Genomic DNA, 48,067 nt, shown 5'->3' with positions numbered 1-48,067 from the left:
GCCGCACCGGCGACGGGCCCCGCGGTGACCCCGGCGCCGGACCGCCCGACCGGCCCGCCGCCCCCGCCGCCGGCCAGGCGCCGCAAGCTCGGCCCACCGCTGGTCGACGTGCCGGTCGACCCGACGGCCCCCACGCCCGAGGAGGTCGGGACGATCGGCCAGGGCACACCGTCCCCGGCGCACGTCGCGCCCGCCCACGCCGCCCCGGCAGCCTCCGTCGCCCCCGCGGCCCCGCGCAGCCACACCACCGCCGAGCGCACCGTGATCCGCTCGGCGGGCCAGGGCCCGGTCCGCTGGCGGGTGGAGTTCGACAGCGGCGAGTCGTTCGTGGTCGAGGGGCTGGTGCTCGTCGGCCGCCGGCCGGAGGCCCGTCAGGGCGAGCCGGTGCGCCACCTCGTGCCGCTGCGCTCCTCCGACATGTCGCTGTCGAAGACCCACGCCCAGCTCCAGGTCGCGCCCGACGGCGTGCTGGTCGTCATGGACCGCGGGTCGACGAACGGCTCGATCCTCGTCCGCCAGGGCGTCTCCCGACCGCTGTCGGCCGGCAAGCCGGCGACCCTGCTGCCCGGCGACCTCGTCCGCTTCGGTGATCGGCAGATGACGGTCGCCAAGGAGGCCTGAGCCGTGGTCGAGGGGCTGGTCTGGTACGTCTCCTACGGGTCGAACATGGCTGCCGACCGGCTCGCCTGCTACCTCGAGGGCGGCTGCCCGCCGGGCGGCAGCCGGCACAACCCGGGCGCCCGCGACACCTCTCCGCCGCTGCGCTCCGCGGCGGTCGACCTGCCCGGCACGACGTACTTCGCCGGGCGCTCGCCGCAGTGGGGCGGTGGCGTGGCGTTCTACGACCACGCGACGCCCGGGCGGACCGCCGCGCGGGCCTACCTGGTGACCGCGGCGCAGCTCGCGGACATCGCCGCCCAGGAGATGTACCGCGTCCCGGCCGAGGGCGACCCGATCGAGGAGCTGGTCCTCGGACCGCTCGACGGCGGGCGGCACGAGGTCGGGCCCGGCCACTACGAGACGCTCGTGGAGGTCGGCGCGGCCGACGGGGCCCCGATGCTGACCTTCACCGCGCCGCACGGCGCCGAGGCGGTCGAGCACACCCGGCCCTCGGACGCCTACCTCGCGGTGATGGCCGCCGGGCTGCGCGAGTCCCGCGGCTGGTCGGTCGAGCAGGCGGCGGCGTACCTCGCCTCCCTCCAGCCCGGACTCGACCCGCGGGCGGGGCTGAACCCCTAGGTTCGGCCCATGAGCTTCGAGCACCAGGAGTCCGCTTCCTGCACCGCCCCGCCCGCCGCCGTGTGGGCCCTGTGGTCCGACGTCGGCAGCTGGGCCGCCTGGGACCCCGCGGTCGAGGCGGTGGCGCTCGAGGGTCACTTCGCCGAGGGCGCGGCCGGCACGATGCGGCTCGCCGGCGGGATCGAGGTGCCGTTCGTGCTCGAGGTCGTCGAGCACGGCGCGCGCTACCTCGACCGGCTCACGATGGGGGACCTGGTGGTCGCCATCGACCACGTCGTCCGGGTCGAGGGGGACGGTGCTGTCGTCACGGTGTCGACGGCGATCACCGGGCCGGGCGCCTCCGACATCGGCCCGATGGTCACCCGCGACGCGCCGGTCGCGCTCGAGCGGCTGACCGCGATGGCCGAGGGCCGCTGACCCCTCGCCATCCGCTCAGCGCCCGCTGACCACCACGGGGACGCGGGTGACGGTGCCCGAGCCGCCGCGCCACACGACGTACCCGTCACCGGGCCGGGGCGGGCCCTCGACGGTCACGGTGTAGGTCGCGCTCTCGCCCGGCCCCAACCGGATGGCCGCCGGGCGCACCAGCACCCGGCCGCCGAAGCCGGTTGCGCGCGAGGAGAAGTAGCGGGCCCGGCCGGTCACGTTCGTCACGGTGCGGGTGGCCGCCGTGACGCCGGGGCGCAGCAGCACCGAGGGGGTGTTGAGGTCGCCGTCGAGCTCGCTCTCCAGCCAGGCGCGGTAGTCGCCGGGACGCACCAGGTGCACCAGGCCCGGGCGGCCGGCCACCTCGGGCCGCACCCGGCCGGCGCCGGAGCGCAGCACGGGTGCGTCGACGGCGGCAGCGGTGGTCGCGAGCGCCGAGCGGATCGCGGCCGCGGACCACGTGGGGTGGCGCTGCCGCAGCAACGCGGCGACCCCGGCGGTGTACGCCGTCGCGGCGGACGTGCCCGCGGACAGGTCCCACGCGGCGGCCCGTCCGGTGGCCGGTGCCGCGGACAGCACGCCGCTGCCTGGGGCCACGACGTCGGGCTTCACCACGCCGCCCGACGGGTCGCCCGTGGCGGACCACGGCAGCACCCGGTCCGCGGCGGGGGTGGTGCCGGAGGGGCGCAGCGCGACCCGGCCGTCGGGGTGGCGCGCCAGCCAGCGCGCGAGGGCGCGGGCGTCGGGCCGGTCGAGGTGGACCGTCGGGACGGCATGGAAGTCGGCGTCGGTCGAGCCGGGTCGGACGTTGGCGAGCACCATGCCGGCGCCGTCGGCGAGCTCGACCGCGCGGGACTTCTCGACGCGGGCCACGCGTCCGCCGCGCTCGCAGACCACGATGCGGCCGGCGGCGGCCGCCGCGTCGAGGCTGCCGGGCGCGCACACCCGGGCCCGGGCCGGGCGAGCCGAGGGCGCGGCGACGTCGACGGAGCGCACCACGCGGGCGGGCCCGACCGCGCGGCCCATCGAGGTCGCGCCGGTCAGCGCCGGTCCGCCCTCGGCGACCACCCGGCCCCGGCGCTGCGGCCCGGCGGCGGCGCCGACCGTGGTGACCCACGGCCCGGGGTGGGCGGCGTACGCCGTGTCCGCGTCGTTGCCGGCCGCAGCCACGACGACCACGTCGGCCTCGGCGGCGCCGAGCAGCGCCCGCTCGAGCGCGTCGTACCCGCTGCCGCCGGCCACCGCCAGGCTCAGCACGTCGACGCCGTCGGCGACGGCCTGGTCCACCGCCGCGACGAGGTCGGAGGTCGCGCAGCCGTCGTCGCGCGGGTCGGGCGCGGTCCAGCACGCCTTGTAGACGGCGAGCCGGGCCTGCGGCGCGACGCCGCCGAACCGGCCCGCCTGGCGCTCGCCGACCCGCACCGTCACGCCGCTGTTGCCGGCGGCGATCGAGGCCATCCGCGTGCCGTGCCCGGCGTCGTCGCGCGGGCTGAGCGAGGCGCCCGAGCGCACGGCGTCCTCGCCGAACCCGCGGACGAACCACTGCGCCGCGACCACCTTGCTGGTGCAGCGCTCGCGCGGCCAGTCCTCCGCGACGGCGCACGCGCCGCCGAAGCCGGCCGGTGCGCGCCCGAGGCGGTGGGCGCCGGAGAAGACCGGGCTGTCGGGCGCGAGCCCGGAGTCGACCGTGCCGATGACGACGCCGGCGCCGCCGCGGCCGCCCCCGGGCGACCCGGCCGCGGCCGTCCGTGCGGGCGCGCCGGTCAGCGGGCGGACCCGGTCGCGCTCGACGGTGACCACGTCGGGGTCCGCGCGGAGCACCGCCACCTGGTCGGGGGTGAGTCGCGCGGCGAACCCGTTGAGCGCGGTGGTGAAGCGGTACGCCGGGTCCGTCGCGCCGGCCGCCTCGAGCAGGGCGTCCTGCTCGCGCAGCATCGCCACCCGCACGTAGGAGTCCGCGAGCGGGCCGCGGTAGCCGGCGACGCCCGGGCCGGAGAGCGTGACCAGGTGCAACGGCGGCTCGGCCCCGGTCTCGAAGGCCATCTCGTCCGCGGACGCGGGCGTCGCCAGCGCGACCGGCACGAGGGCGGACGCCACCAGGGCGGGCAGCGCCGCGGCCGCGGTCAGCAGGCGGCGTACGCGCGTCGAGGTCGGCAGCACTCGCGTTCCTCCCGTCCCAGGTCGTCTCGTCGAAGTCGCCCATTGTGGCCCACCGCCGCTCCGCGCGGGCGGGATCGGTCGGTCCTGTGGACGCGGGGGCGCCCGGCTACCCTCGCCGGGTGCCCGCCGAGCAGCCCGCGTCCGAGCCCCTCGTGGTCGGCTTCGACCTGGACATGACGCTCATCGACACCGCGCCCGGCTTCGGGTCGGTGCTGCGGGCGCTGGGCGCCGAGCTCGGCGTGGACTTCCCGGTCGAGGCGATGACCGCCCGGCTCGGCCCGCCGCTCGACCTGCTGTTCGAGCCGTACCTCGCCGCCGAGGCGATCCCTGCCGCGGGCGACCGGTTCCGCGCGCTCTATCCCGCCCACGCCATCGCGTCGGTGCCGCTGCTCGAGGGCGCGCGCGAGGCGCTGCACGCCGTGCGCCGTCGCGGCGGTCGCACGATCGTGGTGACCGGCAAGTTCCCCGACAACGCGCGGCTCCACCTCGACCACCTCGGCCTCGAGGTCGACCACCTCGAGGGGTGGGTGTGGGGCGTCGGCAAGGCCGACGTGCTGGTCCGCGAAGGCGCCTCGGTCTACGTCGGCGACCACGTGCACGACGTCGAGGGCGCGCTCGCCGCCGACGTGCTGAGCGTCTCCGTGCTCACCGGCGGCTGCACCCGCGAGGAGCTCCTCGACGCCGGCACGCACGTCGTGCTGGAGAGCCTGGCGGAGTTCCCCGACTGGCTCGACGACCACCTCGCGACGCGCTGACGGCGCACCCGCGGGCGCACCGCCGGGATCGGTGGAGCGGACCTTGGGGTCCCTCGTAGGCTGTGCCGTCGCCCGGCAGGTCGCCGGTGCGCCGCGAGCAGAAGAGGTCAGGCCGTGCCCAGTGGCAAGGTGAAGTGGTTCGACGCCGGCAAGGGCTTCGGCTTCCTGTCCCAGGAGGACGGGCCGGACGTCTACGTCCACGCCGACGCCCTGCCCGAGGGGATGACCACGATCAAGCCGGGCACGCGCGTGGAGTTCGGCATCGCCCAGGGCCGCCGCGGCGACCAGGCGCTGCAGGTCCGCGTCCTGGACAAGCCGACCTCGGTCTCCCGCAGCCAGTCGGCCGCGCGCCGCCGCCGCCCCGAGGAGATGGCGCCGATCGTCGAGGACCTCATCCGCCTCCTCGACGGGGTCGGCGAGGGCTACCGGCACGGCCGTCACCCCGACGCCCGCACCGCCGCCCCGGTCGCGAAGCTCCTGCGCGCGCTCGCCGACGAGCTCGAGCTCTGATCTAGGGCTGCGCGGGCCCGTCCCGCCGCAGCCGCGGCATCGGCTGGGTGTCCGGCAGGTCGTCGTACGCCGAGTCGCCACTCGTGGCGGTCGAGGGAGCACTGCCGGCTGCCGAGTCGTCACTCGTGGCGGTGGAGCCGGCAGGAACGGGCGCCCCGTCGTCCTGGGGGTGCGCCGCCCGGGCGCCGGTGACCGACGCGCGCCGGCCGAGCAGGACGTACGCCGTCCACGCGCCGAGCACCGCGACGGCGATGCCCAGGCCCAGCCGCGCCGGCTCGAGCGGCAGCGCGATGCCGATGAACCCACCGACGACCCACGCCAGCTGCAGCGTGGTGTCGCTGCGCGCGAAGGCGCTGGCCTGCACGCGGGAGGGGATATCGCGCTGGATGGTGGAGTCGAGGCAGAACTTCGCCAGCGACTGAGCGAGGCCGGCGGTGAGTCCGAGCACGGCCAGCCACAGCACCCCGTAGAACAGCGTCGCGACGAGGACCGCGGCGAGGTCGGCCAGCAGCGCGAGCACGACGGTGACCGCCGGGTTGATCCGGCGCAGGAGCGAGGCCGCGGCGACGCCGGCGGTGTTGCCGAGGCCGGCCGCGCCGACCACGACGGCGATCATCACCTCGGCCGACAACGCGGTGTCGGGCGGGTTCTCGCGCAGCAGGAACGCCATGAACATCAGCAGGAAGCCCGACAGGAACCGCGGCCCGCAGTTGGCCCGCAGCGCGAACGCCACCGCGGGTGGGATGCGGGTGCGGGTCCGGCGGCCCGGCTCGGCGTCGCTGTCGCCGCGCAGCACGAGGTCGCCCTCGCCGGCGCTGGAGTCGACCGCCGCCGGCAGCCGGATGGCGCACACGGTGGCGAGCACGAACAGCAGGAACGCGTAGCGCAGGCTCCACTCCGGGCCGGCCAACGACGCCAGCCCGGCCAGCGGCGCGGACACGGCGGCGCCGACGATGCCCGACAGGCTCACCCGCCCGTTGGCCTTGACCAGCGTGAAGCCGGCCGGGAGCAGCCGCGGCACGGCGGCGGCCCGCGTGACGCCGTACGCCTTGGACGAGACGAGGACGCCGAGCGCCGCCGCGAAGAGCCACGGCGAGTCGCCGGTCACCGACGTCGCCAGCGCCCAGCACAGGAACGCCCGCAACGCCATCGTCGCGCCGATCGCCCACCGACGCCCGTGGGCGAAGCGGTCGAGGAACGGCCCGATCAGCGGCGCCACCACCGCGAACGGCAGCATCGTCAGGCCGAGGAACAGGGCGACCTGTCCGCGCGCCTCGCCCGAGGGCACCTGGAAGAACAGCGACCCGGCCAGCGAGATCGCCACCGCCGCGTCGCCGGCGGTGTTGAAGAAGTGCATCTGGATCAGCCGGGCCAGGCCCGACTCGCCCGCGCCCTCGGCGTTGGCCGCCCGCGTGGCCTGCCGGCCCAGGTAGCGGCTGGCCCGCCCGGTCGCCCGGCCGGCGGCGGCCACGCCCCTCGCGGTCGCCCGGGCCCCGGTGCCGAGCCCGGCGCCGATGCTGCGGCCCGCCGGCCCCTCCGGGTCGGGCTCGGGACGGTCGGACGTCATGCGCCCCATCCTGCCGTGCGTGCCCGGCGCCCCCGGCGGCGACACCCGCCCCGAGATGGCACCCGGCCCGGGGATCAGTCACACTTCCGTCCGTGACGACTCTCGTGCGCGCCAAGCCCGACTCCGCCGCCGTGGCGGCCGTCGACGTCGCCCGCGCCGCCCTCGTGGAGGAGGTCGGTGCCGCGGACGTCGGCGAGCACCTCGGCCACCAGGTCGAGGGCGAGCGGCTGGTCACCCACCTGTTCGCCTGCGAGCGCGCGGGCTACCGCGGCTGGCGCTGGTCGGTGACCGTCGCCCGCGCCCCCCGCCAGAAGCACGTCACCGTCGACGAGGTCGTCCTCATCCCCGGCGACGACGCGATCGTCGCGCCGCCGTGGGTGCCCTACCGCGAGCGGATCAAGCCCGGCGACCTCGGACCCGGCGACCTCCTCCCCGTCGAGGACGACGACCCCCGCCTGGTCCCCACCTACGCCTACGGCGACGACCCGCTCGACGCCGACGACCGCGCCCAGGTGCGCCAGGTCGCCCAGGAGCTCGGCCTCGGCCGGGTCCGCACGCTCTCCCCGGAGGGCCGCGACCTCGCCGCGCAGCGGTGGTACGACGGCGACCAGGGCCCGTCCTCCCCGCTCGCCCAGGCCGCCCCCGACTCCTGCACCACCTGCGGCTTCCTCATGCGGATCAACGGCCCGCTGTCGGAGATGTTCGGCGTCTGCGCCAACGGCGACGCCAACGACGACGGCCGGGTCGTCTCCTTCGACCACGGCTGCGGCGCCCACTCCGAGGTCCGGCTCGCCAAGAAGCACGAGCCCCAGCCGCTCCCCGAGCCCGTCGTCGACACCATCACCCCCGACGACATCGAGACCTTCTGACCCACGGCTCACCCCGCGGGTGGTCTCGAGTCAGGCCTCGCCGGCCCTCCTCGACCAGCCGCGGCTGGGTCAGTCGGCCGGACTGAGCAACCAGACGGCGTACTCGTCGTTCGCGGGGTGCAGCTCGTAGCTGCCGGCGCGCAGGTCGACGCGCAGACCCGCGGCCTCGGCGTCGGCGACGAGCTCGTCGGGCGGGTAGTGCCGGGCGGCGGCCGGCCCGCCGCGCAGGTGGAAGCCGGCGAGCACGCGCCCGCCCGGCGCGAGCATCGAGCGCAGGTGCGCCAGCACGCGTCGCTCGGTGCCGTCGGCGAGGAAGACGAGCACGTTCCCGACGCACACGACCAGGTCGAACGTGCCGACCTCGTCGAGGGACAGCTCGAGGACGTCGGCGTGGACGACCTCCACCGCCGGATAGGTACGCCGTGACTGGGCCACGAGGTCGGCGTCCGGCTCGACCGCCAGGACGTCGTGGCCCCGCGCGAGCAGCGCGGCCGCGACCCGGCCCATGCCGGAGCCGACGTCGAGCACCCGGGCGCCGCGGGGGAGGAGCGCGTCGGCCAGCCGGGCCTCGCCGTCCACGTCGGCGCCGGAGGCGACCAGTCGCGCGAAGTTGTCGGCGTACCCGCCCCGCGCCGGGCCGGCCAGCGCCCACCGGGTGGCGGGAGGGGGCGGCTCAGCCATCCCGCTGCTCGTCGCGGGCGAGACGTGCCTTGCGCCGGCGCCGGCAGTACTCCAGGCCGAACAGCCCGAGGCCGAAGCCGGCCAAGCAGGTCCACAGCCACCAGGTGCGGCCCTCGTCGGCGAGCCGGCCGTAGAAGGGGAGCAGCAGGAGGAACCCGAGCAGCCACAGGCCGACGCCGACCTCGACGGTGCGGACGCCGTCGAGGTCGAGCGGCTGCACGTCGGCGACGAGGAAGGTGCGGCCGCCGACCTCGTGCTGGGTCGGCTGGTCGTCGCGGAGCTCCACGCGAGACAAGGTACTCGGGAGGTCTCCGGGTCTGACATGCTGACCGCCCGTGAGCATCGACTCCTACTTCCGCATCAGCGAACGTGGTTCGACCGTCTGGCAGGAGGTCCGCGGCGGTGTCGTGACCTTCCTGACGATGGCGTACATCATCGTCCTCAACCCGCTGATCCTCGGCTTCATCCCCGACTCCGAGGGCAACTTCCTCGCCGGCGGCGTCGGCGACGGATCCAACCTCCCGGCGATCGCGGCCGGCACCGCCCTGGTCGCCGGCGTCCTGTCCATCCTGATGGGCGCGGTGGCGAACTTCCCGCTCGCGCTGGCGGCGGGCCTCGGCCTCAACGCCTTCGTCGGCGTCGCCATCGCGACCCAGTCCACCTGGGCCGACGCGATGGGCCTGGTGGTCCTCGAGGGCATCGTGATCCTCGTGCTGGTCCTGACCGGCTTCCGCACGGCGGTCTTCCATGCCGTCCCGACCCAGCTCAAGGTCGCGATCTCGGTCGGCATCGGTCTGTTCATCGCGCTCATCGGCTTCGTCGACGCCGGCTTCGTCAGCCGCATCCCGGACGCCAACAACAGCACGGTGCCGGTCCAGCTCGGCACCGGCGGCCAGCTCGAGGGCTGGCCGGTCCTCGTCTTCGTGCTCGGCGTGCTGCTGCTCGTCGCCCTGTGGGTACGCCGCGTGAAGGGCGCGATCCTCATCGCGATCGTCGCGGCGACCGTGCTGGCGTTCGTGGTCGACGCGATCCTCGACCTGGGCGGCCGCAGCGCGGACAACCCCGGCGGCTGGGCGCTCACGGTGCCGCAGTTCGACGGCGTGGTCGACGTGCCGGACTTCGGCACGCTCGGTGAGTTCTCGCTGTTCGGCGCGTTCTCCTCGATCGGCTTCGTCGCCGCCGCGCTCCTGGTCTTCTCGCTGCTGCTCGCCGACTTCTTCGACACGATGGGCACGATGACGGCCATCGGCGCCGAGGCCGGCCTCAACGACGCCGAGGGCGTCCCGCCGAACGCCGAGCGGATCCTGGTCGTCGACTCGCTGGCCGCGGCCGCGGGCGGCATGGCCGGCGTCTCGTCGAACACCTCCTACATCGAGTCGGCCTCCGGTGTCGGCGAGGGGGCGCGGACCGGCCTCGCCTCGGTCGTCACCGGCCTGCTGTTCCTGCTGGCGACGTTCTTCACCCCGATCGTGCGGGTGATCCCGTCCGAGGCGGCCGTCCCGGCGCTGGTGCTCGTGGGCTTCCTGATGATGCAGCAGGTCACCGAGATCCGCTGGGCGGACCCGGAGATCGCGATCCCGGCGTTCCTGACGATCGTGCTGATGCCGTTCACCTACTCCATCACCGCGGGCATCGGCGCGGGCTTCCTGGCGTACGTCCTCATCAAGGTGGTCGTCGGCAAGACCCGCGAGATCCACCCGCTGATGGCGGTCGTGGGCCTGCTGTTCGTCATCTACTTCGCCATCGACCCGCTCACCGACTGGCTCACCTGAGCCGTCGGTCTCCCCGTCCCGACCACCCGACGAGGCCCTCCCCAGCAGCACCGGGGAGGGCCTCTCCTCGTCGGAATAGTTAGCAAGGGTAAGTAGTTATGCTCACGACATGCCTACCGTGGAGAAGATTGCCCGCACCGACGCCGGCCTGGCGTCGGAGCTCCGCCTCTCGGTGATGCGGCTGCGACGCCGGCTCGCCGGCGAGCGGCACCCCGACAACGAGCTCTCGATCGCCCACATGGGCGTCCTCGGCTGCCTCCACCGCACCGACGGGCTCACCATCGGCGAGCTCGCCGCCGCGGAGCGGGTGCAGCCGCCGAGCATGACCCGCACGGTCAACGGCCTCGAGGAGCGCGGGTACGTCGCCCGCCGCCCGCACGAGTCCGACGGCCGCCTGGTCGTGGTCGAGCTGTCCGACAAGGGCCGCGCCACCGTCCTCGCCGACCGTCGCCGCCGCGACGAGTGGCTGACCTGCCGCCTGCGCGAGCTCACCCCCGACGAACGCGCGGTCCTGCGCCGGGCCGCCCCGATCCTGGAAAGACTGGCCAACGCTTGAGCCCCACGTTCCGCTCCCTCGCCAACCCCAACTACCGCCTCTACGCCACCGGTGCCGTCGTCTCGAACACCGGCACCTGGATGCAGCGCGTGGCCCAGGACTGGTTGGTGCTGCACCTGGCCGTGAACGGCGGCACCGCCGTCGGCATCACGACCGGTCTGCAGTTCCTGCCCGCCCTGCTCCTCTCGCCCTTCGCCGGCGTCGTGGCCGACCGCTTCCCCAAGCGCACGCTGCTCCAGGTCACCCAGGTGATGATGGCGCTGCCGGCCTTCCTGCTCGGCCTGCTCGCGGTCACCGGCGTCGCGGAGGTCTGGCATGTCTACGTCCTCGCGCTGGTCTTCGGCATCGGCACCGCGATGGACGCGCCGGCGCGCCAGTCGTTCGTCAGCGAGATCGTCACCCCCGACGACCTCACCAACGCCGTCGGCCTCAACTCCGCCTCGTTCAACGCCGCCCGCATCGTCGGGCCGGCGATCGCGGGCGTGCTGATCGGCGCCCTCGGCGGCGGCACCCAGGCGACCGGCTGGGTGATCATGGCCAACGCGATCACCTACCTCGCCCCGATCCTGGCGCTGCGTGGGATGGACCCCTCCCGGCTGCACCCCGCCCCCATGCAGGGACGCTCGCCGGGCATGATCCGGGAAGGCGTGCGGTACGTCGCCGGGCGGCCCGACCTGGTGCTGGTGCTGGTGGTCGTCTTCGTGGTCGGCACCTTCGGCCTGAACTTCCAGATGACCTCGGCGCTCATGGCCACCGACGTCTTCGGCAAGGGCGCGACGGAGTACGGCCTGCTCGGCACCTTCATGGCCGTCGGCTCGCTCACCGGCGCGCTGCTAGCGGCCCGCCGCCCGACGGTCCGGCTGCGGCTGGTGGTCGGCGCGGCCGTGCTCTTCGGGATCGCCGAGGTCGTGGCCGGCCTGCTGCCGTCGTACGTCACCTTCGCGGTGTGGATGCCGGTGCTCGGCCTGTCGGCGCTGACGATGATCACCGCCGCGAACACCCTCATGCAGGTGGCCACCGCGCCGGAGCTGCGCGGCCGGGTGATGGCGCTCTACCTGATGATCTTCATGGGCGGCACCCCGTTGGGCGCCCCGGTCGTCGGCTGGGTGGGCGAGACCTTCGGTGCCCGCTGGACCCTGGTCGGGGGAGGGGCCATCACGCTGCTCGGCGTGGGCCTCGCGATCCTGTGGTACGCCGCGCGTTCCGGAGGCCTCGCGCGCATTTTGACCCCCGTCGGGGTGCCCGGTAGCCTCGGTCCTCGTGTCTGGGACAACCAGGCCGTTGCGCGTGCTCAGAAGTAGTCGGCGGGAACGGACCGCCGCAGGACGGGCACGCAAGCCCTCGCCACCACCTCGGTGGTGGCGTGCGTCAGGCGACACGCCCGACCTCGGGGGCGAGCAGCGCCGGTTGGGAGCACCACCCGGCACACCCGCATCACACCGTGCGCAGCACCGTGCCGCGCACTGAGAGTCGACAAGAAGGGGAACCACCCGGTGCCCACCATTCAGCAGCTGGTCCGCAAGGGCCGCCAGGACAAGGTGTCGAAGAACAAGACGCCTGCCCTGAAGGGCTCGCCGCAGCGCCGAGGCGTCTGCACGCGCGTCTACACCACCACCCCGAAGAAGCCGAACTCCGCCCTCCGCAAGGTCGCCCGCGTGCGCCTGTCGAGCGGCGTCGAGGTCACGGCGTACATCCCGGGCGTGGGCCACAACCTCCAGGAGCACTCGATCGTGCTCGTGCGCGGCGGCCGGGTGAAGGACCTCCCCGGTGTCCGCTACAAGATCATCCGCGGCACGCTCGACACCCAGGGCGTGAAGAACCGCAAGCAGGCCCGCAGCCGTTACGGCGCGAAGAAGGAGAAGAGCTGACATGCCGCGCAAGGGTCCGGCCCCGAAGCGGCCGATCGACGTCGACCCGGTCTACGGGTCGCAGCTGGTCTCCCAGCTCGTCTCCAAGGTGCTGATCGACGGCAAGAAGCAGGTCGCCCAGCGCATCGTCTACTCCGCGCTCGAGGGCTGCCGCGAGAAGACCGGCACCGACCCCGTCGTCACGCTCAAGCGTGCGATGGACAACGTGAAGCCGGCCATCGAGGTCAAGTCCCGCCGCGTCGGCGGCGCGACCTACCAGGTCCCGATCGAGGTCAAGGGCACGCGAGGCACCACGCTCGCGTTGCGCTGGCTCGTCGGCTACGCGCAGGACCGTCGCGAGAAGACGATGTCCGAGCGCCTGATGAACGAGATCCTCGACGCCTCCAACGGCCTCGGTGCCGCGGTGAAGAAGCGCGAGGACACCCACAAGATGGCCGAGTCCAACAAGGCCTTCGCGCACTACCGCTGGTGACCTCGAGCAGGGGCGGCTCGGGCCGCTCCTGCTCCACCCGCGACCACCAAACTTCTCTCAAGGGACGCTGAACCAACGTGGCAGTCGACATCACCACGGACCTCAACAAGGTCCGCAACATCGGCATCATGGCGCACATCGACGCCGGCAAGACCACCACCACCGAGCGCATCCTGTTCTACACCGGTATCACCTACAAGATCGGTGAGGTCCACGACGGTGGGGCCACGATGGACTGGATGGAGCAGGAGCAGGAGCGCGGCATCACGATCACGTCGGCCGCGACGACCTGCTGGTGGAAGGACCACCAGATCAACATCATCGACACCCCGGGCCACGTGGACTTCACCGCCGAGGTCGAGCGCTCGCTGCGCGTCCTCGACGGCGCGGTCGCGGTGTTCGACGGTGTCGCCGGTGTCGAGCCGCAGACGATGACGGTGTGGCGCCAGGCCAACAAGTACTCCGTCCCGCGCATGTGCTTCGTCAACAAGCTCGACCGCACCGGTGCGGACTTCTTCCGCTGCGTCGACATGATGGTCGAGCGCCTCAACTCCACCCCGCTGGTCCTCCAGCTCCCGATCGGTGCCGAGAGCGACTTCCTCGGCGTCGTCGACCTGGTCGGCATGCGTGCCCTGACCTGGCGCGGCGAGACCAAGATGGGCGAGGACTACGAGGTCGAGGAGATCCCCGCGGAGATGGCCGAGCTGGCCGCCGAGTACCGCGAGAAGTTCCTCGAGACGCTCTCGGAGGCCGACGACGCCATCATGGAGAAGTACCTCGAGGGCGAGGACCTCTCCGTCGAGGAGCTCGAGGCCGCGATCCGCCGCGCGACCCTGGCCGACAAGGTCAACCCGGTCCTGTGCGGCACCGCGTTCAAGAACAAGGGCGTCCAGCCCCTGCTCGACGCGGTCGTGAAGTACCTGCCCTCGCCGCTCGACATCGAGGCCATCATCGGCCACTCGCCGAAGGACGAGGCGGTCGAGATCGCCCGGAAGCCCTCCGACGACGAGCCGTTCTCCGGCCTGGCCTACAAGATCGCCTCCGACCCGCACCTGGGCAAGCTGATCTACGTCCGCGTCTACTCGGGCAAGCTCGAGGCCGGCTCGACCGTGGTCAACTCGGTCAACGGCAAGAAGGAGCGGATCGGCAAGGTCTACCAGATGCACGCGAACAAGCGTGAGGAGATCGCGTCGGTCGGCGCCGGCCAGATCGTCGCCGTCATGGGTCTGAAGGACACCAAGACCGGGCACACCCTCTGCGACCCGCAGAACCAGGTCGTGCTCGAGTCGATGACCTTCCCGGCCCCGGTGATCGAGGTCGCGATCGAGCCCAAGACCAAGTCCGACCAGGAGAAGCTGGGTCTCGCGATCCAGCGCCTCTCCGACGAGGACCCCACCTTCACGGTCAAGACCGACGAGGAGACCGGCCAGACGATCATCGCCGGGATGGGCGAGCTCCACCTGGAGATCCTTGTCGACCGGATGAAGCGCGAGTTCCGCGTCGAGGCGACCGTCGGCAAGCCGCAGGTGGCCTACCGCGAGACCCTCCGCAAGGAGGTCACGAACCACAGCTACACGCACAAGAAGCAGACCGGTGGTTCGGGACAGTTCGCGAAGGTCGTCGTCTCCCTCGGCCCGAACATCGACCCCGAGACCGGTACCGGTGCGGGCTACGAGTTCGTCAACAACGTGTCCGGTGGACGCGTGCCGAAGGAGTACATCCCCTCGGTCGACCAGGGTGGCCAGGAGGGCATGGAGTTCGGTGTCCTCGCCGGCTTCCCGATGGTCGACGTGAAGTTCACGCTCGAGGACGGCGCCTACCACGACGTCGACTCCTCCGAGCTGGCCTTCAAGATCGCCGGCAACCAGGCCTTCAAGGAGGCCGCCCGCATGGCGAAGCCGGTCCTGCTCGAGCCGATGTTCGCCGTGGAGGTGACCACGCCGGAGAGCTTCCTCGGCACGGTCATCGGCGACATCAACAGCCGACGGGGCCAGATCCGAGCGCAGGAGGAGCGTCACGGCGACATCGTCGTCAACGCCCTCGTGCCGCTCTCCGAGATGTTCGGGTACGTTGGCGACCTGAGGTCCAAGACCTCCGGTCAGGCGTCGTACTCGATGGAGTTCGACTCGTACGCCGAGGTTCCCACGAACATCGCCGACGAGATCATCAAGAAGGTCCGCGGCGAGTGATCCTCGCCGGTCTCCGCTGAACGATCCCGTTCGGGGGACCGGACCCTCGGCACCACCCAGCTAGTACGAGTCAGGTAACAACCACACCAGGAGGAGCCCCAGTGGCTAAGGCGAAGTTCGAGCGGACCAAGCCGCACGTCAACATCGGCACGATCGGTCACATCGACCACGGCAAGACCACGCTGACCGCGGCGATCACCAAGGTCCTGCACGACAAGCACCCGGACCTGAACGCCGCCTCGGCGTTCGAGGACATCGACAAGGCTCCCGAGGAGCGTCAGCGCGGCATCACAATCTCGATCGCGCACGTCGAGTACCAGACCGAGGCGCGCCACTACGCGCACGTCGACTGCCCGGGTCACGCTGACTACATCAAGAACATGATCACCGGCGCGGCCCAGATGGACGGCGCGATCCTCGTGGTCGCCGCCACCGACGGCCCGATGCCGCAGACCCGCGAGCACGTGCTGCTCGCGCGCCAGGTCGGTGTCCCCGCCCTGGTGGTCGCGCTCAACAAGTGCGACATGGTCGACGACGAGGAGCTCATCGAGCTCGTCGAGATGGAGGTGCGCGAGCTCCTCAGCGAGTACGAGTTCCCGGGCGACGACATCCCGGTCGTGCGCGTTGCTGCCTTCCCGGCGCTCCAGGGCGACGCGAAGTGGGGCGACTCGATCGCCGAGCTCATGCAGGCGGTCGACGACTACATCCCGACCCCCGAGCGGGAGACCGACAAGCCGTTCCTCATGCCCGTCGAGGACGTCTTCACGATCACCGGTCGTGGCACCGTCATCACCGGTCGCATCGAGCGTGGCATCGTCAAGGTCGGCGAGGACGTCGAGATCGTCGGCATCCGGGAGGGCTCGCAGAAGAGCACCGTCACCGGTGTCGAGATGTTCCGCAAGCTCCTCGACGAGGGCCAGGCCGGTGAGAACGTCGGTCTGCTCCTCCGTGGCACCAAGCGCGAGGACGTCGAGCGCGGCATGGTCGTCATCAAGCCGGGCACCACGACCCCGCACACCAACTTCGAGGCCTCGGTCTACATCCTCTCGAAGGAGGAGGGCGGCCGCCACACGCCGTTCTTCAACAACTACCGCCCGCAGTTCTACTTCCGCACCACGGACGTGACCGGCGTCGTGACCCTCCCCGAGGGCACGGAGATGGTCATGCCGGGTGACAACACCGAGATGGCCGTGGAGCTCATCCAGCCCATCGCGATGGACGAGGGCCTGCGGTTCGCGATCCGTGAGGGTGGCCGCACCGTCGGCGCCGGCCGGGTCACCAAGATCACCAAGTGATCCCCGCGGTCGCTGACCGCACCTGATCGACCAGATCGGCCCCGGACCCCTGTGGTCCGGGGCCGATCTGCTTTTCCCGCAGCACGACCGATCAGCACCGAGCAGCAGCACCCGTTTCGGAAGGAACCATGGAGCGTCCCGTCACCCCCGCCCGACCGCACCACAAGCTGACCGAGGACGGTCGGCGGGTGCGGGAGGTGCTCAGCTACTCCCGCCGCGGCAGCCGGTTCACCCCGCGGCAGGCGGAGGCGTGGGCGGCCCACCAGGAGCGGTGGGTGATCCCGGACGAGGCGGTCGACCGGCCCGGGTTCTCCCTGGAGCAGTGGTTCGGGCGCCGCGCCCCCCTGGTCGTCGAGATCGGGTCCGGCGTCGGCGAGGCGACCGCCCCGCTCGCCGCCGCCCGCCCGGCGCACGACGTGCTGGCCTTCGAGGTCTGGCGGCCCGGCGTCGCCGACACGCTGTGGAAGCTGGCGGAGGCCGGTGCCGACAACGTCCGCCTCTGCGGCGTCGACGCGGTGTGGTCGATGGAGCACCTGCTGGGGGAGGGGGACGTCGAGGAGCTGTGGACGTTCTTCCCCGACCCGTGGCGCAAGACGCGGCACCACAAGCGCCGGCTGGTCTCCCCGGAGTTCGCCCGGCTCGCCGCGAGCCGGCTGCGGCCCGGTGCGGTGTGGCGCCTGGCCACCGACTGGGCCGACTACGCCGAGCAGATGCTCGAGGTGCTCGACGCCGAGCCGCTGCTCGAGGGCGGGGTCGTCGAGCGCTGGTCGGAGCGACCGGTCACCCGGTTCGAGCGCAAGGGCGTCGAGGCCGGCCGCACGATCACCGACCTGTGCTACCGACGCCGCTGAGCGGCGTGTCGTCCGCAGTGGCCGGCGGCGGGCGAGATAGGGCGCCAGGAATTTGGTCCGGCCCCTGTTCTCTGCCAAGATGGTCCGGTTGCTCCGGCGGGTCGCCGGGGTGCGGCACATCTTGACTTCTGAATCGCGTCTCCTCACCCCCGGTCCGCCGGGCTTGGAACGAGTTCGGGCGTCGGCTGTGCGCCGCACCGGACCAGGAGACCCGATCAGCCCGACGAACCGTCGGGTGCCAGCACCAAGAACCCAGCAGGATCCCGGTCCTGTGTCACGTCCAGAGGTCGCGACACGCCCGACCGCGGGGGCCGGGGGACGGGGTGGTGGGGCCAGGGCGGGACCGACCCAAACCGGGGGACGTCCCGGGACATGCACGCGGCAGATGAGAAGTAAGGACGAGAGAGACCTATGGCGGGACAGAAGATCCGCATCAGGCTCAAGGCCTATGACCACGAGGTGATCGACACCTCGGCGCGGAAGATCGTGGACACGGTGACCCGCACGGGCGCCCGCGTGGCCGGCCCGGTGCCGCTGCCGACGGAGAAGAACGTCTTCGTCGTCATCCGCTCGCCGCACAAGTACAAGGACTCCCGCGAGCACTTCGAGATGCGCACCCACAAGCGCCTCATCGACATCATCGACCCCACGCCGAAGACCGTCGACTCGCTCATGCGCCTCGACCTCCCGGCCGGCGTCGACATCGAGATCAAGCTCTGAGGTCTGACGAGATGACTATCGAACGCAACGTGAAGGGCCTGCTGGGCACCAAGCTCGGCATGACCCAGGTCTGGGACGAGAACAACCGCATCGTCCCCGTGACCGTGGTCGCCGCGACCACCAACGTCGTCACCCAGGTCCGCACGCCCGAGACCGACGGCTACAACGCCGTCCAGGTCGGGTTCGGCGAGATCGAGGGCCGCAAGGTCACCAAGCCGCAGGCCGGGCACTTCGCCAAGGCCGGCACGACGCCCCGCCGCCACCTGCTGGAGATCCGCACGGCCGACGCCACGTCGTACACCGTGGGCCAGGAGCTCTCCGTCGACACCTTCGCCGCCGGCGACGAGGTCGACGTGACGGGCACCAGCAAGGGCAAGGGCTTCGCCGGAACGATGAAGCGGCACGGGTTCTCCGGTGTCTCCGCCTCGCACGGTGCCCACCGCAACCACCGCAAGCCGGGCTCGATCGGCGCCTGCGCCACGCCGGGCCACGTCTTCAAGGGCACGCGGATGTCGGGCCGGATGGGCAACGACACCGTCACGACCCAGGGCATGACCGTCCACGCGGTCGACGCCGAGAAGGGCCTGATCCTGCTCAAGGGCGCCGTCCCCGGCCCGAAGGGCGGCCTCGTGGTCGTCCGCTCGGCTGCCAAGAGCACCGTTTCTACTGGCAAGGAGGCGTGAGCATGCCCGCCAAGACCGTGAAGGTCGACCTTCCTGCCGAGATCTTCGACGTTGCCGTCAACGTCCCGCTGATCCACCAGGTCGTCGTCGCCCAGCAGGCCGCTGCCCGTCAGGGCACGCACGCCACCAAGACCCGCGGCGAGGTCCGCGGTGGTGGCCGCAAGCCCTACAAGCAGAAGGGCACCGGCCGCGCCCGCCAGGGCTCGACCCGTGCGCCGCAGTTCGCCGGCGGTGGCACCGTCCACGGCCCGCAGCCGCGCAGCTACGACCAGCGCACCCCCAAGAAGATGAAGGCCGCCGCGCTCCGCGGTGCCCTCTCCGACCGGGCGCGCAACGGCCGCATCCACGTGGTCGACGGCCTGGTCGAGGGCACCACGCCCTCCACCAAGGCCGCCATCGCCGCGCTGACCGGCCTCGCTGACCGGACCCGCTTCCTCGTGGTGCTCGAGCGCACCGACACCGTCACCTGGCTGTCGCTGCGCAACGCCCCCGAGGTGCACATCGTCGCCGTCGACCAGCTCAACACCTACGACGTGCTGGCCTCCGACGACGTGGTCTTCACCCAGGGCGCGTACGACGCGTTCGTCACCGGTGCCGCCCGCGCCTCCGAGCGCAAGGCGACCATCGTCGAGGCCCCGGCCGTCGACGCGCAGAACGAGGAGGCCTCCCAGTGAGCACCCTGCACAAGGACCACCGCGACGTGCTGCTCGCGCCGGTCGTCTCGGAGAAGAGCTACGGGCTCCTCGACGCGAACAAGTACACGTTCCTGGTGCGCCCGGACGCCAACAAGACCGAGATCAAGATCGCGGTCGAGAAGATCTTCGGCGTCAAGGTCACCTCCGTGAACACGATCAACCGCCCCGGCAAGACGCGCCGCACCCGCACGGGCACCGGCAAGCGCAAGGACACCAAGCGCGCGATCGTCAGCCTCGCCGAGGGCCACCGCATCGACATCTTCGGAGGTCCGGTCTCCTGACCGGGCACCCAGGACTAGAGGACTGAGCTAAATGGCTATCCGCAAGTACAAGCCGACCACCCCGGGCCGTCGTGGCTCGTCGGTCGCCGACTTCGTCGAGATCACCCGGACCACGCCGGAGAAGTCGCTGACGCGGCCGCTGCCCAAGAAGGGCGGCCGCAACAACCAGGGCCGGATCACCACCCGGCACCAGGGCGGCGGGCACAAGCGTGCCTACCGGATCATCGACTTCCGTCGCTACGACAAGGACGGCGTGCCGGCCAAGGTCGCGCACATCGAGTACGACCCGAACCGCACCGCGCGCATCGCGCTGCTGCACTACGCCGACGGCGAGAAGCGCTACATCATCGCGCCGAAGGGCCTGACGCAGGGCACCGCGGTCGAGTCCGGCCCGAACGCCGACATCAAGCCCGGCAACAACCTGCCGCTGCGCAACATCCCGGTCGGTTCGACCATCCACTGCGTGGAGCTGCGGCCCGGCGGCGGCGCGAAGATCGCCCGCTCCGCCGGCAACAGCGCCCAGCTGGTCGCCCGTGAGGGCAGCCGCGCCACGCTGCGCATGCCCTCGGGCGAGATGCGCTTCGTCGACGTGCGCTGCCGCGCCACGGTCGGCGAGGTCGGCAACGCCGAGCAGTCGAACATCAACTGGGGCAAGGCCGGCCGCATGCGCTGGAAGGGCAAGCGCCCGACCGTCCGCGGTGTCGTGATGAACCCGGTCGACCACCCGCACGGTGGTGGCGAGGGCAAGACCTCGGGTGGTCGTCACCCGGTGTCCCCCTGGGGCAAGCCCGAGGGCCGCACGCGCAAGCGCAAGGCCTCCGACTCCCAGATCATTCGTCGCCGCAAGTCCGGCAAGGGTAGGAAGTAACTGACATGCCTCGCAGCCTGAAGAAGGGCCCCTTCGTCGACGACCACCTGATGAAGAAGGTGGACGCCGAGAACGACAAGGGCACCCACAACGTCATCAAGACCTGGTCGCGCCGTTCGATGATCGTCCCGGCGATGATCGGCCACACGATCGCCGTCCACGACGGCCGCAAGCACGTGCCGGTCTTCGTGACCGACTCGATGGTCGGCCACAAGCTCGGCGAGTTCGCCCCCACCCGCACCTACCGCGGGCACGTCAAGGAAGACCGGAAGGGACGCCGTCGATGAGTGTCACCGAACGTCAGCGCACGAGCGCGCGCCGCGAGTCGCTCCTCGGCGACCAGCCCGGCGCCTTCGCGAGCGCCCGCTTCACGCGGATCACGCCGATGAAGGCCCGCCGCGTCGTGGACATGGTCCGCGGCATGGCCGTCGACGACGCCCTCGCCCTGCTCCAGTTCGCCCCGCAGGCGGCGTCCGAGACCGTCTACAAGGTCCTCGAGAGCGCCATCGCGAACGCCGAGACCACCGAGGGCCTCGACCGGGCCGACCTGGTCGTCTCGGTCGCCCTGGTCGACGAGGGTCCGACGATGAAGCGGTGGCGCCCCCGCGCCCAGGGTCGTGCGACGCGCATCAACAAGCGCACGAGCCACATCACGCTGGTCGTCCAGCCGGCTGCCGTGGTCGCGGAGAAGAAGACCGCCCGGAAGAACGGAAAGAGTGCCTGATGGGCCAGAAGATCAACCCGAACGGCTTCCGCCTCGGCATCTCCACCGACCACAAGTCGCGGTGGTACGCCGACAAGCTGTACAAGTCCTACGTCGGCGAGGACGTCGCGATCCGCAAGCTGCTCTCCAAGGGCATGGAGCGGGCAGGCATCTCCAAGGTCGAGATCGAGCGCACGCGTGACCGCGTCCGGGTGGACATCCACACCGCGCGTCCCGGCATCGTCATCGGCCGCCGCGGCGCCGAGGCCGACCGCATCCGCGGCGAGCTCGAGAAGCTGACCGGCAAGCAGGTGCAGCTCAACATCCTCGAGGTCAAGAGCCCCGAGGTCGACGCGCAGCTGGTCGCCCAGGGCGTCGCCGAGCAGCTCTCCGGCCGTGTGCAGTTCCGCCGCGCGATGCGCAAGGCGATGCAGACGACCATGCGCTCGGGTGCCAAGGGCATCCGGATCCAGTGCTCGGGCCGCCTCAACGGCGCCGAGATGTCGCGCACGGAGTTCTACCGCGAGGGTCGCGTCCCGCTGCACACCCTGCGTGCGGACATCGACTACGGCTTCTACGAGGCGCGCACGACCTTCGGCCGCATCGGCGTGAAGGTCTGGATCTACAAGGGCGAGGTCGCCGGCACCCGTGCCGAGCGCCAGGCCCAGGCCGCTGCCCGCGCCGGTGTCCCCGGCCGCGGTGGCCGTCCGACCCGTGGCGGCGAGCGCCCGAGCCGTGGCTCGCGCGGTGACCGTCCCACCCGTTCCGACCGTGGCGGCGACGCCCCGGCCGTGACCGAGGCGCCGGCCGGCGGCGACACCGCCCAGGCCACGACCCCGGCCGAGACCCAGGAGGGCTGACCTCATGCTGATGCCCCGTCGTGTCAAGCACCGCAAGCAGCACCACCCCAAGCGGACCGGTATGGCCAAGGGTGGCACCACGCTCGCGTTCGGTGAGTACGGCATCCAGGCGATCGAGGGTCACTACGTGACCAACCGCCAGATCGAGTCGGCGCGTATCGCGATGACGCGCCACATCAAGCGTGGCGGCAAGGTGTGGATCAACATCTACCCCGACCGCCCGCTGACCAAGAAGCCGGCCGAGACCCGCATGGGTTCCGGCAAGGGCTCCCCCGAGTGGTGGGTGGCGAACGTCAAGCCCGGCCGCGTCATGTTCGAACTCTCCGGTGTCACCGAGGACGTCGCCCGCGAGGCCATGCGCCGCGCGATGCACAAGCTCCCGATGAAGTGCCGGTTCATCTCGCGAGAGGCGGGTGAATTCTGATGGCCAACAGCACCAAGGCCCACGAGCTCGACGAGCTCAACGACGTCGACCTCGAGGCGAAGCTGCGCGAGGCCAAGGAGGAGCTGTTCAACCTCCGTTTCCAGGCGGCCACCGGCCAGCTGGAGAGCCACGGCCGGCTCCGCTCGGTCAAGAAGGACATCGCCCGGATCTACACGGTGGTGCGCGAGCGCGAGCTCGGCATCCGCACGGCGCCCGGGACCGACAACGAGGATGGTGCCGCATGAGCGAGCAGACCCCGACCGTGGAGCGCAGCTCCCGCAAGGTCCGCGAGGGCCTGGTCGTCAGCGACAAGATGGACAAGACCGTGGTCGTGTCCGTCGAGGACCGCGTCAAGCACGCGCTGTACGGCAAGGTCATGCGCCGCACGAGCAAGCTCAAGGCGCACGACGAGGCCAACGAGTGCGGCATCGGTGACCGCGTGCTCCTCATGGAGACCCGGCCGCTGTCCGCGACCAAGCGCTGGCGCGTCGTCCAGATCCTCGAGAAGGCCAAGTAACACCCTCACCGCCCACCGGCGGGAGGTCCACGACAAGTTCGGCCAGGCTCGTCGACCGTGAGTCGTCGAGAACCGGCACGACAACCAGGAGAGACTGATGATCCAGCAGGAGTCGCGACTCAAGGTCGCCGACAACACCGGTGCGAAGGAAATCCTCTGCATCCGTGTTCTCGGTGGCTCGGGTCGGCGCTACGCCGGTATCGGCGACGTCATCGTCGCCACCGTGAAGGACGCGATCCCCGGTGGCAACGTCAAGAAGGGTGACGTCGTCAAGGCCGTCGTCGTGCGCACCGTCAAGGAGCGCCGCCGTGCCGACGGCTCGTACATCCGCTTCGACGAGAACGCCGCCGTGATCCTCAAGAACGACGGCGAGCCGCGAGGCACCCGAATCTTCGGCCCCGTGGGCCGCGAGCTGCGCGAGAAGAAGTTCATGAAGATCATCTCGCTCGCGCCGGAGGTGCTCTGAGCCATGGCGAAGAACATGAACATCAAGAAGGGCGACACCGTCAAGGTGATCGCCGGCAAGGACAAGGGTGCCGAGGGCAAGGTCATCCAGGTGCTCCGTGAGGAGGACCGGGTGATCGTCGAGGGCGTCAACCGGATGAAGCGGCACACCAAGGCCGTCAACACCGGTGGCACCAACAGCACCGGCGGGATCATCACCGCCGAGGCCCCCATCCACGTCTCCAACGTGATGCTCGTCGAGGGCGACGGCGTGACCCGCGTCGGCTTCCGCCGCGACGAGGTCACCAAGCGCCGCCCCGACGGCTCGACGTACGAGGCCGAGCGCAGCGTCCGCATCTCGCGCAAGACCGGCAAGGAAATCTGATGACCGAGACCCAGACCTCCGCCGCCGCGACCCCGCGGCTGAAGACGCGGTACCGCGAGGAGATCCTCCCGGCGCTGCAGAGCGAGTTCGAGATCGGCAACGTCATGCAGGTCCCCGGTCTCGTGAAGATCGTGGTCAACATGGGTGTCGGCGAGGCTGCGCGCGACTCCAAGCTGATCGAGGGCGCCGTCCGCGACCTCACCGCGATCACCGGCCAGAAGCCGCTGGTGACCAAGGCCCGCAAGTCCATCGCCCAGTTCAAGCTGCGCGAGGGCATGCCGATCGGTGCGCACACCACGCTGCGCGGCGACCGGATGTGGGAGTTCCTGGACCGCCTGCTGTCGATCGCGCTGCCGCGCATCCGCGACTTCCGCGGCCTCTCGCCCAAGCAGTTCGACGGCCGTGGCAACTACACCTTCGGTCTGACCGAGCAGGTCATGTTCCACGAGATCGACCAGGACCGGATCGACCGGTCGCGGGGCATGGACATCACGATCGTGACCACGGCCACCAACGACGACCAGGGTCGGGCGCTGCTCAAGCAGCTCGGCTTCCCGTTCAAGGAGAACTGACATGGCGAAGACCGCTCTCAAGGTCAAGGCCGCCCGCAAGCCGAAGTTCGCGGTCCGCGGCTACACCCGCTGCCAGCGCTGCGGCCGGCCCAAGGCCGTCTACCGCAAGTTCGGCCTGTGCCGGATCTGCCTGCGTGAGATGGCGCACCGCGGCGAGCTGCCCGGCGTGACCAAGTCCTCCTGGTAATCAACCCCCGACAACGATCGCTGCAGGTCGCACCTGAGATGCAGGTGCGAAACCACGGTGGAGAAAGGGCCTCACGGCCATGACGATGACTGACCCGATCGCAGACATGCTCACTCGTCTGCGCAACGCCAACCAGGCGTACCACGACGCGGTTTCCATGCCGTACAGCAAGCTCAAGCAGGGCGTCGCGGAGATCCTCCAGCAGGAGGGTTACATCACCTCCTTCGAGGTGAAGGAGCCGACCGAGGGCGAGGTCGGCAAGACGCTGACCATCACCCTCAAGTACGGCCGCAACCGCGAGCGCTCCATCGCGGGCGTCCGCCGCATCAGCAAGCCCGGCCTCCGGGTCTACGCCAAGCACACGGGGCTCCCGAAGGTGCTGGGCGGCCTGGGCGTCGCGATCATCTCGACGAGCCAGGGCCTGCTGACCGACCGCCAGGCCAACCAGAAGGGCGTGGGTGGGGAAGTCCTCGCCTACGTCTGGTGACGACGAGATCAGCGAAGGAGAACTAGAAGCATGTCGCGTATTGGCAAGCTCCCCGTCGCGGTCCCGTCCGGCGTCGACGTGGCGATCGACGGCCCGGTGGTGACGGTCAAGGGCCCCAAGGGCACCCTGTCCCACACCATCGCCGCGCCGATCACCGTCGAGCAGGGCGAGGGCGTCCTCGACGTCAAGCGCCCCGACGACGAGCGCATCAGCAAGTCCCTGCACGGCCTGACCCGCACCCTGGTCAACAACATGGTCGTCGGTGTCACCGAGGGCTACGAGAAGAAGCTCGAGATCGTGGGCGTCGGCTACCGCGTCCTGTCCAAGGGCCCCACGCAGCTGGAGTTCCAGCTCGGCTACTCGCACTCGATCGTGTTCGACGCCCCCGAGGGCATCACGTTCACGGTCGAGGGTCCGACCAAGCTCGGTGTCCAGGGCATCGACAAGCAGCTCGTCGGCGAGACCGCCGCGAAGATCCGCAAGCTGCGCAAGCCCGAGCCCTACAAGGGCAAGGGCGTCCGTTACGCCGGCGAGCAGATCCGCCGCAAGGTCGGAAAGGCTGGTAAGTGACCATGGCCATCTCGCTCAAGAACAACAAGCACACCGCTGCCCGGGTCAAGTCGCGCCTGCGTCGCCAGGTCCGCGGCCGGAAGAAGGTCGCCGGCTCCGCCGAGCGTCCCCGCCTGGTCGTCACCCGTTCGAGCAAGCACATCACCGTGCAGGTCGTCGACGACAACGTCGGCAAGACCCTCGCGTACGCCTCCACCATGGAGTCGGACCTGCGAGGCTTCGACGGTGACAAGACCGCCAAGGCCAAGCGCGTCGGCGAGCTCGTCGCCGAGCGGGCCAAGGCGGCCGGGATCGACGGGGTCGTCTTCGACCGCGCCGGCAACAAGTACCACGGTCGCGTCGCGGCCCTGGCGGACGGCGCCCGCGCGGGCGGCCTGACCTTCTGATCGCAAACACACGGGGGGCGCCCCCGTGGACCCCCGAAGTGCAAGGAAAGAGGAAAGTCTCATGAGCGGAGCCCAGCGCAGTCAGCGCGGTGGCGAGCGCCGAGGCAACCGCGACGACCGTCGCGGCGGCCAGGCTGCTGACAAGACCGCCTACATCGAGCGCGTCGTTGCGATCAACCGTGTCGCCAAGGTCGTGAAGGGTGGTCGTCGCTTCAGCTTCACCGCCCTGGTCATCGTCGGTGACGGCGAGGGCATGGTCGGTGTCGGCTACGGGAAGGCCAAGGAGGTGCCCGCGGCGATCGCCAAGGGTGTCGAGGAGGCGAAGAAGCACTTCTTCCGCGTCCCCCGCATCCAGGGCACGATCCCTCACCCCGTCCAGGGCGAGAAGGCGGCCGGCGTCGTCATGCTGCGTCCGGCCTCGCCTGGTACCGGCGTCATCGCCGGTGGCCCGGTGCGTGCGGTCCTCGAGGCCGCCGGCATCCACGACATCCTGAGCAAGTCGCTCGGGTCGTCGAACCAGATCAACATCGTCCACGCGACGGTCGCGGCCCTGAAGATGCTCGAGCAGCCCGAGGCTGTCGCCGCCCGCCGTGGCCTGCCGGTTGAGGACGTCGCCCCGGCGGCGCTCCTCAAGGCGCGCACGGAGATCCCCGCGGGTGTCTCCGAGGAGGTGTCCTCCTGATGGCGCAGCTGAAGGTCCAGCAGAAGAAGTCCACGATCGGCTGCAAGGCCAACCAGCGCGAGACCCTGCGCACGCTCGGTCTCAAGCGGATCGGCGACGTGGTCGTCAAGGAGGACCGCCCGGAGATCCGCGGCATGGTCCACACCGTCCGTCACCTGGTGACGGTCGAGGAGGTCGACTGACATGACGCTCAAGCTGCACCACCTGCGCCCCGCCCCGGGTGCCAAGACCGCCAAGACCCGTGTGGGTCGCGGTGAGGGCTCCAAGGGCAAGACCGCGGGCCGCGGTACCAAGGGCACCAAGGCTCGCTACCAGGTCCCCTCGGCCTTCGAGGGTGGCCAGATGCCGCTGCACATGCGGCTGCCGAAGCTCAAGGGCTTCAAGAACCCCTTCAAGGTGGAGTTCCAGGTCGTCAACCTCGACCGGCTCGGCGAGCTGTTCCCCGAGGGTGGCACCGTCACCGTCGCGGACCTGATCGCCCGTGGCGCCGTCCGCGACGGCCACCCGGTCAAGGTCCTCGGCCAGGGCGACATCTCGGTCAAGGTCGACGTGAGCGCGAACGCGTTCTCGGCCTCGGCCAAGCAGAAGATCGAGGCTGCAGGCGGCACCACCACCGTCCTGTGATCGTTGTCCCGGGAGGGGCGCGGCGCGGTTGCTGAGTCCAGCATGCGCACCGCGCCCCTCTCGCGCATCACCAGCTCCACCCACGTCCCGAGCACCCCGGCCGGGACCGTGTCGGCGTCACCTGCCTGTTAGGCTTCCGGGGCTCGCCGGCCGTCGAGAGGCGGCTCCAGCAGGGAAAAGAGGAACTTCGTGCTCAGCGCGTTCGTGAACGCATTCCGGACTCCGGACCTGCGGCGCAAGCTGCTCTTCGTCCTGATGATCGTGGCGATCTTCAGGCTCGGGTCGCAGATCCCCGCCCCGGGTGTCAACGTCGCCAACGTCCAGAGCTGCATCGCGCAGGTCGAGGACAACAGCGTCTACAACCTGATCAACCTGTTCTCGGGCGGGGCGCTCCTCCAGCTGACGGTCTTCGCGCTGGGGATCATGCCCTACATCACCGCCAGCATCATCCTGCAGCTGCTCGTCGTGGTCATCCCACGGCTCGAAGCGCTGAAGAAGGAGGGCCAGGCGGGCCAGACCAAGATCACGCAGTACACCCGGTACCTGACGCTGGGCCTCGCGGTCCTCCAGGCCACCGGCATCGTCGCCCTCGCCCGCTCGGGCAACCTGCTCCAGGGCTGCACCGAGCCGCTGCTGCACAGCAACGGCACCGGCACGTTCCTGGTCCTCGTCGTCACCATGACCGCGGGCACCGCGGTGATCATGTGGCTCGGCGAGCTGATCACCGAGCGCGGCGTCGGCAACGGCATGTCGATCCTCATCTTCACCCAGGTCGTCGCGACCTTCCCGGCGTCCATGTGGGACGTCCAGAAGCAGCAGGGCTGGTGGATGTTCGGCGTCGTCATGGTCGTCGGTCTCGTGATCGTCGCCGCGGTCATCTTCATCGAGCAGGCGCAGCGCCGGATCCCGGTGCAGTACGCCCGCCGGATGGTGGGCCGCAAGATGTTCGGCGGCAGCTCGACCTACATCCCGCTGAAGGTCAACCAGGCCGGCATCATCCCGGTCATCTTCGCCTCGTCGCTGCTCTACCTGCCGGCGATGGCGGTGCAGTTCAACCAGAACGCCGACTCCGCGGTCATCCGGTGGATCAACAAGTACTTCGTCACCGGCGACAACCCGCTCTACATGGCGACGTTCTTCCTGCTCATCGTCTTCTTCACCTACTTCTACGTGTCGATCACCTTCAACCCCAACGAGGTGGCCGACAACATGAAGAAGTACGGCGGCTTCATCCCCGGGATCCGGGCGGGCAAGCCGACCGAGGACTACCTGTCCTACGTCCTGTCCCGCATCACGTTCCCCGGGGCGATCTACCTCGGCCTCGTGGCACTGATCCCGCTGATCGCACTGGTGCTCATCAACGCCAACCAGAACTTCCCGTTCGGTGGCACGTCGATCCTCATCATGGTCGGTGTCGCCCTGGACACGGTGAAGCAGATCGAGAGCCAGCTGCAGCAGCGCAACTACGAAGGGTTCCTCCGTTGAGGCTGATCCTGATGGGCCCCCCGGGCGCCGGCAAGGGCACCCAGGCGAAGTTCGTCGCCGAGCACTTCGGCGTCCCGGCGATCTCGACCGGTGACATCTTCCGCGCGAACGTCTCCGAGGGCACCGAGCTCGGCATCGAGGCGAAGCGGTACATGGACGCGGGGGAGTACGTCCCCGACGAGGTCACCAACAAGATGGTGCGCAACCGCATCGACGAGGACGACGCCAAGCCGGGGTTCCTGCTCGACGGCTACCCGCGGACGCTCGCCCAGGTCGAGGAGCTCGACGGGATGATCGCCTTCACCGGCCACTCCCTCGACGCGGTCGTGTGCCTGACCGTCGACGCCGACGAGATCGTGCAGCGCCTGCTGCAGCGCGCCCAGGTCGAGGGCCGCGCCGACGACACCGAGGACGTGATCCGCCGGCGCCAGGAGATCTACGCCGAGCAGACCGAGCCGCTGATCGAGGTCTACCGCGAGCGAGGGATCCTGATCTCGGTCGACGGCATGGGCCCGGTCGACGAGGTCACCTCCCGGATCTTCGCCGCGCTCGACGACGTCCAGCAGTCCTGAACGCGACTGATCGATTGCTGGGGACCGGCTGAGAGGGCTGCGCTGATGGGACTGCGCGACCGGGGCGTCGAGATCAAGTCGCCCGAGCAGATCGCGGCGATGCGACGCGCCGGGCTGGTCGTGGGGGAGACCCTCGAGCTGCTGCGCGGGCACGTCCGGGCGGGCGTGAGCACCCGCGAGCTGGACGCCGTCGCCGAGGACAACATCCGCTCCTCGGGCGCCACGCCGTCCTTCCTCGGCTACCACGGGTTCCGCGGCTCGATCTGCGCGTCGGTCAACGACGAGGTGGTCCACGGCATCCCGGGTGACCGGGTGCTCGCCGAGGGTGACGTGGTCTCCATCGACTGCGGCGCCATCGTCGATGGCTGGCACGGCGACGCGGCGATCACGGTCGCCGTCGGCCCGGTGCCCGACGAGGTCACCGCGCTGATGCGCGTCACCGAGGAGGCGATGTGGCGGGGGATCGCCGCCGCCCGCCTCGGTGGTCGCGTCACCGACATCTCCGCCGCCGTCGAGCGGCACGTCCGCTCGCAGGGTTCCTACGGGATCCTCGAGGACTACACCGGTCACGGGATCGGCTCGGCGATGCACCAGCCCCCGGACGTCCCGAACTACGGGCGGGCCGGCCGCGGGCCCAAGCTGGTGCGCGGTCTCGCCCTGGCGGTCGAGCCGATGGTCACCCTCGGCGGCAAGGACGTCTCCACGCTGGAGGACGACTGGACCGTCGTGACCGACGACGGCAGCTGGGCGGCGCACTTCGAGCACACGTTCACGCTGACCGAGGACGGCGCCTGGGTGCTGACCGCCCTCGACGGCGGCGAAGCCGCCCTGACGGCGCTCGGCGTCCCCTTCGGCGGCCGCTGACCTGCCTCCCGCAGGGTCGCCGGCGGCGCTGGTGGGTAACGGGTGCCCGGACCCGTGCGAAGATGTGCGGGCAGGGGGGAGTATTCCTTCGCCGCGGTCTCGTCAGCACGTCCGGTGATCAGAACCGGTCCGGGGTCGTGGGTCGCGTCGGCGGCGGGAGAGACCTCTGACGCTCCGTCATCCGCCTGACCTGGAGGAACCCTGTGGAAGTCTCCGCCCTCGAATGGGGCATCACGATCGGCATCACCGTCGGAGTCCTGCTCTTCGACGTCTTCCTGATCGCCCGCCGGCCCCACGTGCCGTCGATGCGCGAGTGCACGATCGCCTTCGTCATCTACATGGCCGCGGCCGGCGTCTTCGGCATCTGGACGTGGGCCTTCCACGGCCAGGAGTACGGCGTCGACTTCTTCACCGGCTTCATCGTCGAGAAGAGCCTGTCGGTCGACAATCTGTTCGTCTTCATCGTGCTGATGTCGGCGCTCGCGGTGCCGAGGAAGTACCAGCAGGAAGCCCTGATGGTGGGCATCATCCTGGCGCTGATCTTCCGCGGCATCTTCATCGCGCTGGGCTACGCGCTCATCGAGAACTTCAGCTGGGTCTTCTACGTCTTCGGCGCGTTCCTCATCTACACCGCCGTCAACCTGCTGCGGTCCTACCGCAAGCACGAGGAGCAGCACCCGGAGGACTCGAAGGTCGTCGAGTTCTCCCGCAAGCACCTCAACGTCGGTGACAAGTGGCTCGGCCTGAAGCTGTTCTACAAGGACAAGGGCGTCCGGTACGCCTCCCCGATGCTGATCGTCATCATCGCGCTCGGCGCCACCGACCTGCTCTTCGCGCTCGACTCCATCCCGGCGATCTTCGGCATCACCCAGGAGCCGTACCTCGTCTTCACCGCGAACGTCTTCGCGCTGATGGGGCTGCGCCAGCTGTACTTCCTCATCGGCGGCCTGCTCCAGCGCCTGGTCTACCTCTCGCTGGGCCTGTCGTTCATCCTGGCCTGGATCGGCGCCAAGCTGATCATCCATGCGCTCTACAAGGGCGGCGTCATCGACTGGGAGGTCCCGACGCTGCTCAGCCTCGCGGTGATCCTGGTCGCGCTCACCGTCACCGCGGTCGCGAGCCTGGCGAAGACCAAGTCCGACGAGCGGACCGAGGTCACGGCGACGGACTCCACGCCGCCGGCACCCCAGCCCAAGGACTGACCGGCCCGGAATAGGGCGGGGCTGCGGCGGCGTTCCTCCGGGGATGACCGACCACAGCCCCGCCTTGTCCGTGCTCGACCTGGTCCCGGTCCGCGGGGACCAGACGACGACCGACGCGCTGCGGTCGTCGACCGCGCTGGCGCGGACCGCCGACCGGCTCGGCTACCGCCGGTACTGGGTCGCCGAGCACCACAACATGGCCGCCGTCGCGGCGACCAACCCGCCGGTCCTCATCGGCATGCTGGCCGCGGCGACCGAGCGGATCCGCGTCGGGTCGGGCGGCGTGATGCTCCCGAACCACGCACCGCTGGTGGTCGCCGAGCAGTTCGCGCTGCTCGAGGCGGCGTTCCCCGGCCGCATCGACCTCGGCATCGGGCGCGCGCCGGGCACCGACCCGGTGACCAGCTGGGCGCTGCGCCACGGCGCCGGCGGGGTGAGCGACGAGGCGGTCGCCCGCTTCCCGGAGTACGTCGAGAACGTGCTGGCGATGATGGACACCGCCGGCGTCGGGATCTCGGTGCAGGGACGCACCCACGCGCTGAAGGCGACGCCGGCCGCGACGTCCGTGCCGACCACCTGGCTGCTCGGGTCCTCCGACTACTCCGCCCGCCTGGCGGCGGAGAAGGGCATGCCCTACGTCTTCGCCCACCACTTCTCCGGGCAGGGGACCGCCGAGGCGCTCGAGCTCTACCGCAGCACCTTCCGGCCGTCCGCAGACCTCGGCCCGGAGATGGCGGGGCCACGGACGTTCCTGACCGTCAACGCGGTCGTGGCCGACGACGCCGAGGAGGCGCGCCGGCTCGCGCTGCCGCAGCTGCAGATGATGCTCGAGCTGCGCACGGGGCAGCCGCTCGGTCCCGGCCGGCTGGTCGAGGAGGCCGAGAAGGTGCAGGCCGAGATGCCGGCCGCGCATCAGGAGCTGGTCGACAAGATGGCCGCCAAGTGGATCATCGGCGGGCCCGAGGAGTCCCGGGCCCGGCTGGCGGAGCTCGCGGCGACGTACGGCGTCGACGAGGTCATGGTGGCACCGGTGGCGGCGGCGTACGCCGGCACCGACCCGGCCACGAGCCCGGCGCGCGAGCGGACCCTCGAGCTGCTCGCCGACCGACCCGCCTCCTGACCGCACCTCCTGACCGCCCTCCCTGACCGCGCCCCGCGCGGCACGCCGGGGGACCGCGCGGCACCGGGCACGGATTCGTGTTATGGGAGCGGGTGCGCCTAGACTGCAACGTCGGCCCAACGTGGGTCTGCTTCGTGGCGCCTCGCGGCTGCCCGAGCGCACACGGCGTCCCGCTCCTCGGAGCGCTCGTCCGTGCGTCCGGGATGAGGACCACAGGCGGCTGCACGAGGTCCACCGGCCCGCTGGCGACAGCGAGCCGGAGGTTCCCGGGCCACCCGCAGGCGGTCCGCGCCGCCGGCGGTGCACGACACGGTGGACGACCGACCGAGACAACAGATTGTGGAGGACATGCCGAAGAAAGAAGGCGTGATCGAGATCGAGGGCACCGTCGTGGAAGCCCTGCCCAACGCCATGTTCCGCGTCGAGCTGAGCAACGGCCACAAGGTTCTCGCCCACATCAGCGGCAAGATGCGACAGCACTACATCCGGATCCTCCCCGAGGACCGCGTGGTGGTGGAGCTCTCGCCGTACGACCTCACGCGGGGTCGCATCGTCTACCGCTACAAGTGAGCAGCCGACCCACCAGAAGGGCCTGAACCGTGAAGGTCAACCCCAGCGTCAAGAAGATCTGCGACAAGTGCCAGGTGATCCGTCGCCACGGCCGCGTCATGGTCATCTGCGAGAACCCTCGCCACAAGCAGCGCCAGGGCTGAGCACCGCTCCTCCCCGCTGCTGCCGGCCGCCCGAAGGCCGCGCACAACTGAACACCACAACGTGATCGCTCACCTGCCGCAAGGCAGGTCAACCACCTCCGGTGCAGAGGCCGGAGCCTGGTCCACCGACCAGGGCGCGACACGACCGACACCTCTGCGGAACTGCAAAGGAACGCCACATGGCACGCCTCGTTGGTGTGGACCTCCCGCGCGACAAGCGCATCGAGATCGCACTCACCTACATCTACGGCATCGGCCGTACCCGCTCCCAGCAGCTGCTCGCGGCCACCGGGGTCAACCCGAACACCCGCGTCCACGAGCTGGGGGACGAGGAGCTGGTCAAGCTCCGCGACGAGATCGAGTCCAACTTCAAGATCGAGGGTGACCTCCGTCGCGAGGTCCAGGCAGACATCCGTCGCAAGATCGAGATCGGCAGCTACCAGGGTCGCCGCCACCGCATGGGCCTCCCGGTCCGCGGTCAGCGCACCAAGACCAACGCGCGCACCCGCAAGGGCCCCAAGCGCACGGTTGCCGGCAAGAAGAAGGCCAAGTAACCACGCACGGGGGCTCCGCCCCCGTGTGCCCCCGGATGGGGGCCACGGCCTTCTCGCACTCACAGACCAGCTAACTCAGGAGAACTGCATGCCTCCCAAGAGCCGCACCGCGGCCGGCGCCAAGAAGGTGCGCCGCAAGGAGAAGAAGAACGTCGCCCAGGGCGAGGCCCACATCAAGAGCACGTTCAACAACACCATCGTCACGATCACCGACCCCACCGGCGCGGTGATCTCGTGGGCCTCGGCCGGCACCGTCGGCTTCAAGGGCTCGCGCAAGTCCACCCCGTTCGCCGCGCAGATGGCCGCCGAGGCCGCCGGTCGTCGGGCGATGGAGCACGGCATGAAGAAGATCGACGTCTTCGTGAAGGGCCCGGGCTCGGGCCGCGAGACGGCGATCCGTTCGCTGGGTGCGATCGGCCTCGAGGTCGGCACCATCCAGGACGTCACGCCCGCTCCCCACAACGGCTGCCGCCCGCCCAAGCGCCGCCGCGTCTGATCGCCCGCTGAGAACAGGAGACTTTGAGAAATGGCCCGTTACACCGGCCCCATGACCCGGAAGTCGCGCCGTCTCGGCGTCGACCTCGTCGGCGGTGACGGCGCGTTCGAGCGTCGTCCCTACCCCCCCGGCCAGCACGGCCGCGCGCGCATCAAGGAGAGCGAGTACCGCCTCCAGCTGCACGAGAAGCAGAAGGCCCGCTTCACGTACGGCGTGATGGAGAAGCAGTTCGCCAACTACTACACCGAGGCCTCGCGTCGCGCCGGCAAGACCGGTGACAACCTGCTCCAGCTGCTGGAGTGCCGCCTCGACAACGTCGTCTACCGCGCCGGCTTCGCCCGGACCCGCCGCCACGCCCGCCAGCTGGTCGTCCACGGCCACTTCAAGGTCAACGGCAAGAAGGTCGACATCCCCTCCTACCAGGTCTCCGCGCACGACGTCATCGACGTCCGCGAGAAGTCCCTGGAGATGACCCCGTTCATCGTGGCTCGCGAGACCCACGGCGAGCGCGTCGTCCCCGCCTGGCTCGAGGCGCTGCCGAACCGCATGCGGATCCTCGTCCACCAGCTGCCCGTCCGGGCCCAGATCGACATCCCGGTCCAGGAGCAGCTGATCGTGGAGTACTACTCGAAGAAGTGACGCAAGGGGGCGCAGCCCCCTCGCACCCCTCGTCCGGGGTCCACCGATCCGGTGGGCTCCGGACGTGGCAGCACCACCGCCTTCCGCCAACCTGCAGTTCGGGCCCGTCATATAGCGGGTGGGCCCGGAAAGGAAAACACCAGTGCTGATCGCACAGCGCCCCACCCTGTCGGAAGAGACCGTCGACGAGTTCCGCTCGCGGTTCGTGATCGAGCCGCTGGAGCCCGGCTTCGGCTACACCCTCGGCAACTCCCTGCGCCGTACCCTCCTGTCGTCGATCCCCGGTGCCTCGGTCACGAGCATCAAGGTCGACACCGTCCTCCACGAGTTCTCGACCATCGAGGGCGTCAAGGAAGACGTCACGGAGATCATCCTCAACCTCAAGGGCCTCGTCGTCTCCTCCGAGCACGACGAGCCCGTCACGATGTACCTGCGCAAGTCCGGTGCCGGCGACGTCACCGCCGCCGACATCGCCCCGCCGGCCGGTGTCGAGGTGCACAACCCCGAGCTGAAGATCGCGACCCTGTCCGACAACGGCAAGCTCGAGATGGAGCTCGTCGTCGAGCGCGGCCGCGGCTACGTCTCCGCCGTGCAGAACAAGGGCGCCGACAACGAGATCGGCCGCATGCCGGTCGACTCGATCTACAGCCCCGTGCTGAAGGTGACCTACAAGGTCGAGGCCACCCGAGTCGAGCAGCGCACCGACTTCGACAAGCTCGTCATCGACGTCGAGACCAAGCCGTCGATCCGTCCCCGCGACGCGATCGCCTCGGCCGGCAAGACCCTCGTCGAGCTCTTCGGCCTCGCCCGTGAGCTCAACGTCGAGGCCGAGGGCATCGACATCGGCCCGTCGCCCGTCGACGAGCAGCTGGCCGCCGACCTCGCCCTTCCGGTCGAGGACCTGCAGCTGACCGTCCGGTCCTACAACTGCCTCAAGCGCGAGGGCATCCACACCGTGGGTGAGCTCATCAGCCGCTCGGAGCAGGACCTGCTGGACATCCGCAACTTCGGCGCCAAGTCGATCGACGAGGTCAAGGCCAAGCTGGTCGAGATGGGCCTGTCCCTCAAGGACAGCGCTCCCGGCTTCGACCCGTCCGCCGCCCTCGCCGCCTACGGCGACGACGACGACGACGCGTTCGTCGAGGACGAGCAGTATTAGTCGGCGGGAGCGTGTCGGCAGTGGGACTTCGTCCCACGCGCTTCGCGCGGCCGACACGCTGCCCCGCTCGCAGTTGATGTTCGCTTCGGTTCAGGTTTCCTGGCGGCTTTCGGGCCGCCACCTCTCCTGACCGGATCGGCTCGGCTGGACCCCGCACCATTGCTTCACTTGCACCACCTGAAGGACTGACCGGCGGCGCCCGCCGCCGGCCTACTACCCCGGTACCTGGTACGGCCGGGGAGGAACGAGAGAGACATGCCCAAGCCCACGAAGGGTCCCCGCCTCGGCGGCGGCCCGGCCCACCAGCGCCTCATCCTGGCGAACCTGGCCACCCAGCTCTTCGAGCACGGCCGGATCACCACGACCGAGGCCAAGGCCCGCGCCCTGCGCCCCCACGCCGAGAAGCTGATCACCAAGGCGAAGAAGGGCGACCTGCACAACCGCCGCGAGGTCCTCAAGACCATCCGCGACAAGGGCGTCGTGCACACCCTCTTCACCGAGATCGCCCCGACGTTCTCGGAGCGTCCGGGTGGCTACACCCGCATCACCAAGCTCGGCCCCCGCAAGGGCGACAACGCCCCCATGGCGGTCATCGAGCTCGTGACCGAGGCCTACACCCCGTCGGCCCCGAAGACGCAGGCCGCCCCGGCTGCCGCCCCCGCGCCCGTCGAGGAGGCTCCCGCCGAGGAGACCACCGAGGCCGGCCCGACCGAGCTCGGCGAGGAGGCGTCCCCCGAGGAGAGCGTCGTCGCGGAGGAGGAGACCGCGGTCACCGAGCCCGTCTCCGACGAGGCCGCCGAGGCCGAGGCCGAGTCCACCGAGGACGAGCCGAAGGCCTGATCGAGGCCCAGCACCACCCGCTCCACCACCGACCCGCCCGGGACACCCGGGGCGGGTCGGTGTCATTTCCGGGCCGAGCGGGTCGAGCATTGCCTGGCCGGTCGCTACCAGCCGCGCTCGACCCGACGAAGCGCCTCGGGGAGGGTGAGCCCCGCGCGGCGGGCGGCGGCGACGTACGCCGCGGCCGCCTCGTCCAGCGCCTCGTCCAGCGAGTCGTCCGCGCCTCCCGACGACGCGACGAACGTGCCGCGGCGACCCTCGGTGGCGACGACGCCGTCGGCCTCCAGCGCGCGGTAGGCCTTCGCGACCGTGTTGACCGCGAGCCCCAGCTCGGCGGCGACCGCTCGCACCGTCGGCAACCGCGTCCCGGCCGGCAGCTCGCCGGACGCCACGCGGCGGGCGACCTGGGCGCGCAGCTGCTCGAACGGCGGCGTCGGGTCCTGGTCGTCCAGCGGCTGCACCTGCATGGGGCTCACCCTAGGGTGGCCGCATGGAGCCGGGTGCCGCGCAGCAGGAGCAGGACGGGCGCGACGTGCTGGTCGTGGGGGAGTCGCTCGTCGACGTGGTGCGGGCCGCCGACGGCACGACGCGTGAGCACCCGGGCGGCAGCGCCGCGAACGTCGCGGTCGCGCTCGCCCGTCTCGGCCGTCCCGTCCGGTTCGCGACGGCGTACGCCGCCGACGGCCGCGGCGGGCTCGTCGACGCCCACCTGCGGGCGGCCGGGGTGACGCTGGCGACCGACCCGGGGACGGTCCCGCGCACCTCGACGGCGCTGGCGACGATCGGGACCGACGGCGCGGCGACGTACACCTTCGACCTGGCCTGGGAGCTCGGCCCCGTCGCGGACGAGCCGGCCCCGCTGGTCGTGCACACCTGCTCGCTCGGGGCGGTCGTCGCCCCCGGCGCCCAGGACGTCGTGGCGCTGCTGCAGGGGCTGCGCGACCGGGCGACGGTGACGTACGACGTCAACGCGCGGCCGGCGGTGACCGGCACGGGCGCGGAGGTGGTCGCGCAGGTCGAGCGGGTCGTCGCGCTCGCGGACCTGGTGAAGGCCAGCGACGAGGACCTCGCCGCGCTCTGGCCGGACCTCGAGGAGACCGCGGCCGTGGCGCACCTGCTGGCGCTCGGGCCGGCCGCGGTGGTGGTCACGCGTGGGGGTGAGGGCGCGAGCTGGACCAGCGATCGGTGCGTCGTGGAGGTGGCGTCGCTGCCGGTCGAGGTCGCGGACACGATCGGCGCCGGCGACACGTTCGGCGCGGCGCTCGTGGACGCGCTGTGGGAGCGCGGGCGGCTCGGCGCCGAGCGGCGCGAGGAGCTGCGGGGGATCGGCGAGGACGAGGTGGCCGAGGTGCTCGAGCACGCCGCCCGGGCCGCGGCGGTGACGGTGTCGCGGCCGGGCGCGGACCCGCCGTACCGCCACGAGCTCTAGACCCCGACGATCAACCCCCGGTCCTCGCGGGCCCCGGCCGGCGCCGGCAGGGTCGCCAACCACTGGTGGACGAGCGGGACGACCGACGCGCCCTCGCCGCTGGCGGCGGCCACCCGCTTCATCGACCCGGCGCGGAGGTCGCCGGCAGCGAAGACGCCCGGCAACGTCGTGGCCAGGCTCTCCGGCGGGAGGCCGTCGACCCAGCTGTCCCGAGGCACGTCACGACCGGTGAGCACGAAGCCGCGCGCGTCGCGCGCGACCTCCTGCGGCAGCCAGTCCGACTGCGGGTCGGCGCCGAGCAGGAGGAAGAGTCCCGACACGGCCCGCCGGGTGACCGAGCCGTCCCGGGTGTCGCGGACGTCCAGCCACTCCAGGTGGCCGTCGCCGCCGCCGTCGGCTATCTCGCAGCAGGGGGCGACGGCGATGCGCGGGTTGTGGGCGATCTCGCCGAGGAGGTAGGCCGACATGGTCGCCTCCAACGAGTCGCGCCGGACCATGATGGTCACCGAGCGAGCGAACCGCGCGAGGTGGATGGCCGCCTGGCCCGCGGAGTTGCCGCCCCCCACGACGACGACGTCGGCGCCCTCCATCTCCCGGGCGGCGGTCAGGGCGCTGCCGTAGAAGACCCCACGGCCGACGAGCTCCTCGACGGCCGGCACGCCGAGCTTGCGGTAGGCCACGCCCGAGGCCAGCACGACCGATCGCGCCCGCAGGTCGCCGCCGTCGGTGCGCACGCAGTGCCCAGCGGGGTGCGGCTCGATCGCGGTGACCTCCCAGCCGGTGAAGAAGCGGGTGCCGAAGCGGATCGCCTGGTTGCGAGCCCGTTGGGCCAGGCGCATCCCGGAGATGCCGCGGGGGAAGCCGAGGTAGTTGCGGATCATCGAGCTGGTGCCGGCTTGCCCGCCGACGGCCTCGACCTCGACGACGACCGTGGAGAGACCCTCCGAGGCGGCGTACACCGCGGCGGCGAGCCCGGCCGGGCCCGCGCCGACGACGCAGACGTCGACGACGGTCTCGACGTCGACCTCGTCGGGGCGGCCGTAGACCGCGACCGCCGCCTCGCGGACACTGCGCGGGGCGACGGGCGGGCGCTCCAGCGCCTCGACGAGCGGGTACGTCGCGGGGCCGTTCCACCGGGCGAGCACCTCCTGCCCGGACGGGCTGTCGGGGTGGTGCACGCGGTTGGGGAGCCCCATCCGGTCGAAGAAGTCGCGCAGCGCGAGCGTCAGCGGGTCCCCGTCGGGCGAGACGATCCGGACGCTCTCGACCTCCGGCTCGGCCACGGTCGAGCCCCAGTCCGAGAGCAGCTCGCAGACCACGCCGTGGAACTCCTCGTCGCGCACGCCGCGCGGCATGAGCAGGTAGGCGTCGTACTTGCCCTTGGCCAGGCCCAGGCGCAGCGCCGGCGCGTCGAGCAGGAAGCGGTCGTGGTGGGCAGCAACGATGCGCCGGGCGGTGGGCACGACGCTGCGCCACCGGGCGAAGGCCTCCGGGACACCGGAGTCGGGCAGCACCGACTCGGTGACGAACAGCGCGACCTGGCCGCCGCCCGCGAGCACCTCGCGGGCCACCTGCTCGGCCTCGTCGGCGGAGGTGGCGGTGCGCAGGTCGTAGTCGCGCTGGTAGCGCCCGAACTCGTCGAGCAGGAAGTCGGCGTTCGCCTCGGAGACGAGCACCAGGCTCGGAGCGGTCATGGCCGCAGGTTAGGTGCTCCACGTGAACACCGCGTGTCCTGAGAGGATGCGCGGGTGCGGATCCGGATCGACCTCGCCTACGACGGCGGCGGCTTCCACGGCTGGGCGGCCCAGCCCGGGCTGCGGACCGTGCAGGGCGAGCTGTCCGCGGCGGCGGCGACCGCGCTGCGGGTGCCGTCGGTCGACCTGGTCTGCGCCGGGCGCACCGACACCGGCGTCCACGCCCGCGGGCAGGTCGTGCACCTCGACGTCGAGCCCGACGCGCTCGCCCGGTCCGCCGGGCGCTCGCCCGATCCGCCGCTCGGGGCGCTGGTGCGTCGGCTCAACGGGATCCTCCCCGCCGACGTGCGGGTACGCCGTGCGGTCGAGGCGCCGGACGGGTTCGACGCCCGCTTCTCCGCGCTGTGGCGCCGCTACGCCTACCGCGTCGCCGACACCCCGGCCGCGGTCGACCCGCTGACCCGCGGGCACGTGCTGGCCTGGCCGCGCCCGCTGGACGTGGACCTGATGAACGAGGCGGCCGTGCTGCTGCTCGGCCAGCACGACTTCGCGTCCTTCTGCAAGCAGCGCGAGGGCGCGACGACGATCCGGGTGCTGGAGGCGCTGTCGTGGCAGCGGCTGCCGTCCGGGGTGGTCGAGGCGACCGTCCGCGCCGACGCGTTCTGCCACAGCATGGTCCGCTCGCTGGTCGGCTGCCTGCTCGCGGTCGGCGAGGGTCGCCGGCCGGTCGCGTGGGCCGGGGACGTGCTGGCCGCGGAGCGGCGCGACGCCTCCGTGGCGGTCGTGCACGCCCACGGGCTGACCCTGGAGGAGGTCGCCTACCCGCCCGACGCCGAGCTCGGCGCGCGGGTCGAGCTGACCCGGGCACGGAGGGAGAAGGCATGAGCGAGGAGCCGTCCGAGGACCACTACTTCTCCGCCGACCCGTCCGTGCCGTTCAAGCGCGAGCCGGTCACGGCCGAGGTGTGGGGCCGGACGCTGTCGCTGGTGAGCGGCTCCGGCGTCTTCGCCAAGGGGCGGCTCGACATCGGCACGGCGGTGCTCTTCCGCGAGACCGAGCCGCCGGCCGGCGGCCGCGTGCTCGACCTCGGCTGCGGCTACGGCGTCATCGGCCTCGCGGTCGCGGTCAGCGCACCGGACGCCACGGTCACCGCCGTCGACGTCAACGAGCGCGCCGTCCTCCTCGCCAACGAGAACGCCGCGGCCCTCGGCGTCGCCGACCGCTACCGCGCCACCACCCCGGACGCCGTCGAGCCGCACGCGACGTACAACGAGATCTGGTCGAACCCGCCGATCCGCATCGGCAAGCAGGCGCTCCACGAGCTGCTGCTGACCTGGCTGCCGCGGCTGGCGCCCGGCGGCCGGGCGGTCATGGTGGTCGGCAAGAACCTCGGCGCGGACTCGCTGCAGCGGTGGCTGGGGCAGCAGGGCTACCCGACGACGCGGCTGGCCTCGGCCAAGGGGTTCCGCGTGCTGGAGTCGCGCCGCGGCTGACGGCCCGTCAGGGCGCGACGCGGCCGAGCAGCCCCTTCTTCTGCTCGGTCGAGCGCTGCTGCTCGCCGGCGAGGGAGCTGACGACCACCAGCGCACCGGTGAGCGCGGGCACCACCCACTGGAGGGCGGCGAGCTGCTGCTGGGCCTTGGCTACCTCCGGCGGGGTGCCCGACTCCGGCTCGGTGCCCGAGGCCGCCGGCATTTGCGTCTCCTGCGACACCTTCTTGCCGAGCACGCGGGAATACGCCGTGACGCCGAGGGCGGCGGCGGTCAACGCGGTCTTCGCGACGACCATCGAGCCGACGCCCTGCTGGGCGGCGATGCGGCCCTTGTTGCCGCCGAGCTGGCCGATGCTCCCGGCGAGGTGGGCCCCGATCGCGGCGGCGTTGACGGGGGTCCACCGGTCCCAGCCGGTGTTCGCGACCGCGCCCACGTCGGAGGAGGCGGTGGCCTGTGCGGCCGCGGGATTGAGGGCGACCGCGTTGGCGAGCGTGCCGCCGAACCAGGCGGCGAGGCCGACGTCGTGGAGCGAGCGGGACAGGGTGTTGCGAGCCATGGTGGTACCTCCGGTGCAGGGATGGGGAAGACCGAGCGGTACCCGGCTCAGGGCCCGGGATACGGCGGCGTGCGAGGTGGTGTCGACCTTCTGCGACCAGCCGTGACCGGGACGTACGCTCCTCGCCATGCTCCGCGTCCCGCTTCGCGTGCTCACCGCGCTGGTCGTGGCGGTGGTCGTGGTGCTGGCGGTGGTGGCGGTCGTGCGCGACGGGGCAGACCCGGGCGGGGGGACGCCGCGCCCAGCCGTCGAGGAGGGCCGGTCGCGGGTGGCGCCGCGGCTGCCGGGGGAGGTGCTGACCACCGTCGGGGTGGTGTCCTACAACGCGCTGCGGCACCTGCCGCTCGAGCGGGCCCGGCGCGACTGGGACCGGCTCACCGGGCGCGACGACGTCGACCTGATCGGCTGGCAGGAGTCGAAGTCGCCGGCGTTCCGCGAGCTGTACCCGCAGTACCGCGCCCGCGGCTGGGAGACGTGGCACTGGCCGGATCCCGACGGGCCGATCTCGCTGGCGGTCTCGTGGCGGACGGCGACGTTCGAGCTGCTGGACGTGTCGTTCCGCCGGATGCACCGCGGCGGCTACCCGCGGGAGACGACCGACCCGTTCCCGGCGCGGTGGGTGGTGACCGCGCAGCTGCGGCACCGCGCGACCGGGCGCACCGTCACCCTGCTCAACACCCACGTCAACCAGCACATCGAGACGGAGCAGCGCTTCGAGCGCAACCTCAACGCCGAGCGCGCCAAGCAGCACCTCGCGAGGCTCGCGCGGATGTGGGACACCGCGCCCGGCTCGGTCGTGCTCGGCACGGGCGACTACAACTTCGACTTCGCCGACGACTCCCGCGCGAAGCCCGCCGGCGGGATCATCCGGGCCTTCCGCGGCCATGCCAGCTCGACCTACCAGCTGCTCGGCCTGGACGGCCTCCGCCCGACCCGCAACACCCGGTGGATCGACTACGTCTTCGTCGCCGACCGGTCCCTGCGGAAGGCCGACGCGGAGGCCGGGAGCGGGTCGGGCACCGCGCAGGTCGCCCGGCACCGGGTGCTCGGCGGCTACACCTCCGACCACGCGCCGCTGCTCGCGCGGATCCGCCTCTACCGATGAAGAGACGCCCACCCGGGCGGACCCGGGTGGGCGTCTCTCCAGCGCGTCAGGCGCGTGCGTGTCGCGTGCCGGTGACGGCGCTGGTCACGGCGCCTCGGGCACACCGTTCTCCGGCGGGGCGTCGCCGTCCTGGCCGGAGTCGTCCTCGACGATCTCGGCGTCGCCGATGTCGGTGATGAGCACCGGCGTGAGGTCCTCGCCGGCACCGTCCTGGATCTCGACCACCCGCATGCCGGAGATGCCGAGGTGGCTGTCGGAGGAGTAGCGGAACGGCGCGAGCTGCGGTCCCTCGAGGTCGGCGCCGACCTCCTCCATCGCCTCGACGATGCCGTCGCGGGTGAGGTCCTCGCCGGCCGCCTGGAGGGCCTGCACGAACGCATAGGCGTGGGACATGCCGTAGACCCGATAGTTGGTCAGCTTGCCCTTCTCGCCGTGCTCGTCCCAGACCTTCTGCCACAGCTGGACCCACGGGTCGTCGGGCTGGTCGACGCCGGGGATGTACTCGGTGGTCATCACGCCGTCCAGCGAGCTCGACCCACCCTCGACCGCGCCCTCGGAGAAGCGGGACAGCAGCGAGCCGACGAGGTCGGCGTCGGAGCCGACGTTGGTGTAGAACCACTGCGGCTCGTAGCCGAGCCGGAGGGCGACCAGCTGGCTCAGTGCGGTGTACGACGGGGTGTTGAACGACAGCACCAGGTCGGCCCCGGCGGCCTGGAGGCCGGCGATCTGCGGACCCACGTCGGTGTTGCCCGAGGTGTAGCGCTCGGCCGCAACGACCTGGTCGTCGAGGAACTGGCGCACGCCCTTCTCGGCGTCGTCGCCGAAGTCGTCGTCCTGGAGGAAGAGGCCGACCTTGGCGTCGGGCATGTTCTCCGCGACGTACTGGCCGATGATCTTGCCCTCGATCTCGTAGTCGGGCTGCCAGCCGAACGTGTACGGGTAGGCCTCGGGGTCGTCGCCCCACTGCAGCGAGCCGGAGGAGACGAAGAAGTCCGGGACGCCCTCGTCGTTGAGGAAGTCCACGACCGCGCTGTGGGTGGGCGTTCCGAGGCCGCCGACCATCGCGAAGATCTCCTCCTCCAGCACGAGCTCGTTGGTGACCGAGCTGGTGTTGGTGGGGTTGTAGCCGTCGTCGCGGACGACGTACTCGATCTGGCGCCCGTGCACCCCACCCTGGGCGTTGACGTAGTCGAAGTACGCCTTCGCGCCGGTCGGGATCTCGTTGTAGCCGGGCGCGGCGACGCCGGTGAGCGGGAAGTGCGCGCCGATCTTGATGGAGTCCTCGGTGACGCCGGGGGCGGTCGCGCCGCCGCCCCCGTCACCGCCGTCGCCACCTCCGCCGTCGTCGTCGCGGCCGCCGGCGCCGCAGGCGCCCAGCAGGAGTACGCCGGCCGTGGCGGCGGCGACGAGGGTGGTGGGCCGATGGAGCCGTCGTCTCATGTCGTGCTTCCCTTCGAGGTGGTGGTGGCTGGGTCGGTCGTGGGGGTGCCCGGCGTGCCCGGCGCGGTCGGGTTCGTCCCGGCCGTGCGGGTCTGCGCGGCGGCGGAGCGGCGCAGCCGGCGCTTGAGGAGGGCGGTGCGGACGGTGCCGACGATCCCGGCGGGGGCGAGCAGGATGACGAGCACCATGACGACGCCGTAGACCAGCGGCGCGAGCTCGGCGGCGCGGATGTCGGAGAGCCCGGCGTCCACCCCGATGTCGGTGACGACCTGGGGGAGGAACGTGAGCAGCGCGGCGCCGAGGAGCGCGCCGGCGAGGCTGCCGAGGCCACCGAGGACGACCGCGCTGAGCAGGGTGAGGCTCAGGGTCAGGGTGAAGCCGCTCGGCGCGGCGAGCCGCACGGTCAGCGCCATCATCGCGCCGGCCGCGCCCGCCGCGGCCGCGCTCACGACGAACGCCGAGACGCGGGCCCGACCCAGGTGCACGCCGGCCAGCTCCGCGGCCACCTCGTCGTCGCGGACCGCGCGCCAGCGCCGGCCGACCCGGCTGCGGGCGAGGTTCGCGAGGAGGACGAAGGTGATGACGAGCGTGAGCCAGGCCAGGTAGGCGACGTAGCGGCTGCGGGTGAGGTCCTGGCCGGTGACGAAGTACGCCAGGTCGAGCACCCACGCCGGGATGTCGGGCAGCACCACGCGCAGGCCCTGCTCCCCGCCGAGCTGCTCCTTGAAGTAGAGCGCGATGCCCGGCACGGCGACGGCCAGGGCGAGGGTGGCGCCGGCGAGGTAGGGGCCGTGCAGCCGGGCGGCGGCCGCGCCGACCGCGATGCCGACCAGCAGGGTGACCACGACAGCGGCCAGCACGACGAGCGGCAGTGGGGTGCTCGCCTCGCGGTCGTCGAGCAGCAGGGCGGTGGTGTAGGCGCCGATCGCCATCAGCGCGCCGTGGCCGAGCGAGATCTGGCCGTTGAGGCCGGTCAGCACGGTCAGGCCGCCGGCGGCGATGCCGAGGTAGGCCATCGAGGCGAGCTGGAGGTTGCGGAAGTCGCTCGAGCTCTCGAGCACGACCACCACCACGACCAGGCCGAGGAGCGCGACCAGCAGGTGCCGGCCGAGGATCGAGCCGGCCCACCAGGCGGAGGCGCGGGTGCGCAGGGCGGCCATTCAGACCCTCCTCGCCGCGGTCTGGGCGAAGAGGCCACCCGGCCGGAGGACCAGCACGAGCATGAGGATCACCAGCGCGGCGAGCGCGACCAGCTGCGACCCGACGTACCCGCTCACGAAGGAGAGCGCGAGCCCGAGCAGCAGTCCGCCGACGACGGCGCCGAACGGGCTGTCGAGCCCGCCGAGCACGGCTGCGACGAAGCCGTAGACGACGACGGAGTCCATGTAGCCGGGGTGGACCAGGCTGCCGCCGGCGATGAGCAGCCCGGCCAGCGAGCCCACCACGGAGGCCAGCGCCCAGCCGAGCGTGAGCATCCGCCCGACCCGGACGCCGAGCAGCCGGGCGACCTCGGGGTTGAACGCCGAGGCGCGCATCCGCAGCCCGATGTCGGTGCGCTGGAAGAGCAGGAGGAGCAGCCCCATCGTCACCAGCACCGCGAGGATCGTGAAGATCCCGAAGCCGGTCAGCGCGATGGTCGTCCCGCCGACCTCGATGCCGCGGACGCCGAACGGGGCCGGGAAGCTGCGGTAGCGGTTGCCGAAGATCACCGCCGCCAGCGCGTGGAGCACGATGAACAGGCCGAGGGTGAGGATGACGGCGTTGATCTCGGGGCCGCCCTCGACCGGGCGGACCACCACGCGCTCGATGACCGCGCCCAGCACCAGCCCGCTGGCCAGCGCCGCAGCGAAGGCCAGCCAGTAGGAGTGGCCGGCGTCGACGATGACCAGCGCGACGAACGTCGTCACCATCGCCATCGGGGCCTGGGCGAAGTTCACCACCCGCGTCGAGCGCCAGATGAGCACCAGGGCGAGCGCGAACGCGGCGTAGACCATGCCGAGCGTCAGGCCGCCGAGGGCGGTGTTGAGGAGCTGTTGCACGTGGTCTCCCGCTCAGAATCCGAGGTAGGCGTGACGGAGCTGGTCGTCGGCCGCGAGCGCGTCGGCGTCGTCGTCGGCGACGACCCGGCCGAGGTTGAGCACGACGCCGCGGTGGGCGATCGAGAGCGCGCTGCGGGCGTTCTGCTCGACGAGGAGCACGGTGAGCGACTCGGACTCGACCAGGCCCCGGAGCAGCTCGAAGATCTGCGCGACGATCCGCGGTGCGAGCCCCAGCGAAGGCTCGTCGAGCAGCAGCGTCGTCGGCCGGGCCATCAGCGCGCGCCCGACGACGAGCATCTGGCGCTCGCCGCCCGAGAGCACGTGGGCCGTCGCCGCGCGGCGGTCGGCGAGGACGGGGAAGAGGCCGTAGACCCGCTCGAGGTCGCTGCCGTCGACCTTGCCGGCGCGGCCGAGCGCGCCGAGGCGGAGGTTCTCCTCGACGGTGAGCTCGGTGATCACCCCGCGCCCCTCCGGGACGTGCGCGAGCCCGAGGGCCGGCATCCGCTCGGCGGCGACCCTGTCCAGCCGCTGGCCGTCGAGATCGACCGAGCCGCGCTCGGCACGGTGCAGGCCGCTGATCGTGCGCAGCAGCGTGGTCTTGCCGGCGCCGTTCGCGCCCAGCACGGCGGTCACCCGGCCGCGTTCGGCGGTGAACGAGACGCCGTCGAGGGCCCGGACCGGGCCGTAGCCGGCGGCGAGGTCGGTGACGGTGAGCATCGCAGGCACGGGTCAGCCCACCTGCTCGCCGAGGTACGCCGCCAGGACGGCCGGGTCGTCGCGCACCTGCGCCGGCGTGCCGGAGGCGATGCGGCGGCCGAAGTCGAGGACGGTGATCTCGTCGCAGACGCGCATCACCAGGTCCATGTGGTGCTCCACCAGCAGGACCGAGACGCCCTGCTCGGCCGCCAGCGACTGCACCAGGTCGCCGAGCTCGGTCATGTCGTCCGCGCCCAGGCCGCTCGCCGGCTCGTCGAGCAGCAGCAGGTCGGGCTCGGCCGCGAGCGCGCGAGCCAGCGCGACCCGCTTGCGGACCGGGTACGGCAGGCTGCCGGGGTAGCGGGCGGCGTACGACGCGATGCCGAGGCGGTCGAGCACGGCCATCGCCCGCTCGCGCAGCGCGCGGTCCTCGCGGGCCGCGCGGGGGAGGCCCAGCAGCGCGGTGAGGAAGCCGGAGCGGGCGTGGCGGTCGGCGCCGACGAGGACGTTCTCGAGGACGGTCACGCGGTCGAAGAGCCCCAGGCCCTGCAGGGTGCGGGCCGTCCCGAGGCCGGCCAGGTCGTGCGGCCGGAGCCGGGTGAGCCGCTCCCCGCGGCGCTCGATCGTGCCCTCGTCGGGCACCACGAAGCCGCACGCGACGTTGAACAGTGTG

63 protein-coding genes (1 of these 63 only partly in view) are annotated in these 48,067 nt (G+C 71.6%); 51 read left to right on the top strand and 12 right to left on the bottom strand.

Annotated elements, in window-relative coordinates; genetic code table 11:
- The 3 genes from H7344_RS12995 to H7344_RS12985 form a co-directional block, all read left to right on the top strand.
- Positions 1 to 621: FHA domain-containing protein (locus H7344_RS12995; protein WP_222130593.1), on the top strand; the 621-nt coding region annotated here is incomplete at its 5' end.
- Positions 622 to 624: 3 nt separating this feature from the next.
- Positions 625 to 1,239 (top strand): histone deacetylase, encoded by a 615-nt coding sequence (locus H7344_RS12990; protein ID WP_229707110.1) that lies wholly within the window; start codon positions 625 to 627, stop codon positions 1,237 to 1,239.
- A gap of 9 nt (positions 1,240 to 1,248) precedes the next feature.
- Entirely contained in the window at positions 1,249 to 1,656 is a 408-nt protein-coding gene (locus H7344_RS12985; protein ID WP_186346427.1) for an SRPBCC family protein, read from the top strand.
- Between the two features lie 15 nt (positions 1,657 to 1,671).
- On the opposite strand, the gene H7344_RS12980 is transcribed toward H7344_RS12985, so the two are convergent.
- Positions 1,672 to 3,825 carry a S8 family serine peptidase gene (locus H7344_RS12980; protein WP_186346426.1) on the bottom strand — a complete coding sequence of 718 codons (2,154 nt, stop codon included), beginning with the start codon at positions 3,823 to 3,825 and terminating at the stop codon, positions 1,672 to 1,674.
- Positions 3,826 to 3,944: 119 nt separating this feature from the next.
- On the opposite strand from H7344_RS12980, the gene H7344_RS12975 reads away from it, so the two are divergent.
- On the top strand, positions 3,945 to 4,580 hold the full coding sequence (locus tag H7344_RS12975) for an HAD family hydrolase (protein WP_229707109.1): 636 nt from the start codon (positions 3,945 to 3,947) through the stop codon (positions 4,578 to 4,580).
- A gap of 114 nt (positions 4,581 to 4,694) precedes the next feature.
- Positions 4,695 to 5,090 carry a cold-shock protein gene (locus H7344_RS21220; protein WP_166196805.1) on the top strand — a complete coding sequence of 132 codons (396 nt, stop codon included), beginning with the start codon at positions 4,695 to 4,697 and terminating at the stop codon, positions 5,088 to 5,090.
- A gap of 1 nt (position 5,091) precedes the next feature.
- On the opposite strand, the gene H7344_RS12965 is transcribed toward H7344_RS21220, so the two are convergent.
- Entirely contained in the window at positions 5,092 to 6,657 is a 1,566-nt protein-coding gene (locus tag H7344_RS12965; RefSeq protein ID WP_186346425.1) for an MFS transporter, read from the bottom strand.
- A 92-nt stretch (positions 6,658 to 6,749) separates the two neighbouring features.
- Here H7344_RS12965 and H7344_RS12960 point away from each other — a divergent pair, with 92 nt between their 5' ends.
- Entirely contained in the window at positions 6,750 to 7,526 is a 777-nt protein-coding gene (locus H7344_RS12960; RefSeq protein WP_186346424.1) for a DUF3027 domain-containing protein, read from the top strand.
- A gap of 69 nt (positions 7,527 to 7,595) precedes the next feature.
- On the opposite strand, the gene H7344_RS12955 is transcribed toward H7344_RS12960, so the two are convergent.
- Together H7344_RS12955 and H7344_RS12950 are read right to left on the bottom strand one after the other, a co-directional pair.
- Positions 7,596 to 8,207, bottom strand: a complete 612-nt coding sequence (locus tag H7344_RS12955) for a class I SAM-dependent methyltransferase (protein WP_186346423.1) — start codon at positions 8,205 to 8,207, stop codon at positions 7,596 to 7,598.
- Positions 8,200 to 8,493: a DUF2530 domain-containing protein gene (locus H7344_RS12950; RefSeq protein WP_229707108.1), complete on the bottom strand. Its 294-nt coding sequence runs from the start codon at positions 8,491 to 8,493 to the stop codon at positions 8,200 to 8,202. Before H7344_RS12950 ends, H7344_RS12955 begins: the two co-directional genes overlap by 8 nt.
- Positions 8,494 to 8,542: 49 nt before the next feature.
- Between H7344_RS12950 and H7344_RS12945 the strand changes: the two genes are divergently transcribed.
- From H7344_RS12945 to rplQ, 41 genes are all read left to right on the top strand, one after another.
- Positions 8,543 to 9,979, top strand: a complete 1,437-nt coding sequence (locus H7344_RS12945; RefSeq protein WP_229707107.1) for an NCS2 family permease — start codon at positions 8,543 to 8,545, stop codon at positions 9,977 to 9,979.
- A 109-nt stretch (positions 9,980 to 10,088) separates the two neighbouring features.
- On the top strand, positions 10,089 to 10,535 hold the full coding sequence (locus H7344_RS12940) for a MarR family winged helix-turn-helix transcriptional regulator (protein ID WP_186346421.1): 447 nt from the start codon (positions 10,089 to 10,091) through the stop codon (positions 10,533 to 10,535).
- Positions 10,532 to 11,836, top strand: coding sequence for an MFS transporter (locus H7344_RS12935; RefSeq protein WP_229707106.1), 1,305 nt, complete (start codon positions 10,532 to 10,534; stop codon positions 11,834 to 11,836). Before H7344_RS12940 ends, H7344_RS12935 begins: the two co-directional genes overlap by 4 nt.
- 192 nt (positions 11,837 to 12,028) lie before the next feature.
- Positions 12,029 to 12,403, top strand: coding sequence for a 30S ribosomal protein S12 (gene rpsL / locus H7344_RS12930; protein ID WP_011757353.1), 375 nt, complete (start codon positions 12,029 to 12,031; stop codon positions 12,401 to 12,403).
- A gap of 1 nt (position 12,404) precedes the next feature.
- Positions 12,405 to 12,875, top strand: a complete 471-nt coding sequence (rpsG, locus tag H7344_RS12925) for a 30S ribosomal protein S7 (protein WP_186346420.1) — start codon at positions 12,405 to 12,407, stop codon at positions 12,873 to 12,875.
- 77 nt (positions 12,876 to 12,952) lie between these two features.
- Positions 12,953 to 15,064 carry an elongation factor G gene (gene fusA / locus H7344_RS12920; RefSeq protein ID WP_186346419.1) on the top strand — a complete coding sequence of 704 codons (2,112 nt, stop codon included), beginning with the start codon at positions 12,953 to 12,955 and terminating at the stop codon, positions 15,062 to 15,064.
- A 101-nt stretch (positions 15,065 to 15,165) separates the two neighbouring features.
- Entirely contained in the window at positions 15,166 to 16,359 is a 1,194-nt protein-coding gene (tuf, locus tag H7344_RS12915; protein WP_166196789.1) for an elongation factor Tu, read from the top strand.
- A 128-nt stretch (positions 16,360 to 16,487) separates the two neighbouring features.
- The gene (gene trmB / locus H7344_RS12910; RefSeq protein ID WP_186346418.1) at positions 16,488 to 17,210 is read left to right on the top strand and encodes a tRNA (guanosine(46)-N7)-methyltransferase TrmB; all 723 of its coding nucleotides are present in this window, start codon (positions 16,488 to 16,490) and stop codon (positions 17,208 to 17,210) included.
- 411 nt (positions 17,211 to 17,621) lie between these two features.
- Positions 17,622 to 17,930 carry a 30S ribosomal protein S10 gene (rpsJ, locus tag H7344_RS12905; RefSeq protein WP_154615492.1) on the top strand — a complete coding sequence of 103 codons (309 nt, stop codon included), beginning with the start codon at positions 17,622 to 17,624 and terminating at the stop codon, positions 17,928 to 17,930.
- An 11-nt stretch (positions 17,931 to 17,941) separates the two neighbouring features.
- A complete protein-coding gene (rplC, locus tag H7344_RS12900) occupies positions 17,942 to 18,613 on the top strand; it encodes a 50S ribosomal protein L3 (protein ID WP_166195688.1) in 672 nt (223 codons plus the stop codon).
- A gap of 2 nt (positions 18,614 to 18,615) precedes the next feature.
- Positions 18,616 to 19,287, top strand: a complete 672-nt coding sequence (gene rplD / locus H7344_RS12895) for a 50S ribosomal protein L4, sunset domain variant (RefSeq protein WP_166195686.1) — start codon at positions 18,616 to 18,618, stop codon at positions 19,285 to 19,287.
- Entirely contained in the window at positions 19,284 to 19,589 is a 306-nt protein-coding gene (rplW, locus tag H7344_RS12890) for a 50S ribosomal protein L23 (RefSeq protein WP_166195684.1), read from the top strand. The genes rplD and rplW overlap by 4 nt, the downstream gene beginning before the upstream one ends.
- 31 nt (positions 19,590 to 19,620) lie before the next feature.
- Positions 19,621 to 20,457, top strand: coding sequence for a 50S ribosomal protein L2 (gene rplB, locus H7344_RS12885; protein ID WP_166195682.1), 837 nt, complete (start codon positions 19,621 to 19,623; stop codon positions 20,455 to 20,457).
- A gap of 5 nt (positions 20,458 to 20,462) precedes the next feature.
- The gene (gene rpsS, locus H7344_RS12880) at positions 20,463 to 20,744 is read left to right on the top strand and encodes a 30S ribosomal protein S19 (protein WP_154615500.1); all 282 of its coding nucleotides are present in this window, start codon (positions 20,463 to 20,465) and stop codon (positions 20,742 to 20,744) included.
- Positions 20,741 to 21,181 carry a 50S ribosomal protein L22 gene (gene rplV, locus H7344_RS12875; RefSeq protein WP_166195680.1) on the top strand — a complete coding sequence of 147 codons (441 nt, stop codon included), beginning with the start codon at positions 20,741 to 20,743 and terminating at the stop codon, positions 21,179 to 21,181. Before rpsS ends, rplV begins: the two co-directional genes overlap by 4 nt.
- Complete coding sequence (gene rpsC / locus H7344_RS12870) at positions 21,181 to 22,020, top strand: 30S ribosomal protein S3 (RefSeq protein ID WP_166195678.1); 840 nt, start codon at positions 21,181 to 21,183, stop codon at positions 22,018 to 22,020. Before rplV ends, rpsC begins: the two co-directional genes overlap by 1 nt.
- 4 nt (positions 22,021 to 22,024) lie before the next feature.
- Entirely contained in the window at positions 22,025 to 22,444 is a 420-nt protein-coding gene (rplP, locus tag H7344_RS12865; RefSeq protein ID WP_186346417.1) for a 50S ribosomal protein L16, read from the top strand.
- Positions 22,444 to 22,689 carry a 50S ribosomal protein L29 gene (gene rpmC / locus H7344_RS12860; protein WP_186346416.1) on the top strand — a complete coding sequence of 82 codons (246 nt, stop codon included), beginning with the start codon at positions 22,444 to 22,446 and terminating at the stop codon, positions 22,687 to 22,689. The genes rplP and rpmC overlap by 1 nt, the downstream gene beginning before the upstream one ends.
- Complete coding sequence (gene rpsQ / locus H7344_RS12855) at positions 22,686 to 22,961, top strand: 30S ribosomal protein S17 (protein ID WP_186346415.1); 276 nt, start codon at positions 22,686 to 22,688, stop codon at positions 22,959 to 22,961. The genes rpmC and rpsQ overlap by 4 nt, the downstream gene beginning before the upstream one ends.
- Before the next feature lie 97 nt (positions 22,962 to 23,058).
- Entirely contained in the window at positions 23,059 to 23,427 is a 369-nt protein-coding gene (rplN, locus tag H7344_RS12850) for a 50S ribosomal protein L14 (protein WP_116570784.1), read from the top strand.
- Positions 23,428 to 23,430: 3 nt separating this feature from the next.
- Complete coding sequence (rplX, locus tag H7344_RS12845) at positions 23,431 to 23,790, top strand: 50S ribosomal protein L24 (protein ID WP_222130592.1); 360 nt, start codon at positions 23,431 to 23,433, stop codon at positions 23,788 to 23,790.
- Positions 23,790 to 24,362, top strand: a complete 573-nt coding sequence (rplE, locus tag H7344_RS12840; protein ID WP_166195672.1) for a 50S ribosomal protein L5 — start codon at positions 23,790 to 23,792, stop codon at positions 24,360 to 24,362. The genes rplX and rplE overlap by 1 nt, the downstream gene beginning before the upstream one ends.
- 1 nt (position 24,363) lies before the next feature.
- The gene (locus H7344_RS12835) at positions 24,364 to 24,549 is read left to right on the top strand and encodes a type Z 30S ribosomal protein S14 (protein WP_011757321.1); all 186 of its coding nucleotides are present in this window, start codon (positions 24,364 to 24,366) and stop codon (positions 24,547 to 24,549) included.
- 79 nt (positions 24,550 to 24,628) lie between these two features.
- Positions 24,629 to 25,036 carry a 30S ribosomal protein S8 gene (rpsH, locus tag H7344_RS12830; RefSeq protein WP_166195670.1) on the top strand — a complete coding sequence of 136 codons (408 nt, stop codon included), beginning with the start codon at positions 24,629 to 24,631 and terminating at the stop codon, positions 25,034 to 25,036.
- Positions 25,037 to 25,066: 30 nt separating this feature from the next.
- On the top strand, positions 25,067 to 25,606 hold the full coding sequence (gene rplF, locus H7344_RS12825; protein WP_186346414.1) for a 50S ribosomal protein L6: 540 nt from the start codon (positions 25,067 to 25,069) through the stop codon (positions 25,604 to 25,606).
- 2 nt (positions 25,607 to 25,608) lie between these two features.
- Complete coding sequence (gene rplR, locus H7344_RS12820) at positions 25,609 to 25,992, top strand: 50S ribosomal protein L18 (RefSeq protein WP_186346413.1); 384 nt, start codon at positions 25,609 to 25,611, stop codon at positions 25,990 to 25,992.
- A 61-nt stretch (positions 25,993 to 26,053) separates the two neighbouring features.
- Positions 26,054 to 26,674: a 30S ribosomal protein S5 gene (gene rpsE, locus H7344_RS12815; RefSeq protein ID WP_186346412.1), complete on the top strand. Its 621-nt coding sequence runs from the start codon at positions 26,054 to 26,056 to the stop codon at positions 26,672 to 26,674.
- Positions 26,674 to 26,856 carry a 50S ribosomal protein L30 gene (gene rpmD, locus H7344_RS12810; RefSeq protein WP_165228353.1) on the top strand — a complete coding sequence of 61 codons (183 nt, stop codon included), beginning with the start codon at positions 26,674 to 26,676 and terminating at the stop codon, positions 26,854 to 26,856. Before rpsE ends, rpmD begins: the two co-directional genes overlap by 1 nt.
- Position 26,857: 1 nt before the next feature.
- The gene (gene rplO / locus H7344_RS12805) at positions 26,858 to 27,298 is read left to right on the top strand and encodes a 50S ribosomal protein L15 (RefSeq protein WP_186346411.1); all 441 of its coding nucleotides are present in this window, start codon (positions 26,858 to 26,860) and stop codon (positions 27,296 to 27,298) included.
- 189 nt (positions 27,299 to 27,487) lie between these two features.
- Positions 27,488 to 28,783: a preprotein translocase subunit SecY gene (gene secY / locus H7344_RS12800; RefSeq protein WP_186346410.1), complete on the top strand. Its 1,296-nt coding sequence runs from the start codon at positions 27,488 to 27,490 to the stop codon at positions 28,781 to 28,783.
- Complete coding sequence (locus tag H7344_RS12795; RefSeq protein WP_186346409.1) at positions 28,780 to 29,355, top strand: adenylate kinase; 576 nt, start codon at positions 28,780 to 28,782, stop codon at positions 29,353 to 29,355. Before secY ends, H7344_RS12795 begins: the two co-directional genes overlap by 4 nt.
- A gap of 42 nt (positions 29,356 to 29,397) precedes the next feature.
- Entirely contained in the window at positions 29,398 to 30,219 is an 822-nt protein-coding gene (gene map, locus H7344_RS12790; protein ID WP_222130631.1) for a type I methionyl aminopeptidase, read from the top strand.
- A gap of 203 nt (positions 30,220 to 30,422) precedes the next feature.
- Positions 30,423 to 31,421 (top strand): TerC family protein, encoded by a 999-nt coding sequence (locus tag H7344_RS12785; protein ID WP_186346407.1) that lies wholly within the window; start codon positions 30,423 to 30,425, stop codon positions 31,419 to 31,421.
- Between the two features lie 43 nt (positions 31,422 to 31,464).
- Complete coding sequence (locus H7344_RS12780) at positions 31,465 to 32,541, top strand: LLM class flavin-dependent oxidoreductase (RefSeq protein WP_186346406.1); 1,077 nt, start codon at positions 31,465 to 31,467, stop codon at positions 32,539 to 32,541.
- Positions 32,542 to 32,889: 348 nt separating this feature from the next.
- Positions 32,890 to 33,111 (top strand): translation initiation factor IF-1, encoded by a 222-nt coding sequence (infA, locus tag H7344_RS12775; RefSeq protein ID WP_011757309.1) that lies wholly within the window; start codon positions 32,890 to 32,892, stop codon positions 33,109 to 33,111.
- A 29-nt stretch (positions 33,112 to 33,140) separates the two neighbouring features.
- Positions 33,141 to 33,254, top strand: a complete 114-nt coding sequence (gene rpmJ, locus H7344_RS12770) for a 50S ribosomal protein L36 (protein ID WP_056862094.1) — start codon at positions 33,141 to 33,143, stop codon at positions 33,252 to 33,254.
- A 179-nt stretch (positions 33,255 to 33,433) separates the two neighbouring features.
- Positions 33,434 to 33,808, top strand: coding sequence for a 30S ribosomal protein S13 (rpsM, locus tag H7344_RS12765; RefSeq protein ID WP_154615534.1), 375 nt, complete (start codon positions 33,434 to 33,436; stop codon positions 33,806 to 33,808).
- An 88-nt stretch (positions 33,809 to 33,896) separates the two neighbouring features.
- Positions 33,897 to 34,304 carry a 30S ribosomal protein S11 gene (gene rpsK, locus H7344_RS12760; protein ID WP_166195653.1) on the top strand — a complete coding sequence of 136 codons (408 nt, stop codon included), beginning with the start codon at positions 33,897 to 33,899 and terminating at the stop codon, positions 34,302 to 34,304.
- A gap of 30 nt (positions 34,305 to 34,334) precedes the next feature.
- A complete protein-coding gene (rpsD, locus tag H7344_RS12755; RefSeq protein WP_186346405.1) occupies positions 34,335 to 34,943 on the top strand; it encodes a 30S ribosomal protein S4 in 609 nt (202 codons plus the stop codon).
- A 142-nt stretch (positions 34,944 to 35,085) separates the two neighbouring features.
- Positions 35,086 to 36,102, top strand: a complete 1,017-nt coding sequence (locus tag H7344_RS12750; protein ID WP_166195649.1) for a DNA-directed RNA polymerase subunit alpha — start codon at positions 35,086 to 35,088, stop codon at positions 36,100 to 36,102.
- A gap of 255 nt (positions 36,103 to 36,357) precedes the next feature.
- Positions 36,358 to 36,942 (top strand): 50S ribosomal protein L17, encoded by a 585-nt coding sequence (gene rplQ / locus H7344_RS12745; RefSeq protein ID WP_186346404.1) that lies wholly within the window; start codon positions 36,358 to 36,360, stop codon positions 36,940 to 36,942.
- A 104-nt stretch (positions 36,943 to 37,046) separates the two neighbouring features.
- Here the strand turns inward: rplQ and H7344_RS12740 are convergent, their stop codons facing one another.
- Entirely contained in the window at positions 37,047 to 37,409 is a 363-nt protein-coding gene (locus tag H7344_RS12740; protein WP_186346403.1) for a GntR family transcriptional regulator, read from the bottom strand.
- A gap of 23 nt (positions 37,410 to 37,432) precedes the next feature.
- Here H7344_RS12740 and H7344_RS12735 point away from each other — a divergent pair, with 23 nt between their 5' ends.
- Positions 37,433 to 38,371 carry a carbohydrate kinase family protein gene (locus H7344_RS12735; protein WP_186346402.1) on the top strand — a complete coding sequence of 313 codons (939 nt, stop codon included), beginning with the start codon at positions 37,433 to 37,435 and terminating at the stop codon, positions 38,369 to 38,371.
- On the opposite strand, the gene H7344_RS12730 is transcribed toward H7344_RS12735, so the two are convergent.
- On the bottom strand, positions 38,368 to 40,065 hold the full coding sequence (locus tag H7344_RS12730) for an FAD-dependent oxidoreductase (RefSeq protein WP_186346401.1): 1,698 nt from the start codon (positions 40,063 to 40,065) through the stop codon (positions 38,368 to 38,370). The genes H7344_RS12735 and H7344_RS12730 overlap by 4 nt on opposite strands.
- 54 nt (positions 40,066 to 40,119) lie before the next feature.
- Here H7344_RS12730 and truA point away from each other — a divergent pair, with 54 nt between their 5' ends.
- Positions 40,120 to 40,950, top strand: coding sequence for a tRNA pseudouridine(38-40) synthase TruA (gene truA / locus H7344_RS12725; protein ID WP_186346400.1), 831 nt, complete (start codon positions 40,120 to 40,122; stop codon positions 40,948 to 40,950).
- The gene (locus H7344_RS12720; protein WP_186346399.1) at positions 40,947 to 41,558 is read left to right on the top strand and encodes a class I SAM-dependent methyltransferase; all 612 of its coding nucleotides are present in this window, start codon (positions 40,947 to 40,949) and stop codon (positions 41,556 to 41,558) included. Before truA ends, H7344_RS12720 begins: the two co-directional genes overlap by 4 nt.
- Positions 41,559 to 41,565: 7 nt before the next feature.
- Here H7344_RS12720 and H7344_RS12715 read toward each other — a convergent pair whose 3' ends face one another.
- Entirely contained in the window at positions 41,566 to 42,114 is a 549-nt protein-coding gene (locus H7344_RS12715; protein ID WP_186346398.1) for a hypothetical protein, read from the bottom strand.
- 127 nt (positions 42,115 to 42,241) lie between these two features.
- On the opposite strand from H7344_RS12715, the gene H7344_RS12710 reads away from it, so the two are divergent.
- Positions 42,242 to 43,219: an exonuclease/endonuclease/phosphatase family protein gene (locus H7344_RS12710; protein ID WP_186346397.1), complete on the top strand. Its 978-nt coding sequence runs from the start codon at positions 42,242 to 42,244 to the stop codon at positions 43,217 to 43,219.
- 84 nt (positions 43,220 to 43,303) lie between these two features.
- Here the strand turns inward: H7344_RS12710 and H7344_RS12705 are convergent, their stop codons facing one another.
- The 5 genes in view from H7344_RS12705 to H7344_RS12685 are tightly spaced (at most 12 nt apart) and all read right to left on the bottom strand, a layout consistent with a single transcriptional unit that may run on beyond the window.
- The gene (locus H7344_RS12705; protein WP_186346396.1) at positions 43,304 to 44,659 is read right to left on the bottom strand and encodes an ABC transporter substrate-binding protein; all 1,356 of its coding nucleotides are present in this window, start codon (positions 44,657 to 44,659) and stop codon (positions 43,304 to 43,306) included.
- Complete coding sequence (locus tag H7344_RS12700; protein WP_186346395.1) at positions 44,656 to 45,819, bottom strand: branched-chain amino acid ABC transporter permease; 1,164 nt, start codon at positions 45,817 to 45,819, stop codon at positions 44,656 to 44,658. The genes H7344_RS12705 and H7344_RS12700 overlap by 4 nt, the downstream gene beginning before the upstream one ends.
- A complete protein-coding gene (locus tag H7344_RS12695; RefSeq protein ID WP_166195621.1) occupies positions 45,820 to 46,698 on the bottom strand; it encodes a branched-chain amino acid ABC transporter permease in 879 nt (292 codons plus the stop codon).
- A gap of 12 nt (positions 46,699 to 46,710) precedes the next feature.
- Positions 46,711 to 47,415, bottom strand: coding sequence for an ABC transporter ATP-binding protein (locus H7344_RS12690; protein ID WP_186346440.1), 705 nt, complete (start codon positions 47,413 to 47,415; stop codon positions 46,711 to 46,713).
- A gap of 12 nt (positions 47,416 to 47,427) precedes the next feature.
- Positions 47,428 to 48,067: the 3' portion of an ABC transporter ATP-binding protein gene (locus tag H7344_RS12685; protein ID WP_229707105.1), read on the bottom strand. The gene runs 104 nt beyond the window's last position; only the last 640 of its 744 coding nucleotides appear in the window; its start codon lies beyond the right edge, outside the window; it ends in the stop codon at positions 47,428 to 47,430.

Source organism: Nocardioides deserti, assembly GCF_014266025.1.
Lineage (GTDB): Bacteria > Actinomycetota > Actinomycetes > Propionibacteriales > Nocardioidaceae > Nocardioides > Nocardioides deserti.
The sequence above is the reverse complement of the archived record's forward strand: the minus strand, read 5'-3'. Positions and strand labels throughout refer to the sequence as shown.

Coding starts and splice junctions, on each gene's coding strand:
- H7344_RS12985 (WP_186346427.1), top strand. CDS start 1,249: ATGAGCTTCGAGCACCAGGAGTCCGCTTCCTGCACCGCCCCGCCCGCC.
- H7344_RS12965 (WP_186346425.1), bottom strand. CDS start 6,657: ATGACGTCCGACCGTCCCGAGCCCGACCCGGAGGGGCCGGCGGGCCGC.
- H7344_RS12955 (WP_186346423.1), bottom strand. CDS start 8,207: ATGGCTGAGCCGCCCCCTCCCGCCACCCGGTGGGCGCTGGCCGGCCCG.
- H7344_RS12940 (WP_186346421.1), top strand. CDS start 10,089: ATGCCTACCGTGGAGAAGATTGCCCGCACCGACGCCGGCCTGGCGTCG.
- rpsG (WP_186346420.1), top strand. CDS start 12,405: ATGCCGCGCAAGGGTCCGGCCCCGAAGCGGCCGATCGACGTCGACCCG.
- trmB (WP_186346418.1), top strand. CDS start 16,488: ATGGAGCGTCCCGTCACCCCCGCCCGACCGCACCACAAGCTGACCGAG.
- rpsJ (WP_154615492.1), top strand. CDS start 17,622: ATGGCGGGACAGAAGATCCGCATCAGGCTCAAGGCCTATGACCACGAG.
- rplC (WP_166195688.1), top strand. CDS start 17,942: ATGACTATCGAACGCAACGTGAAGGGCCTGCTGGGCACCAAGCTCGGC.
- rplD (WP_166195686.1), top strand. CDS start 18,616: ATGCCCGCCAAGACCGTGAAGGTCGACCTTCCTGCCGAGATCTTCGAC.
- rplB (WP_166195682.1), top strand. CDS start 19,621: ATGGCTATCCGCAAGTACAAGCCGACCACCCCGGGCCGTCGTGGCTCG.
- rpsS (WP_154615500.1), top strand. CDS start 20,463: ATGCCTCGCAGCCTGAAGAAGGGCCCCTTCGTCGACGACCACCTGATG.
- rplV (WP_166195680.1), top strand. CDS start 20,741: ATGAGTGTCACCGAACGTCAGCGCACGAGCGCGCGCCGCGAGTCGCTC.
- rpsC (WP_166195678.1), top strand. CDS start 21,181: ATGGGCCAGAAGATCAACCCGAACGGCTTCCGCCTCGGCATCTCCACC.
- rplP (WP_186346417.1), top strand. CDS start 22,025: ATGCTGATGCCCCGTCGTGTCAAGCACCGCAAGCAGCACCACCCCAAG.
- rpmC (WP_186346416.1), top strand. CDS start 22,444: ATGGCCAACAGCACCAAGGCCCACGAGCTCGACGAGCTCAACGACGTC.
- rpsQ (WP_186346415.1), top strand. CDS start 22,686: ATGAGCGAGCAGACCCCGACCGTGGAGCGCAGCTCCCGCAAGGTCCGC.
- rplN (WP_116570784.1), top strand. CDS start 23,059: ATGATCCAGCAGGAGTCGCGACTCAAGGTCGCCGACAACACCGGTGCG.
- rplX (WP_222130592.1), top strand. CDS start 23,431: ATGGCGAAGAACATGAACATCAAGAAGGGCGACACCGTCAAGGTGATC.
- rplE (WP_166195672.1), top strand. CDS start 23,790: ATGACCGAGACCCAGACCTCCGCCGCCGCGACCCCGCGGCTGAAGACG.
- H7344_RS12835 (WP_011757321.1), top strand. CDS start 24,364: ATGGCGAAGACCGCTCTCAAGGTCAAGGCCGCCCGCAAGCCGAAGTTC.
- rpsH (WP_166195670.1), top strand. CDS start 24,629: ATGACGATGACTGACCCGATCGCAGACATGCTCACTCGTCTGCGCAAC.
- rplF (WP_186346414.1), top strand. CDS start 25,067: ATGTCGCGTATTGGCAAGCTCCCCGTCGCGGTCCCGTCCGGCGTCGAC.
- rplR (WP_186346413.1), top strand. CDS start 25,609: ATGGCCATCTCGCTCAAGAACAACAAGCACACCGCTGCCCGGGTCAAG.
- rpsE (WP_186346412.1), top strand. CDS start 26,054: ATGAGCGGAGCCCAGCGCAGTCAGCGCGGTGGCGAGCGCCGAGGCAAC.
- rpmD (WP_165228353.1), top strand. CDS start 26,674: ATGGCGCAGCTGAAGGTCCAGCAGAAGAAGTCCACGATCGGCTGCAAG.
- rplO (WP_186346411.1), top strand. CDS start 26,858: ATGACGCTCAAGCTGCACCACCTGCGCCCCGCCCCGGGTGCCAAGACC.
- H7344_RS12780 (WP_186346406.1), top strand. CDS start 31,465: ATGACCGACCACAGCCCCGCCTTGTCCGTGCTCGACCTGGTCCCGGTC.
- infA (WP_011757309.1), top strand. CDS start 32,890: ATGCCGAAGAAAGAAGGCGTGATCGAGATCGAGGGCACCGTCGTGGAA.
- rpsM (WP_154615534.1), top strand. CDS start 33,434: ATGGCACGCCTCGTTGGTGTGGACCTCCCGCGCGACAAGCGCATCGAG.
- rpsK (WP_166195653.1), top strand. CDS start 33,897: ATGCCTCCCAAGAGCCGCACCGCGGCCGGCGCCAAGAAGGTGCGCCGC.
- rpsD (WP_186346405.1), top strand. CDS start 34,335: ATGGCCCGTTACACCGGCCCCATGACCCGGAAGTCGCGCCGTCTCGGC.
- rplQ (WP_186346404.1), top strand. CDS start 36,358: ATGCCCAAGCCCACGAAGGGTCCCCGCCTCGGCGGCGGCCCGGCCCAC.
- H7344_RS12740 (WP_186346403.1), bottom strand. CDS start 37,409: ATGCAGGTGCAGCCGCTGGACGACCAGGACCCGACGCCGCCGTTCGAG.
- H7344_RS12735 (WP_186346402.1), top strand. CDS start 37,433: ATGGAGCCGGGTGCCGCGCAGCAGGAGCAGGACGGGCGCGACGTGCTG.
- H7344_RS12730 (WP_186346401.1), bottom strand. CDS start 40,065: ATGACCGCTCCGAGCCTGGTGCTCGTCTCCGAGGCGAACGCCGACTTC.
- H7344_RS12720 (WP_186346399.1), top strand. CDS start 40,947: ATGAGCGAGGAGCCGTCCGAGGACCACTACTTCTCCGCCGACCCGTCC.
- H7344_RS12715 (WP_186346398.1), bottom strand. CDS start 42,114: ATGGCTCGCAACACCCTGTCCCGCTCGCTCCACGACGTCGGCCTCGCC.
- H7344_RS12710 (WP_186346397.1), top strand. CDS start 42,242: ATGCTCCGCGTCCCGCTTCGCGTGCTCACCGCGCTGGTCGTGGCGGTG.
- H7344_RS12705 (WP_186346396.1), bottom strand. CDS start 44,659: ATGAGACGACGGCTCCATCGGCCCACCACCCTCGTCGCCGCCGCCACG.
- H7344_RS12700 (WP_186346395.1), bottom strand. CDS start 45,819: ATGGCCGCCCTGCGCACCCGCGCCTCCGCCTGGTGGGCCGGCTCGATC.
- H7344_RS12690 (WP_186346440.1), bottom strand. CDS start 47,415: ATGCTCACCGTCACCGACCTCGCCGCCGGCTACGGCCCGGTCCGGGCC.